The sequence below is a fragment of the Dankookia sp. GCM10030260 genome, from assembly GCF_042666655.1.
In the GTDB taxonomy this organism is placed as follows: domain Bacteria; phylum Pseudomonadota; class Alphaproteobacteria; order Acetobacterales; family Acetobacteraceae; genus Paracraurococcus.
In genome coordinates, this window is record NZ_JBHTDE010000005.1 from 110167 (window position 1) to 164502 (window position 54336).

55 protein-coding genes and 1 pseudogene (2 of these 56 cut by a window edge) are annotated in these 54336 nt (G+C 72.5%); 33 read left to right on the plus strand and 23 right to left on the minus strand.

Going from position 1 to position 54336, the window contains the following annotated elements; all coding sequences use genetic code 11:
• From hpnA to ACFQS7_RS18030, 6 genes are all read left to right on the plus strand, one after another.
• Positions 1-727: the 3' portion of a hopanoid-associated sugar epimerase gene (gene hpnA / locus ACFQS7_RS18005; RefSeq protein WP_380068497.1), read on the plus strand. 269 nt of this gene lie to the left of the window's left edge; only the last 727 of its 996 coding nucleotides appear in the window; its start codon lies off the left edge, out of view; it ends in the stop codon at positions 725-727.
• Complete coding sequence (locus tag ACFQS7_RS18010; RefSeq protein ID WP_380068498.1) at positions 724-1998, plus strand: glycosyltransferase; 1275 nt, start codon at positions 724-726, stop codon at positions 1996-1998. Before hpnA ends, ACFQS7_RS18010 begins: the two co-directional genes overlap by 4 nt.
• Positions 1999-2143: 145 nt before the next feature.
• Positions 2144-4174: a squalene--hopene cyclase gene (gene shc, locus ACFQS7_RS18015; RefSeq protein ID WP_380068706.1), complete on the plus strand. Its 2031-nt coding sequence runs from the start codon at positions 2144-2146 to the stop codon at positions 4172-4174.
• A 125-nt stretch (positions 4175-4299) separates the two neighbouring features.
• Positions 4300-4956 carry a nucleoside phosphorylase gene (locus ACFQS7_RS18020; protein ID WP_380068499.1) on the plus strand — a complete coding sequence of 219 codons (657 nt, stop codon included), beginning with the start codon at positions 4300-4302 and terminating at the stop codon, positions 4954-4956.
• A 105-nt stretch (positions 4957-5061) separates the two neighbouring features.
• Positions 5062-5880 (plus strand): class II aldolase/adducin family protein, encoded by an 819-nt coding sequence (locus tag ACFQS7_RS18025; RefSeq protein ID WP_380068500.1) that lies wholly within the window; start codon positions 5062-5064, stop codon positions 5878-5880.
• 185 nt (positions 5881-6065) lie between these two features.
• Positions 6066-7244, plus strand: a complete 1179-nt coding sequence (locus ACFQS7_RS18030) for an MFS transporter (RefSeq protein ID WP_380068501.1) — start codon at positions 6066-6068, stop codon at positions 7242-7244.
• A 901-nt stretch (positions 7245-8145) separates the two neighbouring features.
• On the opposite strand, the gene cydB is transcribed toward ACFQS7_RS18030, so the two are convergent.
• The 3 genes from cydB to ACFQS7_RS18045 all read right to left on the minus strand — a co-directional run bounded on the left by cydB (position 8146) and on the right by ACFQS7_RS18045 (position 11018).
• Positions 8146-9201 carry a cytochrome d ubiquinol oxidase subunit II gene (cydB, locus tag ACFQS7_RS18035; RefSeq protein ID WP_380068502.1) on the minus strand — a complete coding sequence of 352 codons (1056 nt, stop codon included), beginning with the start codon at positions 9199-9201 and terminating at the stop codon, positions 8146-8148.
• Positions 9198-10634 carry a cytochrome ubiquinol oxidase subunit I gene (locus tag ACFQS7_RS18040; protein ID WP_380068503.1) on the minus strand — a complete coding sequence of 479 codons (1437 nt, stop codon included), beginning with the start codon at positions 10632-10634 and terminating at the stop codon, positions 9198-9200. The genes cydB and ACFQS7_RS18040 overlap by 4 nt, the downstream gene beginning before the upstream one ends.
• Positions 10635-10751: 117 nt before the next feature.
• The gene (locus ACFQS7_RS18045; protein ID WP_380068504.1) at positions 10752-11018 is read right to left on the minus strand and encodes a hypothetical protein; all 267 of its coding nucleotides are present in this window, start codon (positions 11016-11018) and stop codon (positions 10752-10754) included.
• Positions 11019-11272: 254 nt separating this feature from the next.
• On the opposite strand from ACFQS7_RS18045, the gene ACFQS7_RS18050 reads away from it, so the two are divergent.
• Positions 11273-12613 carry a hypothetical protein gene (locus tag ACFQS7_RS18050; protein ID WP_380068505.1) on the plus strand — a complete coding sequence of 447 codons (1341 nt, stop codon included), beginning with the start codon at positions 11273-11275 and terminating at the stop codon, positions 12611-12613.
• 467 nt (positions 12614-13080) lie between these two features.
• Here ACFQS7_RS18050 and ACFQS7_RS18055 read toward each other — a convergent pair whose 3' ends face one another.
• From ACFQS7_RS18055 to hslV, 7 genes and pseudogenes are all read right to left on the minus strand, one after another.
• The gene (locus ACFQS7_RS18055; RefSeq protein ID WP_380068506.1) at positions 13081-13881 is read right to left on the minus strand and encodes a phytanoyl-CoA dioxygenase family protein; all 801 of its coding nucleotides are present in this window, start codon (positions 13879-13881) and stop codon (positions 13081-13083) included.
• A 690-nt stretch (positions 13882-14571) separates the two neighbouring features.
• The gene (locus ACFQS7_RS18060) at positions 14572-15363 is read right to left on the minus strand and encodes an FTR1 family protein (protein WP_380068507.1); all 792 of its coding nucleotides are present in this window, start codon (positions 15361-15363) and stop codon (positions 14572-14574) included.
• A gap of 99 nt (positions 15364-15462) precedes the next feature.
• Positions 15463-16269, minus strand: a complete 807-nt coding sequence (locus tag ACFQS7_RS18065; protein WP_380068508.1) for an EcsC family protein — start codon at positions 16267-16269, stop codon at positions 15463-15465.
• A 130-nt stretch (positions 16270-16399) separates the two neighbouring features.
• Positions 16400-16753 (minus strand): annotated as a pseudogene (locus ACFQS7_RS18070) (type II toxin-antitoxin system death-on-curing family toxin); the annotation flags it as partial.
• The gene (locus ACFQS7_RS18075; protein ID WP_380068509.1) at positions 16750-16974 is read right to left on the minus strand and encodes an AbrB/MazE/SpoVT family DNA-binding domain-containing protein; all 225 of its coding nucleotides are present in this window, start codon (positions 16972-16974) and stop codon (positions 16750-16752) included. The pseudogene ACFQS7_RS18070 and the gene ACFQS7_RS18075, both read right to left, overlap by 4 nt.
• A 98-nt stretch (positions 16975-17072) precedes the next feature.
• Entirely contained in the window at positions 17073-18392 is a 1320-nt protein-coding gene (gene hslU, locus ACFQS7_RS18080) for an ATP-dependent protease ATPase subunit HslU (protein ID WP_380068707.1), read from the minus strand.
• A gap of 7 nt (positions 18393-18399) precedes the next feature.
• Positions 18400-18975 carry an ATP-dependent protease subunit HslV gene (gene hslV / locus ACFQS7_RS18085; protein ID WP_380068510.1) on the minus strand — a complete coding sequence of 192 codons (576 nt, stop codon included), beginning with the start codon at positions 18973-18975 and terminating at the stop codon, positions 18400-18402.
• A gap of 336 nt (positions 18976-19311) precedes the next feature.
• Between hslV and hisB the strand changes: the two genes are divergently transcribed.
• The 6 genes from hisB to ACFQS7_RS18115 all read left to right on the plus strand — a co-directional run bounded on the left by hisB (position 19312) and on the right by ACFQS7_RS18115 (position 22702).
• Positions 19312-19914 carry an imidazoleglycerol-phosphate dehydratase HisB gene (gene hisB, locus ACFQS7_RS18090; protein WP_380068511.1) on the plus strand — a complete coding sequence of 201 codons (603 nt, stop codon included), beginning with the start codon at positions 19312-19314 and terminating at the stop codon, positions 19912-19914.
• A complete protein-coding gene (locus ACFQS7_RS18095; protein WP_380068512.1) occupies positions 19914-20291 on the plus strand; it encodes a DUF2628 domain-containing protein in 378 nt (125 codons plus the stop codon). Before hisB ends, ACFQS7_RS18095 begins: the two co-directional genes overlap by 1 nt.
• Positions 20288-20998: an imidazole glycerol phosphate synthase subunit HisH gene (gene hisH, locus ACFQS7_RS18100; RefSeq protein ID WP_380068513.1), complete on the plus strand. Its 711-nt coding sequence runs from the start codon at positions 20288-20290 to the stop codon at positions 20996-20998. Before ACFQS7_RS18095 ends, hisH begins: the two co-directional genes overlap by 4 nt.
• On the plus strand, positions 20995-21603 hold the full coding sequence (locus tag ACFQS7_RS18105) for a GNAT family N-acetyltransferase (RefSeq protein ID WP_380068514.1): 609 nt from the start codon (positions 20995-20997) through the stop codon (positions 21601-21603). The genes hisH and ACFQS7_RS18105 overlap by 4 nt, the downstream gene beginning before the upstream one ends.
• Positions 21604-21613: 10 nt before the next feature.
• A complete protein-coding gene (gene hisA / locus ACFQS7_RS18110) occupies positions 21614-22345 on the plus strand; it encodes a 1-(5-phosphoribosyl)-5-[(5-phosphoribosylamino)methylideneamino]imidazole-4-carboxamide isomerase (protein ID WP_380068515.1) in 732 nt (243 codons plus the stop codon).
• A gap of 102 nt (positions 22346-22447) precedes the next feature.
• Positions 22448-22702 (plus strand): hypothetical protein, encoded by a 255-nt coding sequence (locus ACFQS7_RS18115; protein WP_380068516.1) that lies wholly within the window; start codon positions 22448-22450, stop codon positions 22700-22702.
• Positions 22703-22857: 155 nt separating this feature from the next.
• Here ACFQS7_RS18115 and ACFQS7_RS18120 read toward each other — a convergent pair whose 3' ends face one another.
• Positions 22858-23856 (minus strand): YbhN family protein, encoded by a 999-nt coding sequence (locus ACFQS7_RS18120; protein WP_380068517.1) that lies wholly within the window; start codon positions 23854-23856, stop codon positions 22858-22860.
• Positions 23857-24077: 221 nt separating this feature from the next.
• Between ACFQS7_RS18120 and hisF the strand changes: the two genes are divergently transcribed.
• From hisF to ACFQS7_RS18155, 7 genes are all read left to right on the plus strand, one after another.
• Positions 24078-24848 (plus strand): imidazole glycerol phosphate synthase subunit HisF, encoded by a 771-nt coding sequence (gene hisF, locus ACFQS7_RS18125; RefSeq protein WP_380068518.1) that lies wholly within the window; start codon positions 24078-24080, stop codon positions 24846-24848.
• Positions 24849-25421 carry a phosphoribosyl-ATP diphosphatase gene (locus ACFQS7_RS18130; protein WP_380068519.1) on the plus strand — a complete coding sequence of 191 codons (573 nt, stop codon included), beginning with the start codon at positions 24849-24851 and terminating at the stop codon, positions 25419-25421. It abuts the gene before it with no gap.
• Positions 25422-25633: 212 nt separating this feature from the next.
• Positions 25634-26014, plus strand: coding sequence for an HIT domain-containing protein (locus tag ACFQS7_RS18135; RefSeq protein WP_380068520.1), 381 nt, complete (start codon positions 25634-25636; stop codon positions 26012-26014).
• A gap of 49 nt (positions 26015-26063) precedes the next feature.
• On the plus strand, positions 26064-26915 hold the full coding sequence (locus ACFQS7_RS18140) for a SirB1 family protein (protein WP_380068521.1): 852 nt from the start codon (positions 26064-26066) through the stop codon (positions 26913-26915).
• A gap of 86 nt (positions 26916-27001) precedes the next feature.
• Complete coding sequence (gene gshB / locus ACFQS7_RS18145; RefSeq protein ID WP_380068522.1) at positions 27002-27949, plus strand: glutathione synthase; 948 nt, start codon at positions 27002-27004, stop codon at positions 27947-27949.
• Between the two features lie 46 nt (positions 27950-27995).
• Positions 27996-28274 (plus strand): type II toxin-antitoxin system Phd/YefM family antitoxin, encoded by a 279-nt coding sequence (locus ACFQS7_RS18150; RefSeq protein WP_380068523.1) that lies wholly within the window; start codon positions 27996-27998, stop codon positions 28272-28274.
• Entirely contained in the window at positions 28271-28654 is a 384-nt protein-coding gene (locus ACFQS7_RS18155) for a type II toxin-antitoxin system VapC family toxin (RefSeq protein WP_380068524.1), read from the plus strand. The genes ACFQS7_RS18150 and ACFQS7_RS18155 overlap by 4 nt, the downstream gene beginning before the upstream one ends.
• A 64-nt stretch (positions 28655-28718) precedes the next feature.
• On the opposite strand, the gene ACFQS7_RS18160 is transcribed toward ACFQS7_RS18155, so the two are convergent.
• The 8 genes from ACFQS7_RS18160 to ACFQS7_RS18195 form a co-directional block, all read right to left on the minus strand.
• Positions 28719-29822, minus strand: coding sequence for an alkene reductase (locus tag ACFQS7_RS18160; RefSeq protein WP_380068525.1), 1104 nt, complete (start codon positions 29820-29822; stop codon positions 28719-28721).
• A 113-nt stretch (positions 29823-29935) separates the two neighbouring features.
• On the minus strand, positions 29936-31054 hold the full coding sequence (gene ald / locus ACFQS7_RS18165; RefSeq protein ID WP_380068526.1) for an alanine dehydrogenase: 1119 nt from the start codon (positions 31052-31054) through the stop codon (positions 29936-29938).
• Positions 31055-31103: 49 nt separating this feature from the next.
• The gene (locus ACFQS7_RS18170) at positions 31104-31457 is read right to left on the minus strand and encodes a DMT family protein (RefSeq protein ID WP_380068527.1); all 354 of its coding nucleotides are present in this window, start codon (positions 31455-31457) and stop codon (positions 31104-31106) included.
• 195 nt (positions 31458-31652) lie between these two features.
• The gene (locus ACFQS7_RS18175; RefSeq protein ID WP_380068528.1) at positions 31653-32912 is read right to left on the minus strand and encodes an AmpG family muropeptide MFS transporter; all 1260 of its coding nucleotides are present in this window, start codon (positions 32910-32912) and stop codon (positions 31653-31655) included.
• Between the two features lie 94 nt (positions 32913-33006).
• Positions 33007-33837 carry an ABC transporter permease gene (locus ACFQS7_RS18180; RefSeq protein WP_380068529.1) on the minus strand — a complete coding sequence of 277 codons (831 nt, stop codon included), beginning with the start codon at positions 33835-33837 and terminating at the stop codon, positions 33007-33009.
• Entirely contained in the window at positions 33834-34604 is a 771-nt protein-coding gene (locus ACFQS7_RS18185) for an ABC transporter ATP-binding protein (RefSeq protein ID WP_380068530.1), read from the minus strand. The genes ACFQS7_RS18180 and ACFQS7_RS18185 overlap by 4 nt, the downstream gene beginning before the upstream one ends.
• A 55-nt stretch (positions 34605-34659) precedes the next feature.
• Positions 34660-35847, minus strand: a complete 1188-nt coding sequence (locus ACFQS7_RS18190; RefSeq protein WP_380068531.1) for a hypothetical protein — start codon at positions 35845-35847, stop codon at positions 34660-34662.
• On the minus strand, positions 35832-36887 hold the full coding sequence (locus tag ACFQS7_RS18195; protein WP_380068532.1) for a hypothetical protein: 1056 nt from the start codon (positions 36885-36887) through the stop codon (positions 35832-35834). Before ACFQS7_RS18195 ends, ACFQS7_RS18190 begins: the two co-directional genes overlap by 16 nt.
• A 53-nt stretch (positions 36888-36940) precedes the next feature.
• On the opposite strand from ACFQS7_RS18195, the gene ACFQS7_RS18200 reads away from it, so the two are divergent.
• The 4 genes from ACFQS7_RS18200 to ACFQS7_RS18215 all read left to right on the plus strand — a co-directional run bounded on the left by ACFQS7_RS18200 (position 36941) and on the right by ACFQS7_RS18215 (position 42284).
• Positions 36941-37669 carry a metallophosphoesterase family protein gene (locus ACFQS7_RS18200; RefSeq protein WP_380068533.1) on the plus strand — a complete coding sequence of 243 codons (729 nt, stop codon included), beginning with the start codon at positions 36941-36943 and terminating at the stop codon, positions 37667-37669.
• Between the two features lie 162 nt (positions 37670-37831).
• Complete coding sequence (locus ACFQS7_RS18205) at positions 37832-39214, plus strand: bifunctional heptose 7-phosphate kinase/heptose 1-phosphate adenyltransferase (protein WP_380068534.1); 1383 nt, start codon at positions 37832-37834, stop codon at positions 39212-39214.
• A gap of 333 nt (positions 39215-39547) precedes the next feature.
• On the plus strand, positions 39548-41194 hold the full coding sequence (locus ACFQS7_RS18210; RefSeq protein WP_380068535.1) for an arylsulfatase: 1647 nt from the start codon (positions 39548-39550) through the stop codon (positions 41192-41194).
• A gap of 85 nt (positions 41195-41279) precedes the next feature.
• The gene (locus tag ACFQS7_RS18215) at positions 41280-42284 is read left to right on the plus strand and encodes an HAD family hydrolase (RefSeq protein WP_380068536.1); all 1005 of its coding nucleotides are present in this window, start codon (positions 41280-41282) and stop codon (positions 42282-42284) included.
• A 9-nt stretch (positions 42285-42293) separates the two neighbouring features.
• On the opposite strand, the gene ACFQS7_RS18220 is transcribed toward ACFQS7_RS18215, so the two are convergent.
• Both ACFQS7_RS18220 and ACFQS7_RS18225 read right to left on the minus strand, forming a co-directional pair.
• Positions 42294-43403 (minus strand): enolase C-terminal domain-like protein, encoded by a 1110-nt coding sequence (locus tag ACFQS7_RS18220; RefSeq protein ID WP_380068537.1) that lies wholly within the window; start codon positions 43401-43403, stop codon positions 42294-42296.
• A 55-nt stretch (positions 43404-43458) separates the two neighbouring features.
• The gene (locus ACFQS7_RS18225; RefSeq protein ID WP_380068538.1) at positions 43459-43833 is read right to left on the minus strand and encodes a hypothetical protein; all 375 of its coding nucleotides are present in this window, start codon (positions 43831-43833) and stop codon (positions 43459-43461) included.
• A gap of 138 nt (positions 43834-43971) precedes the next feature.
• Between ACFQS7_RS18225 and glk the strand changes: the two genes are divergently transcribed.
• The 5 genes from glk (at position 43972) to ACFQS7_RS18250 (ending at position 48951) form a co-directional block, all read left to right on the plus strand.
• Positions 43972-44898, plus strand: coding sequence for a glucokinase (gene glk, locus ACFQS7_RS18230; RefSeq protein WP_380068539.1), 927 nt, complete (start codon positions 43972-43974; stop codon positions 44896-44898).
• Between the two features lie 57 nt (positions 44899-44955).
• The gene (locus ACFQS7_RS18235) at positions 44956-45444 is read left to right on the plus strand and encodes a winged helix-turn-helix transcriptional regulator (RefSeq protein WP_380068540.1); all 489 of its coding nucleotides are present in this window, start codon (positions 44956-44958) and stop codon (positions 45442-45444) included.
• Entirely contained in the window at positions 45437-46771 is a 1335-nt protein-coding gene (locus tag ACFQS7_RS18240) for an MATE family efflux transporter (RefSeq protein ID WP_380068541.1), read from the plus strand. The genes ACFQS7_RS18235 and ACFQS7_RS18240 overlap by 8 nt, the downstream gene beginning before the upstream one ends.
• A gap of 79 nt (positions 46772-46850) precedes the next feature.
• Positions 46851-47984 (plus strand): 2OG-Fe(II) oxygenase, encoded by a 1134-nt coding sequence (locus ACFQS7_RS18245; RefSeq protein ID WP_380068542.1) that lies wholly within the window; start codon positions 46851-46853, stop codon positions 47982-47984.
• Between the two features lie 34 nt (positions 47985-48018).
• Positions 48019-48951 carry a 3-hydroxyacyl-CoA dehydrogenase family protein gene (locus ACFQS7_RS18250; protein WP_380068543.1) on the plus strand — a complete coding sequence of 311 codons (933 nt, stop codon included), beginning with the start codon at positions 48019-48021 and terminating at the stop codon, positions 48949-48951.
• A 139-nt stretch (positions 48952-49090) separates the two neighbouring features.
• Here ACFQS7_RS18250 and ACFQS7_RS18255 read toward each other — a convergent pair whose 3' ends face one another.
• On the minus strand, positions 49091-50263 hold the full coding sequence (locus ACFQS7_RS18255) for a M20 aminoacylase family protein (protein ID WP_380068544.1): 1173 nt from the start codon (positions 50261-50263) through the stop codon (positions 49091-49093).
• A gap of 98 nt (positions 50264-50361) precedes the next feature.
• On the opposite strand from ACFQS7_RS18255, the gene ACFQS7_RS18260 reads away from it, so the two are divergent.
• Together ACFQS7_RS18260 and ACFQS7_RS18265 are read left to right on the plus strand one after the other, a co-directional pair.
• Positions 50362-51543 (plus strand): hypothetical protein, encoded by a 1182-nt coding sequence (locus tag ACFQS7_RS18260; RefSeq protein WP_380068545.1) that lies wholly within the window; start codon positions 50362-50364, stop codon positions 51541-51543.
• 34 nt (positions 51544-51577) lie between these two features.
• Complete coding sequence (locus ACFQS7_RS18265) at positions 51578-52972, plus strand: acyclic terpene utilization AtuA family protein (RefSeq protein ID WP_380068546.1); 1395 nt, start codon at positions 51578-51580, stop codon at positions 52970-52972.
• A gap of 4 nt (positions 52973-52976) precedes the next feature.
• Here ACFQS7_RS18265 and ACFQS7_RS18270 read toward each other — a convergent pair whose 3' ends face one another.
• Positions 52977-53333 carry a hypothetical protein gene (locus ACFQS7_RS18270; protein ID WP_380068547.1) on the minus strand — a complete coding sequence of 119 codons (357 nt, stop codon included), beginning with the start codon at positions 53331-53333 and terminating at the stop codon, positions 52977-52979.
• A 119-nt stretch (positions 53334-53452) separates the two neighbouring features.
• Here ACFQS7_RS18270 and ACFQS7_RS18275 point away from each other — a divergent pair, with 119 nt between their 5' ends.
• On the plus strand, positions 53453-53806 hold the full coding sequence (locus ACFQS7_RS18275; RefSeq protein ID WP_380068548.1) for a hypothetical protein: 354 nt from the start codon (positions 53453-53455) through the stop codon (positions 53804-53806).
• On the plus strand, positions 53803-54336 hold the beginning of the coding sequence (locus tag ACFQS7_RS18280) for a cytochrome P450 (RefSeq protein WP_380068549.1). 678 nt of this gene lie beyond the right edge of the window; the window shows 534 of its 1212 coding nt (coding positions 1-534); the start codon lies at positions 53803-53805; its stop codon lies off the right edge, out of view. The genes ACFQS7_RS18275 and ACFQS7_RS18280 overlap by 4 nt, the downstream gene beginning before the upstream one ends.

Genomic DNA, 54336 nt, shown 5'->3' on the forward strand with positions numbered 1-54336 from the left:
GAACGTGGCGGGGACCGAGGCGGTGATGCGCGCCGCGCTTGCCGAGGGCTGCGGGCGCGTCGTCCATGTCTCCTCCGTCGCCACGCTGAAGCCGCGCCCCGACGGCCGCCCGGCGACCGAGGCCGATGCCGCCCGGCCCGACCAGGCGATCGGCCCCTACAAGCGCAGCAAGACCGAGGCCGAGCGGCTGGTGGAACGCCTGGTGGCGGAGGCGCGGCTGCCCGCCGTCATCGTCAACCCATCGACGCCGATCGGCCCGCGCGACCGCCGGCCGACGCCGACCGGGCGGATCATCCAGGAAGCCGCGCGCGGCAGGATGCCGGCCTATGTCGATACCGGGCTGAACCTGGTGCATGTGGAGGACGTCGCCGCCGGCTGCGTCGCCGCGCTGACCCGCGGGACGGTGGGGGAACGCCATATCCTGGGCGGCGAGGACGTGCCGCTCGGCGACATGCTGGCGCGGATCGCGGCGATCTTCGGCCATCGGCGCCCGGTGCGGCTGCCGCGCTGGCCGCTCTGGCCGCTGGCGCTGGGGGCGGAGGCGGCCGCGCGGGTGACGCGGCGGGAGCCGATGCTCACCCTCGACGGGCTGCGGATGGCCGGGCACCGGATGTATTTCTCCTCGGCCAAGGCGGAGGCGGTGCTGGGCTACCAGGCGCGGCCCTGGCAGGAGGGGGTGGCGGATGCCGTCGCCTGGTTCCGCGAGCAGGGGATGCTGCGGCGGTGACGGCGTCGCTGGTCGGCCTGGCCGCCTGCCTGGCCTGGGCGGTGCTGCTGCTCGGCCGCGGGATGTTCTGGCGGGGGGAGGACGACGACCGTGGCGCCGCCGCGCTGCCCGACCCGGCCGCCTGGCCGGGCATCGCTGCCATCGTCCCGGCGCGGGACGAGGCGGCGACGATCGGCGCCACCGTGGCCTCGCTGCTGGCGCAGGACTATCCCGGCGAATTCCGGCTGGTCGTGGTCGACGACCGATCGACCGACGGGACCGGCGACCTGGCCCGCGCCGCCGCGGCCGGCGACCCGCGCCTGCTGGTGGTGCGGGGCGGGGCGCGCGCGGCGGGCTGGACCGGCAAGCTCTGGGCGCTGGAGCAGGGGCTGCGGGCGGTGCCGGAAGCACCCGACTTCCTCCTGTTCACCGATGCCGATATCCGCCACGCGCCGGACAGCCTGCGGATGCTGGTGCGGCGGGCCACCGCCGTCCGATCGCCCGCAGGCGCAGCCGAAGGGCGTGAATCGGCCGGCCAGCTTCCCGTCCGATCGCCCGCAGGCGCAGCCGCAGGGCGTGAATCGGCCGGCCATGCCTCTACCGAACAGCCGGTTCTGGTCTCGCTCATGGCCCGCCTCCGCTGCGAGAGCACGGCCGAGCGCTGGCTGATCCCGGCCTTCATCTTCTTCTTCCAGATGCTCTACCCCTTCCGCTGGTCGAACGACCCCGCCGCCCGCACCGCCGCGGCGGCCGGCGGCTGCGTGCTGCTGGACCGCGCCGCCTTCGAGCGCGCCGGCGGGCTGGCGCCGATCCGCGGCGCGCTGATCGACGACTGCGCCCTGGCGCGGCGGATGAAGGCGGTGGGGCCGATCTGGACCGGGCTGACCGACAGGGTCGACAGCCTGCGGCCCTACGAGGATGTCGGGCCGATCCGCCGCATGGTGGCCCGCACCGCCTATGCCCAGCTCGGCTACCGGATGGCGGCGCTGGCGGGGATGATCCTGGCGCTGGCGCTGGTCTTCCTGGCGCCGCCGCTGCTGGCGCTGTTCGCCACCGGCCCGGCCGCTTGGCTCGGCGCCCTGGCCTGGGGCGCCATGACCGTGGCTTTCGCGCCGACATTGCGGCGATTCGGGCTTTCGCCGGTGCGGGGCCTCGCCCTGCCCGGCATCGCCGCCGCCTACATGGCGTTCACGCTGGACTCGGCCCTGGCCGAATGGCGCGGCCGCGGCGGCATGTGGAAGGGGGAGGCCGGCCCGCGCATGGAATCCGGCGCCGATCCGGGCCTGCATTGAACCACACTGCCGCATTAAAGTCGCAACACCTGCGCCGATCGGACTTCGCAAGCGCGATAAACCCACGTAAGCGAGTTACCAAGGAGCCGTGCCGCCTCGTGCCCCCGGGCCCGGCGGCCCGGCGAGGAGAGAGTACGCCTTGTCGATGATGCAGGACCTAGCCGCGGTGGCGGCGCGGCCGGACCTGGCCGAGACGCTGGCCACGACCCCGCAGCCGCTGCTGGATGCCGCCATCGGCCGGGCCACCGGCAACCTGCTGCGCCGCCAGCAGGCCGATGGCCACTGGGTCTTCGAGCTGGAGGCCGACGCCACCATCCCGGCCGAGTATGTCATGCTCCGCCGCTTCTTCGGCCGGCAGGACCCGGCGCGGGAGGCGCGGATCGGCCGCTATCTGCGCCGAATCCAGGCCCAGGAGGCGGCGACCTGCCAGGGCGGCTGGCCGCTTTTCCATGGCGGGCCGCTGGATATCTCCTGCTCGGTGAAGGCCTGGTTCGCGCTGCGGCTGATCGGCGATGCCGAGGACGCGCCGCACATGGTCCGCGCCCAAGCGGCGATCCTGGCCGCCGGCGGGGCGGAGCGCTGCAACGTCTTCACCCGGGCCACGCTGGCGCTGTTCGGCCAGGTGCCCTGGCATGCCGTGCCGGTGATGCCGCCGGAGCTCACCTTGCTGCCGCGCTGGTTCCCCTTCCACCTGTCCAAGGTCAGCTACTGGGCCCGCACCGTGCTGGTGCCGCTGACCGTGGTGATGGCCCGCCGGCCGCCGCCGCTGGCGCCGATCGGGGTCTCGCTGGCCGCGCTGTTCCGCACGCCGCCCGAAAAGGTGAAGCGCTGGCCCGGCGGGGCGCATGCGGCGCAGCCCTGGAAGGGCATCTTCGCCCGGCTGGACAAGGAATTGCAGCGCACCCAGCATTTGTTCCCCGCCAGCATCCGCGCCCGCGCCGAGGCCAAGGCCGAGGCCTTCGTCACCGAAAGGCTGAACGGCGAGGACGGGCTGGGCGCCATCTACCCGGCCATGGCCAATGCGATCTGGATGTACCACTGCCTGGGCGTGCCGGACGACGACCCGCGGCTGGTGACCGCCTGGGCGGCGGTCGAGAAGCTGGTGATGGACCGGCCGGACGCGGACGAAACCTACGTCCAGCCCTGCCTGTCGCCGATCTGGGACACTGCCCTGGTCAGCCACGCCTTGCTCGAGACCGGCGAGCCGGTGGCCGAGGCCGCGGTCACCCGCGGGCTGTCCTGGTTGCTGGACCGGCAGATCACCGACGTCGCCGGCGACTGGGCCGAGGCGCGGCCCGGCGTGGCACCCGGCGGCTGGGCCTTCCAGTATGCCAACCCGCACTACCCCGACGTGGACGACACCGCGGTGGTGGTGCTCGCGCTTGACCGGGCGGAGAAGCAGCTGGGCGCCTCCGGCCCGGCGGTGGCGCGGTCGATTGCGCTGGCCACCGACTGGGTGCTGGGGATGCAGTCGAAGGGCGGCGGCTGGGGCGCCTTCGATGCCGACAACACCCACCACCACCTGAATTCCATCCCCTTCGCCGACCACGGCGCGCTGCTCGACCCGCCGACCGCCGATGTCTCCGGCCGCTGCCTGGCGATGCTGGCGCAGCTCGGCCACGACGCGGGCAGCCCGGCGGTGCGGCAATCGATCGACTACATGCTGGCGGAGCAGGAGCCCGACGGGTCCTGGTATGGCCGCTGGGGGGTCAACTACGTCTATGGCACCTGGTCCGCGGTCACCGCGCTGAACGCCGCCGGCCTGCCGCCGGAACACCCGGCGATGCGCCGGGCGGTGGCCTGGCTGCGGGCCAACCAGAACCCCGATGGCGGCTGGGGCGAGGACGGCTTCACCTATCCCCGCCGCGGCGGCACCCGCGCCGATCCCGACATGGCCCCGGGCCCGAGCACCGCGAGCCAGACCGCCTGGGCGCTGCTGGCGCTGATGGCGGCCGGCGCGGTGGGCGATCCGGCGGTCGAGCGCGGCGCCGCCTGGCTGCTGGCGCGGCAGGAGGCGGACGGGTCCTGGCCGGAGGAGGACTACACCGGCACCGGCTTCCCGCGCGTCTTCTACCTGCGCTACCACGGCTACGCGCAGTTGTTCCCGCTATGGGCGTTGGCGCGCCTGCGTGGCCTGCGGCGCGGCAATTCGCAGCATGTGCCGCACGGGTTGTGATCGCGGGCAGGTGAGGGTCGCGGGCGGGAAGAGTGTGTCCGGAATGTGAATTAGCGTCTGCCTGGAACACGTCAGACCTGCTTATAATGCGATGCAGCATCATACCCGGAGGACGCCCCCTGTCCATGCCACTCTCCTCGATCCTTGCCGTCGTGGGCATGCGGTCCGAGGCGGCGCTGCTTCCCCCGGAGATGCCCGTGATCGTCAGCGGCGGCGACCCGGCGCGGCTGCGCGGGCTGCTGCTGCAGGCGCCCGAGGGGCTGACCGGCGTGCTCAGCTTCGGCATCGCCGGCGGGCTGGACCCGTCCCTGATCTGCGGCGACCTGGTGGTGGCGACCCGGGTGCGGGGCCCTGGCGGCGCCTATGCCTCCGACCTCGGCTGGTCGGCGGCGCTGGCGCGGCGCTGCGGCGCGCGCCTCGGCATGTTCGCCGGCGCGCCGGGCGTGGTGGGGGAGCCGGCGCGGAAACGCGCGCTGCGTGCCGCCACCGGCGCCCTGGTGGTGGATCTGGAAACCGAGGCGGCGGCGCATTTCGCCGCCATGCGGCAACTGCCCTTCGCGGCGCTGCGCGCGGTGGCCGACACGGCGGAGGAGGTGCTGCCGCGCGCCGCGGCGCTCGGCCTGACCCCGGATGGCCGTCCGGCGGCGGGCCGCGTGGCGCTGGCGCTGCTGCGGCAGCCGCGCGAATTGGGCGCGCTGCTGACGGTGGCGCGGCGCAGCCGGGTGGCGCTGCAGGCGCTGGGCGGGACGCGGGACGCGGTGCGCCAGGCCTGCGTGGCGTGACCCGCGGCTGGCGCGATCCGGCGCTGACAACCCGCGCGTTCGCCTCGCGGCCCGAACCGCGTTAGCCTGTGGCCGCGGCCCTGCCGCGGAACGGAGGCAACATCCATGCTCGACAACGTCCTCGGCAACCGCGTCTCGATCTACCAGCCGGAACAGCCGGGGCTGATCTTCCCGGAGCTCCCGCAATTCGCCTCGGTCGCCGAGGAGCGGGACTACCGCAAGCAGCATCTGGTGGCGGCGACGCGCGCCTTCGGCATGCACGGCTTCGACTACGGCTTCGCCGGGCACCTCACGGTGCGCGACCCGGAACACCCGGACCTCTACTGGACCAACCCGATGTGCGTGCATTTCTCCCAGGTGAAGGTCTCGAACCTGATCCTGGCGGACCATGAGGGCCGCGTGGTCGAGGGCCGGCATGCCATCAACCGCGCCGGCTTCGTGCTGCACGCCGCGGTGCACGAGGAATACCCCGAGGTCATGGCGATGTGCCACGCGCACACCACCTACGGCACTGCCTGGTGCGCGACGGGCCGGCCGCTCGACATGATCAGCCAGGATGCGGCGGCCTTCTACAACGACCATGCGGTGATCGGCGCCTCGGCCGGGGCGGTGGCGGTGGAGCGCGAGAGCGGCTGGACGGTGGCCAGGGAGATGGGCCGCAACCGCGGCGTGCTGCACCAGAACCACGGCCTGCTGACCAGCAGCCGGCACAGCATCGACGACGCGGCCTTCTGGTTCATCGCGCTGGAACGCGCCTGCAAGCAGCAACTGCTGGTCGAGGCGACGGGGATCAAGCCGCAGCTGCTGTCGCCGAAGACCGCCGCCTACAGCCGCGAGCATGTCGGCAGCGACTTCATCGGCTGGCTGCATTTCCAGACGCTGTACGACCATATCGCGGCGACGCAGCCGGACATGTTCGACTAGCGTTTCAGCAAGGAAGGTTGGGGAGGGAAAAGTATTCCCTCCCCAAGCCCCACCCTTCCTTTTTGTGAGTCGAGTAGCGCCGCGCGGCGAGTGCCAAGCCCACAGACATAGAGGAGGGTCCAGGGAGGATACCTCCTCCCTGGCCTTGCCTTGCTTCTTTGATGAGAACGGACACCACCCCCCGCATGCCCCCCGCCACACCCGTGCTGCCGCGCATGCCCTGGGCGCTGCTGGTGGCGGCTTGCCTCGGCATGTTCGCCGCCTCGGCTTCCGGCACCACCCGCGCGCCCTTCCTCATCGACATGGCGCGCGACCTCGACACCTCGGTCGCGCTGGTCGCCAACCTGATGGCGATGACCTCGGTCGCCTGGGGCGCGGCGTCGCTCATGGCCGGGGCCGGGTCGGACCGCTGGGGCCGGCGGCCCTTCCTGGTCGGCGGGCCGGTCGGCCTGGCGGTCTGCATGGTGCTGGTCTCCCGCGCCGGCAGCTATGGGGAGGCGGCGCTGTGGTCCACCGTCGCCGGCGGCTGCGCCGGCGCCTTCACCGGGGTGCTGATGGCCGAGGCCTCGGCCCGCACGGTGGACCGCCAGCGCGGCCGGGCGCTGGGCTGGGTGATGGCCGGGCAGTCGCTGACCCTGCTGGTCGGCGTCCCGGCGGCGGCGGCGATCGGCACGCTGATCGGCTGGCGCGGGGTGAATGTCTGCGTCGCGGTGCTGGCGCTGGTCGCCGCGGCGTCGCTCTTCGTCACCACGCTGAAGCCGGTGGACGGCCCGCGCAAGGCGGGCGCCAAGCCGCCCAGCCTGCGCGCCGCGCTGTCGCCGCGGGTGCTGATGCTGCTGGCGATGGGGGTGGCGGAGCGGATCTGCTACGGGCTGACCGCGGTCTATTTCGCCACCTTCCTGCAATCGACCTATGCGCTCTCGCTCGGCCAGGTGGCGCTGCCGCTGGCGCTGTTCGCGCTGGGCAATATCGGCGGCACCATCATCGGCGGGCAACTGGCCGACAGGCTGCGCGACCGCATGCTGACCTTCGCCGCGGCCATGGCGGCGTCGGGCGTGGTGGCGCTGGCGCTGTTCGGCTGGCCGGCCGGGCTGGTGCCGACGGTGGCGCTCGGCTTCGCCTATGTCTTCGTCAACGCCATCGCCCGGCCGAGCCTGATGGCGGCCATGGCCAACGTGCCGGACGAGGTGCGCGGCACGGTGCTCGGGCTCAACGTCACCTCGGCCAGCTTCGGCTGGCTCGGGGCGGCCTCGCTCGGCGGCTGGATGATGGCCGGGGTCGGCTTCGGCGGCTTCGGGCCGCTGACCGCGGCGGTGGCGCTGCTGGGGGCGGGGCTGGCGGTGTTCGAGCGCCGCGCGCGTTAGCGGACCGCGGAAATTCGCGGCCTGGATCCGGCGCTCATGATCCGCCGTCGGACGGCGTGGGAAAGCGCAGCAGCGGCGCGGCGGTTGGGGCGTTGTCCAGCGCTGTCCGACCTGGAGACCCGGGCCCGTGCCGACCATCCGCTGCGGGCGATCGGGCGCGTCGTGGATGCCAGGCTGGCAGATTTGTCGGCGGCGCTCGAGGCGGCGCGTTCGCCATTCCGGGGCGCAATCGATCCGGCCGGCGCGACGGCTGCGGGCCTTCCACCCGATCCGGCCAGATTGCAGGCGCAGCCTGCGCATGGCCCCGCCCCGCCGCCCGCCTCTCGGGCCATGCCGATCGGCTGGCCGCGGGAGCCCCATGCCAGGCGGCCGCGGAAGGTCACGCCGGTGGGCGACAAGGGCTTCGACGTGCAGGACTTCGTGGCCGGACCCCGCGAGATCAACGTCACCCCGCAGGTGGCGCAGAACACCCATGGGCGGCGCTCGGCAGTCGACGGCCGGACCACGCGCCGTCCCGGCCATGCCATCAGTCCGCGCATCCGCAAGCGGATCCAGGAGGCCATCGGCTGGGCCAGGATGGTGGCCGGGCTGCCCAAGCTGGACCGGGCCTCCAGCCTCGCCATGGCAGCCTGCGACCGCGTCCGCCTGCCGAAGCTGCCGGCGGCGCGAGGCCTGGTGTCCGTCCCGAGCCCGCCGCCGAGAGCGTGTCACCGAGCCCGATCGCCCGGGTTCCGGGACGCCGTTCCGCAGCCCGCTAGAGCCGCAGGATCGACCGCAGCAGGAAGGCCGCGAGGCCCACGGTGGCGACCCCGGCCGCCCAGAGCGCCACGAACCACAGCAGCCGTGCCGGCAGGCGCCGCGCCACGGTCAGCGCCGGCCCGGTGCCACGGGCGCCCCGTGGTCAGTGATATCCATGGCCGGCCTTCACCTTGCCGCGGAACAGCCAGTAGGAATAGCCCGTGTAACCCAGGATGATCGGGATCAGCACCGACGCGCCCACCAGCATGAAGACCTGCGACGCCCGCGGCGAGGCGGCTTCCCAGATGGTGATGTCGGGCGGCACGATCATCGGCCAGATCGAGATGCCGAGGCCGGAATAGGCCAGGAAGAACAGCCCCAGGGCACAGACGAAGGGGATGCCGTCACGCCAGACCATGCGGCGGTCGTCGGGGTTGTGCCCGGCTTCCGCCAGGCCGCGCAGCAGCCGCCAGGCCAGCACCACCACTAGCACCGGCACCGGCAGCGCGGCGAGGATGGCGGGGAAGTCGAACCAGCGGGCACGGAAGGCCGGCAGCAGGAAGGGCACCACCAGGCTGACCGCGGCGATGAACCCAAGGGTCAATAGGGTCATCCGCCGCGCCAGGGCCTTCACCTGGTCCTGCATCTCGCCCTCGGTCTTCCAGACCAGCCAGCAGGCGCCGAGCATCCCGTAGCCCGCCAGCACCGCCAGTCCGGTGACGATCGAGAAGGGCGACAGCCAGTCCCACCAGCCCCCGGCATAGGCACGACCCTCGACCTTCACCCCCTGCACCAGCGCGCCGAGCGCCACGCCCTGCGCGAAGGCGGCGACGTAGCTGCCGCCGCAGAAGGCCCAGTCCCACCAACGCAGCTGGCCCGGCGTCACGGCGCGGAAGCGCATCTCGAAGGAGACGCCGCGGAAGACCAGCGCCAGCAGCATGACCAATATGGGCATGTAGAGCGCCGGCATGATGGTCGCGTAGGCCAGCGGGAAGGCGGCGAACAGCCCGCCGCCGCCCATCACCAGCCAGGTCTCGTTGCCGTCCCAGACCGGCGCCACCGTGTTCACCGCGAGGTCGCGGTCGTCCTTGCCGTGGATCCAGGGGAACAGGATGCCGACGCCGAGGTCGAAGCCATCCATGCAAACATAGAGGAAGACCGCCGTGGCGATGATGAAGGCCCAGATCGTGGCGATGGTTTCGGCACTCATGCCCGTCATTCCCCCGGCTGCGGCTGCGCCGTGTTCACGCGGTCGGCGTCGACCGAGGCCGCCGCCGTGATGCCGGCGGTGCGCACCGGGGGTTCGGATTCCACGCCGGATTCCGCTGCCGCGGGCGTATGGCGGAACAGCCGGAACAGGTACCAGATGCCGGCACCGAAGACGATGAAGTAGACCACCACGAACATGATGAGCGAGGTCAGCACCGCGGGGGCGGCGATCGGGCTGACGCTGTCGGCGGTGCGCAGCAGGCCATAGACGGTGAAGGGCTGCCGGCCCGTCTCCGTGGTGATCCAGCCGAAGGTCACCGCGATCAGTCCGGACGGCCCCATCGCCACCGCCCAGCGCTGGAACCAGGGGCTGTCGTACAGCCGCCCGCGCCAGCGCAGCCAGAGCGAGGCCAGGCCGAGGGCGATCATCAGCATGCCCATGCCCACCATGATGCGGAAGGACCAGAAGACCAGCGGCACGTTGGTCGGCCGCGCATCCTTCGGGAAATCCTTCAGCCCCTGGATCTCGCCATCCAGGCTGTGCCGCAGGATCAGGCTGCCGAGATAGGGGACCTCGACCTTCAGCCTGGTCTCCTCCCGCTCCATGTCGGGGATGCCGAAGAGGATCAGCGGCGCGCCGCGCTGGGTTTCCCAGTGGCCCTCCATGGCGGCGACCTTCTGCGGCTGCTTGTCCAGCGCCCAGAGCCCCTGCATGTCGCCGAACACCGCCTGCGCCGGGGCGACGGCGGCGGCCATCCACATCGCCATGGAGAACATCAGCCGCGCCCGCTCATTCCCGCGGTCGCGCAGCACGTGCCAGGCGCCGACCGCGCCGACGATCATCGCGGTGGTCAGGAAGGCGCCGGTGATGGTGTGCAGGTAGCGGAAGGGGAAGGACGGGTTGAAGACGATCGCCCACCAGTCCTCCGGCATGAAGCGGCCGTCGGCGTCGATGGAGAAGCCCGCCGGCGTGTGCATCCAGGAATTGGCCGAGAGGATCCAGAAGCCGGAGATCAGCGTGCCGACCGCGACCAGGCAGGTGGCGAAGAAATGCAGCCCCTTGCCGACGCGGCCGAGGCCGAACAGCATCACGCCGAGGAAGCCGGCCTCGAGGAAGAAGGCGGTCAGGACCTCGTAGGCCATGATCGGCCCGAGGACCGGCCCGACCTTGTCCGACCAGACCGCCCAATTGGTGCCGAACTGGTAGGACATCACGAGGCCGGAGACCACGCCCATGGCGAAGTTCACCGCGAAGACCTTCAGCCAATAGCGGAAGAGGTCAAGGTATTTCGCCTGCCCGGTCCAGAGCCAGAACCCTTCCAGCACCGCCAGGAAACTGGCCAGGCCGATGGTGAAGGCCGGGAACAGAAAGTGGAAGGTGACGGTGAAGGCGAATTGGAAGCGCGCGAGGTCGAGCGCGTTCGGGAAGGCGTCCCACAGCATCGTCCGAGGCCCCGCTGGCGTGTCGGGACCTTAGCCGCAGGCAACCGAAGGCGTTCCCTTCCGTGGGGGTGCCCGATGTCACGAAACCCGGAGCAACAGGCCCGGCGGCGGCGAGCCTCAGGCCGCCGCGCGCAGCGCCGGCGGCAGCACCGTCTCGACCGACCAGACGCCGACCACCTGGCCGAGGTTGCCGGCGACCAGGTGGACCATCTCGGCCGGCATGGCTTCCAGCACGAGTTCCACCTGCAGGGCATCGCCCTGGCGGACGGCATGGAAGGCGTCCGCCACCAGGTCGCGCTTGGCCAGCGGCTGCAGCAATCGCGGCAGCAGCCCGGGCGAGGCATCGGCGGTCAGAAGGAAACGGACGTGGAGGCGATCGGTCATCGGGGCGGTTCCATGCAGCGCGAGGGGGAGGGACGAACCCGGCGGCGCGGCGCGCCACCCCCAACGGGCAGCGCGGCTCAGGCGGCCGGGCCGGTAATTCGCGCGGTACGGAAGCCGATGGATGCCATGGCGGCGACCCTAACCCGGCCGCCCCCGACCTGTACAGGGCGAAATGCCCTCAACCGCATGTCAGTGGCCAGCCACCCCGGTGGCGCCGAGAAGGACCCTCCACCGGCCATCCCGGAGACCCGCCTTTGCCCGACGCGGCCGAAACCGCCCCGCCCCGTGCCGCGCCCGCCGCCTTCCCGGCCTGGACCGCGCTCTGCGTCGGGCTCGGTGGGCTGGTGGCGGCGGTGCTGGTGCTGGCGCCCTACCCGCCGCTGCAGGATTTTTCCGAGTGGGCCTACCAGGGGCACCTGCTGGCGCGGCTGATCCGCGGGCTGCCCATCGGCGAGATCCAGCTGGCGACCTCGCCGGTGCCGAACAGCTCGGTCCAGGCGCTGCTCGGGCTGCTGTCGCTGGCAATGCCCGCGGCGCTGGCGGCGCGGCTGTTCCTGCTCGGGCTGGTCGGCGCCTCGGTCGCGGTGGCGCTGGGGCTGGGGCGGCGGTACCAGCCGGCCGCCGCGGGGGCCTTCGCCGCGCTGCTGCTGGTGGCGGTCTTCTTCAACGCCGCCTTCTGGAACGGCTATGCCAATTTCCAGGTGGGGATGCTGCTGCTGGGCGCCTGGTTCCTGCTGCCGGAGCCGCGCCGCGCCGGCGCCCTGCCGATCATGGGCTTCGGCGTGGTGATCTTCTTCACCCATGCCATGGTGTTCTTCGCCTTCTGCGCCCTGCTCGGCGCCACGGCACTGCTCGACCGGCGGCGCATCCCGGCCACGGCCCTCGGCCTGCTGCCGGCGGCGCTGCTGACCGGCTGGTACGTGGCGATGGATGCCGGCGGCAACGCGACCGAGGCCGCCGGCGCCAGCAGCCTGGCCGGCTTCCTCGGCTACAAGCTCTATACCGTCGCCAAGCTGGGCCCCTACCACAACTTCGTCTTCGCCGAGGGCGGCGACATCGTCACCCGCCCGGCCCTGTACTGGGCCGGGGCGGCGATCAACCTGGCCTTCGCCGCGGGGCTGGCGGCGCTGCTCGGCCTCGGCCTGCGCGAGGCCATCCGCACCCGCCGGCTGGCCCGGGCGCCGCTGCTGGCCGCCGCCGGCCTGCTGGCGCTGTTCGCCGTGCTGCCCGACCTGGTGCAGAACGTGGTCAACCCGGGTGAGCGGCTGATGCTGCCGGCCCTGCTGCTGCTGCTGCTGGTCCTGCCGCTGGCGCCGGGGCTGGTCCGGGCGCTCGGCCTGGGGGCGGTGGTGCTGGCGGCCTGCCTGGTGCTGCTGCTGGCCACCGGTCATCTCTGGCGGGAACCGGTGCATTTCACCGAGCTCCGCACCGAGACCGCCGGCCTGTTCCGCCACCGTCCGACCGCCTTCGCCTGCAAATGGCAGGAGATGCTGCGCAATGCCGAGGCTGGCGACCTGCCGCGGCAGCGGCTGGCCTTCCGCACCAGCCTGCTGATCGGCGTGACAGAGGCGGGGTGCACGGGGAAGCCGGGCTAGCGCGCGGTGGCTCGAGGCGAGATCGCCGAGAAGCCCGATCGCACAACCCGACGGACGCCATTGCTCCTGCGTCATACACCCTGCCCGATGCGGCACCGCCTTCGTCCGCGGGACGCTTCACGCAGGTGGAGGCGGCACCGGCTCTCCCATCGGTTCCGGGCGACCGTGGCTCGCGGTTCCAGGCCAGGTCGCGGCGCCTGCTGCCGCGCCCGGGCATGCCGACCGCATCGCCCCGGTTCGGCGCCACCATGCCGGCCCGCTGCTGCCAAGTGATCGCAAGAGCATCGAGCCAATGGCCGCCTGGGTCGGGCCCGGTCGGGTCCAGGCGACGCATCGGTCGCTGCTTCAGCTGATCGCCGGGGCCGGCCGGTCGGATGCTGCCGTGCCGGCCGTGGTCCGCCCCCGCGCGCCGCCTGCGATCGGGCAGCATGCCCGGGCGCGGCGCCTCCGCTGCGGCAGGCGAGGGGTCAGACCCGGAACTTGTATTCGACCCCCGGCTTCCGCTCGATATCGGGTGGAAAGCTGGCGCGCTTATCAGCGAAGTAGCGTGCCCGGTGGTCGCCATCCGCTGCGCGGTTGTAGGTCAGATACAGGATTCGACGCGCCTCGGCGGTGAGATTGGGACCCGAGGCATGCGGCACGTAGCTGTCGAAAAAAAGCACGTCGCCAGGCTCGGTCGGAACCGGGAGCAGGGCAAAGCCAGCCATCTGTTCGGCCGTCAGAGGACGCCATTCCTCGCCAATCAGGCCAGCGAATCTCGGTGCGTCAGCAATCTCCAGGCAGCCATTTTCCACCGTTGCCTGGTCGATGCTGACGAGTACGGTGACGAAGATCGGCGCATAGGCACTCCAGCCGGCCTGCTGGTCCTGGTGCGGCTCGAAGCCAGCGCCGCCAGGCATCTTGAAGTTGATCTTCTCCTTGAACAGGACCGACGGCCCGCCCAGCAACTGGTCAACCGCCGCCTGCAGTCTTCCGCCGCGGATGAGCGCGTCAAAGGCGGGATGGTGGGGGCAGAAATCCTCGATCCGCTGCACCACACGGAGGCTGGGGTCCAGCAGGCTGTTCTCCCGGTAGACCATCTGCGCGCCCGGTCGCTCCGGCATCCCCAGCAGCTCGTCCGTCCAAGCAGCGATCGCCTCAGCCTCCTCGGTGCCGAAGAAGGCGCGCGCCGTCAGCCAGCCGGTGCGCTCATAGTGGGCCAGATCGTCCGACCCCAGCGGACCGTCTGCGGCAGCAAGCGTCGGCCGGAGCGCGATGGTGTTCGTCATGAGGCCGTCCAGGTGTGCAAGCGCGGCAAGTGGCCGCAATGGCGTGCTGGCTGCCCGGATGAAAGCAAGCCAGTCTGGATGGCGTCAAGCAGGAAACGATGCGGAAGTCGCGGCAGTGTCCGGGTCGAGCGAACAGACTGGAAAACAGGTTTCTATTATCTCGTCTCTTCATCAACTTATTCGTCCTCGCGTTGCCCTCGCGGGGACGGCGACGGGGGCATCGCTCACGAATTCCCACCAGACCGCGGCCCCATCCGGCGCCAGCTGGCCGGGCGGCTCGCCGATGTGGTGCTGCGTCGGCGGTCGGACCCGGCTCCGGCCGCGCCAATCGAAGTGCCACAGGCGCCGGCCCACTGCGGGGCGGGCCGGAACCCGGCGGCAGGGGCGGGTCATGTCGTCATGATCGGTGAAGGCGACAGATCGCTCAACCGGGTCCGCAGTGCGACCGCGCCCGGCTTCTTCCCGCGCTTCACGGCGGCCGGCCCGCGATGCGCCAGGACATCCCCGACGAGGGCGAACTCCCTGAACCTGGCCCGGTATTGCTTCGGCTGTCCTGGCCGGCAAATTTCCAGCCGGTGTCGCGTGCCTGTAACCCCCCGCGGTTCCCGCGTCGGGGGATGCAGGCGATGGCTGCACCGAAGGCGGCTCCGATCGAGCTGTCGGAGAGTGAGCGGCCCGGCCGCCGCCAGGCTATTCCGCCGCGGCGTGGCGCGGTACGGGCGCAGGCCGCGGCCAGGCCAGCACCAGGGCCACCCCGGCCAGCACCAGCCCCTGCACCGCCAGGCCTTCCCAGCTCGGCGAGAAGCCGATCGTCCCGGCGATCTCCGGCAGGGGATTGGGGCTGAACGGAATCAGGGCCTGCTCCTGGAATTCCTGGATGCCGGCCGCCACCAGCCGTGCCGCCATGACCAGCAGGAAGAGCGAGGTCGCCCGGAACAGCGGCCGCAGCGGCAGGCGCACCGCGGCGCGGATCAGCAGCCACCACAGCACGCCGAGCCCCGCCGCCCCCAGGGCCAGCCCGGCGACCATGCCGGGCATCGATTCCTCCGTCCCCAGCGCGGCCAGGAACAGCGCGGTCTCGGCGCCTTCCCGGAACACCGCCAGGAAGCCGATCAGCCCGAGCGCCACCGGCACCCGCTCGGCCGCCAGCGCCGCCTCCGCCTGCCGGGTCAGCGCCGCGCCCCAGGCGCGCGGGTCAGCGCGGCGCCAGAGGAACCCGCCGGTCCAGAGCATCAGCCCGGCGGCGACCAGGCAGGTGACGCCCTCGACGAAATCGTCATGCACCCCGCCGCGCCAGGCGGTATAGGCGCCGGCGGTCAGCAGGCTGGCCAGCAGGCCGAGCCCGGCCCCGGCCCAGAGCGCGCCGATGCGGTCGGGGGCCATCTGTCGCAGCAGGGCGGCGAGGGCGGCAAGCACCAGGATGGCTTCCAGCCCCTCCCGCAACAGGATGAGGGCGGCCTGGACGGCAATGGAGGCGGTCATCGGATCCTGCGATTGCGAATGGTTCGCAAATCATAGGCGCTTCGCCGCCGGCGTCGCATGAATTCCGGTTAAGGCGGGACCGGCGCTGCGCGGCCCGGCTCAGGCCACCAGTGCCTGGTCCCGCAGCCGGTCGTAGGCCGCCCGCACCAGGGCCGGGCCGTGCCGGCGCTCCAGCCGGCGGATGGTGAAATGCGCCCGGGCGATGCCGCGGAAATGCTCGAGGAAGGCGAGGTTGACCGCCGCGCCGCCGGCCGCGCCGATGACCGGCGCCGCCTGGGCGGAAAGCTTGAAGGCGACCGGTGCGCCGAAGCGCGCGGCGATGGCGCCGAGGAAGCCGGGCAGGAATTGCGCGACGCCGCGGCCGACCGCGGTCTGCACCGCCTCGGCCAGCGCGACGCGGAGGGCGAAGTAGCCGCTCTCGGCATCGTCGTCGCCCGGGTTGCGGCCGCCGAGGGCGAAGACCTTCATGCATTCGGCCTGGACCTGCGGGTCCGCCAGGTCCTCCCCCTGCTCGGCGGCCACCGCGGCGACCTGGCGCAGCAGCAGGGTGGTGGAGACCGGCAATTCCAGCAGCGTCCCCGGCAGGCCGAAGGCGCCGCCGGCCACCCCGGAGGCCGCGATCAGGCCGCGATGCAGCCAATCGTTCGGCAGCGGGCCGGTGCGGCCGGGGGCGCTGCGCAGCGCCGCCTGCATGGCGGCTTCCAGCGCGCGGCGCACCGCCTCGTCCAGGCCGCGCTGGGCGACTTCCGGCAGGCGGCGCTTCAGGGCATCGACCGAGCCGCCGACCAAGGCGGCGAGGCGGACGGGCAGCGAGGTGCCTTCGAGCACCACCACGGCGGCGTCGAGCTCGGCCAGGGCGGCATCGGGCAGGGTGAGGGTGGGCAGGCTGCGGTCGGTGTCGGTCATGATCCTGCCTGAACCCGGGCGCGCGGGATGGGTTCGCGCCGACCCGAGATGGGGCGGCCGGGGCGCCGCCGGAAGGTGGGGGGTGTCGCGGCGTTCTGCCGCGCGCCGCAACATTGTCGCGCAGCCAGGCGGCGAAGTCTTCCTCCGGCAGGTCGCCGGCGGCGAGGTCGGGCATGACGACCACGCATTCGGCGTCCCCCGCGACGAGATCAAGGCCATTCAACGCGAGGAAGGTTTCGACGGCCACGTAGGCGCTGCGCCTGTCGCCGTCGACGAAGGGGTGGTTCCGGGCGAGCCCGAAGCCGAGCGAGGCGGCCAGCGTCGGCAGGTCTGCCGTGCCATGGGCGACGCGGTTCAGCGGCCGGTCCAGGGCGCCGTCGAGCCGCCCCGGATCGCGGATGCCCCCGCCGCCGCCATGCTCCGCAACCTGTTCGTCCTGGATCGCCAGCACGACGTCCGCCGAGAGCCAGACGAGCGGGGTCACTTCGCCAGTTCGTGCGGCACGGCCCGCCGGCGGCGCATCACCTGCCGCGCCACCTCCATCCGCCGCTCGAACCCCGGGTCGTGGCGGATGATCCGGAAGCCGTCCGGCGTTTCCACCACCTGCACCGTGTCGCCCTCGGCCAGCCGCAGGCGGGCGGGCAGGTCCTTCGGCAGGGCCACCCCCACCGAATTCCCGATCGCCCGCAGCTTCAGGGCCGCCATGCATGCCTCCCGCCAGACGGCCGGCCCCGGCCGTGTCAACAAGAGTTACAACGCGCGCTCGGCGCACACTGCAACCCGGGCGATTCGTCCCTCGGGACCTAGAGGATGTACCGGCTGAGATCCGCGCTGCCCGCCAGCGGCCCGACCTTCTCCTGCACATAGGCGCCGTTCACCGGCACGGCCTCCCCGCGCCGGTCGGAGGCGGTGAAGCTGATCTCCTCCAGCAGCCGCTCCAGCACGGTCGCCAGGCGGCGGGCGCCGATGTTCTCGACCTTGGCGTTGATGTCGGCGGCCAGATCGGCGATCACGTCGACCGCATCGGCGGTGAAATCCAGCGTCAGGCCCTCGGTCCCCAGCAGGGCGACATACTGCTTCAGCAGGCTGTGCTCCGGCTCGGTCAGGATGCGGCGGAAATCCTCCCGCGTCAGGGCGGACAGCTCGACCCGGATCGGCAGGCGGCCCTGCAATTCCGGCAGCAGGTCGGACGGCTTCGACAAATGGAAGGCGCCGGAGGCGATGAAGAGGATGTGGTCGGTCTTCACCGGCCCATGCTTCGTCGTCACCGTGGTGCCCTCGATCAGCGGCAGCAGGTCGCGCTGCACGCCCTCGCGCGACACGTCGCCGCCGCGCACGCCGTTGTCCGAGCCGCGGGCGATCTTGTCGATCTCGTCGAGGAAGACGATCCCGTTGTTCTCGGCATTGGCCACGGCCTCGCGCGTCAGCGCCTCCTGGTCGACCAGCTTGTCGGCCTCGTCCTTCAGCAGGATCTGCCGCGCCTCGGCCACCGTCGCCTTGCGCGGCTTGGTCTTGCCGCCGAACATCTTGCCCAGCATCTCCTGCATGTTCTGCATCTGCAGGCCTTGGGCGCCCGGCAGGTCCATCATGCCGATCGGCATGCCGCCGCCGGCGTCGTTGACCTGGACCTCGATCTCCCGCGTCTCCAGGCTGCCGTCGCGCAGCAGCCGGCGGAATTTCATCCGGGTCTCGCCGGAGGCGCCCTCGCCGACCAGCGCCGTCACCAGGCGTTCCTCGGCGGCGAGCTCCGCCTTGGCCTGGACCGCCTTGCGCGAGTTCTCCCGGGTCTGGGTGATCGAGACCTCGATCAGGTCGCGGATGATGCTCTCCACGTCGCGGCCGACATAGCCGACCTCGGTGAACTTGGTCGCCTCGACCTTCAGGAAGGGGGCATTGGCCAGGCGGGCCAGGCGGCGGGCGATCTCGGTCTTGCCGCAGCCGGTCGGGCCGATCATCAGGATGTTCTTCGGCACCACCTCCTCGCGCATGCCCTCCGGCAGCTGCTGGCGGCGCCAGCGGTTGCGGAGCGCGATGGCCACGGCCCGCTTGGCGTCGTTCTGGCCGACGATGTAGCGGTCGAGCTCGGAGACGATCTCGCGCGGGGAGAGGTTGACGGCTTCCACGGTCATCTCAGGCAGCTTCCACGGTTTCGACGATGACGTTGCCGTTGGTGTAGACGCAGATATCGCCGGCGATCCGCATGGCGCGGCGGCAGATCTCCTCGGCCGAGAGGTCGTCCACCGTCAGCAGGGCGCGGGCCGCGGCCAGGGCGTAATTGCCGCCGGAGCCGATGCCGATCACCGCGTCCTCGGGTTCCAGCACGTCGCCCTGGCCGGTCAGCAGCAGGGAGCGCTTGCCGTCGGCCACCGCCAGCAGGGCTTCCAGCCGGCGCAGGTAGCGGTCGGACCGCCAGTCCTTGGCGAGCTCGACGCAGGCGCGCTCGAGCTGGTCGGGGAAGCGCTCGAGCTTGGCTTCCAGCCGTTCCAGCAGGGTGAAGGCATCGGCGGTGGCGCCGGCGAAGCCGGCGAGGACCCGGCCATTGGCGATGCGGCGGACCTTGCGGGCATTGCCTTTCACCACGGTCTGGCCAAGCGAGACCTGGCCGTCCCCGGCCATGGCGACGATGCCGCCCTTGCGGACGGAGAGGATGGTGGTGCCGTGCCAGCCGGCGAGGTCCGGTGCGGCGGAGCTATGGAATGCGGACATGCCGGCGGATGTGGGCCTTTGCGGCGCCGGCGGCAACGGGCCGGAGCCAGGGCTGGCCGAACGGGCTAGTCCTGGCGGGACAGCGCCACGCCCATGGCCCCGGCCGCCTGGCGCAGCGCCCGGTCGAGGGCGGGCTGCTGCCCGGCCTCCCCCCCCCCCCCCCCCGCACCAGCCGCGCCACCGCGCGCCCGTCCCGGGTGGCCGCCACCTCCTCGCCCTGCTCCACCAGGCCGAGCAGGGCGCCGAGCCGCCCCGCCGCCTCCCAACCCGAAGCGTCAGGCCACCTCCTTCCACCTGCCCGTTGCGACCCCCCGCCGCGGGGCGTAGGAAGCCGGCATGACCGCCGCCCGCACCGCCAGCATCCACCGCGCCACGGCCGAGACCGACATCCGCGCCACCGTCTGCCTCGACGGCACTGGCCAGGTGCAGGTCGCGACCGGGATCGGTTTCCTCGACCACATGCTGACCGCGCTCGGCCGGCACGCGCTGCTCGACCTGACGGTCGAGGCCAAGGGCGACCTGCACATCGACTACCACCACACGACCGAGGATGTCGGCATCGTGCTCGGCCAGGCGGTCCGCAAGGCGCTCGGCGACAAGCGCGGCATCCGCCGCTACGGGCAGTCCCTGCTGCCGATGGACGAGGCGCTGGCCGAAGCCGCGATCGACATCTCCGGCCGGCCCTTCCTCGCCTGGTCGGTCCCCTTCGCCCGCGACAAGGTGGGCGAGATGGACACCGAATTGTTCGAGGAGTTCTTCCGCGCCTTCGCCTTCAATGCCGGCATCACCCTGCATGTGACCTTGAAGGCGGGGACCAACGCGCACCATGTCGCCGAAGCCTGCTTCAAGGCGCTGGCCCGGGCCCTCCGCATGGCGGTGGAGACGGACCCGCGCTCCCCTGATGCGGTGCCCTCCACGAAGGGGATCCTGGAGGCCTGATGCGCATCTGGACCGTTCACCTGCCACGCGGCGCCGCGACGCCCGCGCGCCCTCCTCTATTGGTGCGCGAAGGCTTCGCCTGGGGCGCCTTCCTGTTCGCCCTGCCCTGGCTGCTGCTGCACCGGCTGTGGATCGAGGCCGTCGCCTATCTCGGCGCGGCGCTGCTGCTGGCCGTCCTGGTGCCCCCGGCGGCCGCCTTCCCCGTCGCGCTGGCGCTGCACTTCCTGCTCGGCGCGCATGCCCAGGACCTGCGTCGCGCGGCGCTGGCCCGGCGCGGCCGGCCGGCGGCGCATGTCGTCGCCGGGCCGGATGCGGATGCGGCGCTGGCCCGGCTGCTCGACGCGCGGCCGGATCTGGCCCGGGCCCTGCTGGCATGAGCGCTCCCGAAAGCCGCGAAGGTCCGGATCGGCCGCGCCAGGCGCCCGGCGCGCCGGTGCGCGTCGCCGTGGTCGATCCCGGCTCGGGCAACCTCGCCTCCGTGCTGCGGGCACTCGACCGCGCCTCGGCCATGGCCGGCATTCCGGTCGCCGCCGCCATCACCCGCGACGCGACGGAAGCCGCCGCCGCCGACCGCCTGGTGCTGCCCGGCCAGGGCGCCTTCGCCGCCTGCATGCGCGGCCTGCTCGCCCTGCCGGGGATGGTCGAGACCCTGAACGCCCGGGTCGCCGCCGGCACCCCGCTGCTCGGCATCTGCGTCGGCATGCAGATCATGGCGGAGCGCGGCCTGGAACACGGCACCACCCCCGGGCTCGGCTGGATCCAGGGCGAGATGGCGCCGATGGACCCCAAGGGGCCCGACGGCGCTGGTCTGCCCCTGCCGCAGATGGGCTGGAACACGCTGGACTTCCCGGCCGGGGCGCATCCGCTCCTGGCGGGAATAGCGCCCGGCGAACACGCCTATTTCGTGCATTCCTATGCCCTGCGGGCCTATCGTCCCGACCAGGTCCTGGCGACCACCGACTATGGCGGCCCGGTCGCCGCCATCGTCGGGCGCGGCAATATCGCCGGCACCCAGTTCCACGTGGAGAAGAGCGCCTCGGTGGGCCTGCGAATCCTCGCCAATTTCCTCCGGTGGACCCCATGAACACCCCACGCGGCCCGGCCGACGTGGCGGAAGCCACGCTCCCCAAGCAGCCCGAACTCTCGGTCGAGCGGGTCACCGAGCTCGACGACCACGACATGGCCGAGCTCTGCGAGGCGACCGACGCCGCGATCATCGAGGGCGGCGGCTTCGGCTGGATCGAACCCCAGGGCCGCGCCGCGCTGCAGCGCCATTTCCGGGGCGTCCTGCTGGTGCCGGAACGGGAACTCTTCGTCGCCAAGCTCGACGGCATGGTGGTCGGCAGCGCCCAGCTGGTCCGGCCGCCCCGCAACAACGAGGCGCAGGCCTTCGGCGCCACCCTGACCCACGCCTATATCGCGCCCTATGCGCGCGGCCATGGCCTGGCCCGGCTGCTGATCCGCCGGCTGGAGGAGCGCGCCGCGGCGCTAGGCCACCGTGTCGTGAACCTCGACGTGCGGGAGACCCAGTCCACTGCCATCGCGCTGTTCGAGGTGCTGGGCTATGAGCGCTGGGGTACCCACCCGGCCTATGCGCGGGTCGATGGGCGGACAGTCGCCGGCCACTACTACTTCAAGCTTCTGGAGCCCGGCCGTGGCCGCAGCACCGGGAAGGTGATGGGTCGCTAACCATATGGCATTGACGCTTTATCCCGCCATCGACCTCAAGGGCGGGCAGGTCGTGCGCCTCAAGCGCGGTGACATGGCGCAGGCGACGGTCTATTCGGCCGAGCCCGGCGCCCAGGCGCGCAAATTCGCCGCGATCGGCTTCCCCTGGGTGCATGTGGTGGACCTGGACGGCGCCTTCGCCGGCCGGCCGGCCAATTCCGCCGCGGTCGAGACCATCATCGCCGCCATCCCCCGCGTCCCGGTCCAGCTCGGCGGCGGCATCCGCAACATGGCGACGGTCGAGGCCTGGATCGAGCGCGGGGTGCGCCGCGTGATCCTCGGCTCCGCCGCGGTGAAGGACCCGGACTTCGCCATGGCCGCCTGCCGCGCCTTCCCCGGCCGGGTCGCGGTCGGCATCGATGCCCGCGGCGGGCTGGTGGCGACCGAGGGCTGGGCCGAAGTCAGCACGGTGCCGGCCACCGACCTGGGCAAGCGGTTCGAGGATGCCGGGGCGGATGCCATCATCTACACCGACATCGACCGCGACGGCATGCTGGGCGGGGTCAACCTCGAAGCGACGCTGGCCATGGCGCGGGCGGTGCGGCTGCCGGTGATCGCCTCGGGCGGCGTCGCCTCGCTCAACGACCTGGCCTCGCTGGCCGCCGTGGCATCGGAAGGGATCGAGGGCGTGATCATCGGCCGGGCGCTGTACGACGGCCGGATCGACCCGACCGCGGCGCTGGCCCTGGTCGCGGGACGCTGAAACACTTCGCCACGCGCTGCCTTCGCGGCGCCATGCCGGGGCCCTGACCCCGCCGCGCCCCACGCCCACCCTCCTGATCCTGGCTCCTAGGAGGGTGCCGCCATGAAGATCAGGACCGCGTTTTTCGCCGCTCTCGCCGCCCTGCCGCTGCTCGCCGGCGCTGCCTCCGCCCATGGCGGCCGCGATGCCGGCTATCATGGCCGTCCATCGCATGGCCATGACCGCGGCTGGCAGGAAAGGGCGGCGCGCCGCGACTGGGTCGAGGCGCAGCGGGCCCGCGAATGGGCCCGGCGGCGCCACCACATGGCGGAGCAGCGCCATTACGCGCCGCCGCGCGGTTACCAGCAGCGCTGGTAGGATGGTTGGGGAGGGAAACGTATTCCCTCCCCGAACTCCCCCTGCCTTTTCGTGGGCCTGGCACGCGCCGCGCGGCCGGTGCCGACCCACAGGAACAGAGGAGGGTTGGACGCACCACGTCCAACGGGAGGATACCTCCTCCCTGGCCTTTTTCCTTATTTCCGCCGCAGCGCGAAAGGCAGCGCCAGGAACCCCAGCACCACCGCGAACCACAGCGTCGCCAGCCGCACCAGGATGGTGGTGACGATCGCCGCCGCCTCCGGCACCTCGACCAGCCGCAGCAGGCCGAGCAGGCTGAAATCCGCCGCCCCCAGCCCGCCCGGCATCAAGGATACCGCCCCGGCCACCGCCGAGAGGCAGAAGACCAGCATGCTGCCGCCGAGCCCCATCGCGGTGCCCAGCGCATGCAGCACCAGCATCAGCACCAGGCATTCCGCCAGCCAGCCCAGCAGGGACAGCCCGAGCGCCGGCCAGAGCACCGCCGGCCGGCCGATCGCCGGCAGGGTGGCGCAGACCTCGCGCGCCCGGGCGAAGAGGCCGGGGGCGCGGCGCACCCGGCGCTCGGCCCAGTCCACCAGGTGCAGCAGCAGCCCGGCATGGGTCAGCGCCGCCAGCAGCGCCACGCAGACCACGGCCAGCACCGCGGTCACCGCGAGGTACTGGCTGGTCAGCGCCGCGCCGGCGAGCGCGAGGAGGCAGATCGCCACCATGTCCATGATCCGGTCGCCGGCCAGCAGCGGCATGCTGCGGGTATAGGGCACGCCGTGGTGGCGGTGGAGCAGCCAGAGCCGCACCACCTCCCCCACCTTGCCCGGCGTCACGGTCAGGGCGAAGCCGGCGAAGAAATAGAGCACCTGCGCCCGGGCCGGCGCCGCCACCCCGAAGGCACGGCCCAGCACCACCCAGCGCGCCCCGCGCAGCAGGTAGTTGCAGAGCGACAGCGCCAGGCAGGCGAGGATCGTGACCGGCGAGAGCATCGCCGCGGCCGCCGCGGCGTCGCTGTCCCGGGCGAACCACAGCACCAGGCCGCAGGCGGCGAGGAAGGCCAGCAGCGTCGCGCCGGTGCGGACCAGGGCACGGCCGAGCCGCGGCGGGGCGTCGCCGCTGCGGTCCGGGGGAAGGGCCGCGGCCCCGATGGCCGGCGGGGAGGTCATGTTGCGCTGCACCAGGCCGGCATACCCGATCGCTGCCGCCGGATGCGAGTGGCGGGCGCTACACTATGGCGCGCGTCGTCATACGGTCGCGCGAAGCGGGCGCCGGCACCGGGACGCCGGCCGGCAATCCCCAAATCCGCGCTTGACCCCCGGCGCATTCCGCCGCAAGCGCAAGCTCCGCGCCGCCGCGGCGGCCTTCCCCTTTTTCCACAGGTGGACCAGTGCTCGCACTCCGCGTGATCCCCTGCCTCGACGTCAAGGACGGCCGGGTCGTGAAGGGCGTCAATTTCGTCGCCCTGCGCGACGCCGGCGACCCGGTGGAACAGGCCCGCGCCTACGACCGGGAAGGCGCCGACGAGGTCACCTTCCTCGATATCGGCGCGACGCACGAGAACCGGGACACGATGTACGACGTGGTCTCCCGCACCGCGGCCGAGGTCTTCATCCCGCTGACCGTCGGCGGCGGGGTCCGGTCGGTGGAGGATGTCCGCCGCCTGCTGCTGGCCGGGGCCGACAAGTGCAGCATCAACAGCGCCGCGGTGGCCGAACCCGCGTTGGTCACCCGTGCGGCGGAAGCCTTCGGCAGCCAGGCGATCGTCGTCGCCGTCGATGCCCGCCGCGTCGCCGAGGGGCATTGGGAGGTCTTCACCCATGGCGGCCGCAAGGGGACGGGGATCGACGCGGTCGGCTGGGCGGAGCGCATGGCGGCGGCGGGCGCGGGCGAGCTGCTGGTGACCTCGATGGACCGGGACGGCACCAAGTCGGGCTTCGACCTCGACCTGCTGCGGGCGATCCGGGCCCGGGTGAACCTGCCGCTGGTCGCCTCGGGCGGGGTCGGCACGGTCGGGCATTTCGTCGAGGGTGCCCTGGCGGGGGCCAGCGGCCTGCTGGCGGCCAGCGTGTTTCATTACGGGGAATTCCGCATCGCCGATGCCAAGGCGGCGCTGGCCGCCGCCGGCCTGCCGGTGCGGCCCCTGGCGGAGGCAGCCTGAATGGCCAAGGACCTGACCAAGCCGGCGAAGAAGAAGCCGGCCAAGGCGCGCGTCGCGCTGCCGCTGGCCGCCGGCGTGCCGGTCAAGACGAAGAAGAAGGCGGCGGCGCTGCCGGTGCCGAAGAACGTGCCGGCGAAGGCGAAGAAGCCGCCCAAGGCGGTGCGCAAGGCCGAATCGCGGCATCTCCGGCCGCTGGAACTGGCGATGCAGGGCGGCGACGCCACGGTGCTCGACCGGCTGTGGCAGACGGTCGACGACCGCCGCGCCGCCGGCGACGTGGCGCACAGCCATTCCGCCCGGCTGATGGCCCGCGGCACCGCCAAGGTCGCCCAGAAGCTGGGCGAGGAAGCGGTCGAATGCGTGATCGAGGCGGTGCAGGGCCACCGCGCCGAGACGATCCTGGAGAGCGCCGACCTGCTCTATCACCTGCTGGTGGTCTGGGTGGACGCCGGCATCCGGCCGGAGGAGGTCTGGGCCGAGTTGCGCCGGCGGGAGGGCATCAGCGGCATCGCCGAGAAGGCGGCGCGGCCGAAGGGCATCGTGCGGGCGGCGCGGACGACCAAGCTGCCTTGAAGGAGGGCAAGGCCCGGGGGACGTATCCTCCCGCTGGGCGCAATGCGTCCAACCCACCTCGGTTTTTTTGGGCTCGGCACTGGCCGCGCGGCGAGTTCCGACTCGAAAAAAGGAAGGGTGGGGTTCGGGGAGGGAACACTTTTCCCTCCCCGGCCTTGCCGCAGAACGACCAGCCAATCCTCCCGACCGGGCACCACCGAGGACCCCCCGCCATGTCCGTCACCGGCCTGCCGCCCTACGACGATGCCAATATCTTCGCCCGCATCCTGCGCGGCGAGATCCCCTGCAAGCGGATCGCCGAGGACGCATACGCCCTCGCCTTCCACGACATCGCGCCGCAGACGCCGGTGCATGTGCTGGTGATCCCCAAGGGCCGCTGGGTCAGCGCCGCCGATTTCCACGCCGGGGCCGACGACGCCGCCATCGCCGGCTTCTGGCGAATGGTCTCGGCCGTGGCGAAGTCCGAGGGGCTGGAGGCGAAGGGCTACCGCATCCTGTCCAACATGGGCCAGGACGGCGGCCAGGAAGTGCCGCATTTCCACGTCCACATCTTCGGCGGCCGCCGGGTCGGGCGGATGGTGCCACCGGGCTGACTCGCCGCCGCCCCTTGAAGCCGGGCGGCGGAGGGGCGAGACTCACCCCATGGCCTCCACCCCCCAGGACGAGGCGCGCGCCGCCCTCGACGCCGCCGGGCAATTGCCCGATGCGGAGCTCGACCTCGCCTCCGTCGCGCTGCAATTCGCCCGCATCGACACGCCGGACGCCGATTGGCGCGGCGCGGCCGAGGCGCTGTCGGAACTCGCCCAGGCCGCGGTCGCCGCGGCGACCCTGCACGCGGATGCCGATGCCGGCGATGCCGAGCGGCGGCGGGAGGTGCTGGCGAGCGTCATCCATGGCCGCTTCCGCTTCGCCGGCGACACCGAACACTACGACGACCCGGCCAATGCCAACCTGATCCAGGTGACCGAGCGGCGGCGCGGCCTGCCCGTGGCACTCGGCGTGCTGTGGCTGCATGCGGCGGAGGCCGCCGGCTGGGCGGCGCATGGCATCGACTTCCCCGGGCATTTCCTGGTCGCGGTCGAAGGCGGCCGGGGACAGGCGCTGGTCGATGTCTTCGCCGGCGGGGGCGGGCTGGCCGCCCCCGACCTGCGCGCGCTGATCAAGCGGATCGAGGGCGAGAAGGCCGAATTGCGGCCCGGCCTGCTCCGCCTGATGGACAAGCGGGCGGTGCTGCTGCGGCTGCAGAACAACATCAAGCTGCGGCGCCTCAGGGCCGGCGACCTGGTGGGCGCGCTCGCCTGCACCGAGGACATGCTGCGCCTGGCGCCCGACGCCGCGCTGCTGTGGCGGGAGGCCGGGCTGATGAACCAGCGGCTGGACCGGATCGGCGCCGCGCTCGGCTGCCTCGACCGCTCGCTGGCGATCGAGCCGGAGGGCGAGACGGCGCGGCGCATCCGCACGGTTGTGGAGGAGCTGCGGCACCGGCTGAACTGAGCCCCCGAGCGCCCCCTCTGGCGTCCGGCCGCCGGGAATGCCAACAAGCCGGCCGAAACGCCCGATCCAGGGGGAGAGACAGCCCGATGGCAGCCTTGCGCGTCGCGGTCCAGATGGACCCGATCGAGAGCATCAACATCGATGCCGACAGCACCTTCGCCCTCATGCTGGAGGCGCAGGCGCGCGGCCATCAGCTGTGGCACTACCATGTCCGCAACCTCGCCTTGTCGAACGGCCGGGTCACGGCGCAGGGCGAGGCGGTGACGGTCGAGCGCAAGCCGGGCGCCCACTGGTCCTTCGGCCCGAAGGAGGAAATCGATCTCAGCACCATGGATGTGGTGCTGATGCGGCAGGACCCCCCGTTCGACATGGCCTACATCACGGCCACGCACATCCTGGAGCACATCCACCCGAAGACCCTGGTGGTGAACGACCCGGCCAGCGTGCGGAACGCGCCGGAGAAGATCTTCGTCACCCATTTTCCCGAACTGATGCCGGAGACGCTGGTGACCGCCGACCGCGGCCAGATCCTGAAGTTCCGGGAGAAGCACAAGGACATCATCGTCAAGCCGCTGTTCGGCAACGGCGGCGCCGGGGTCTTCCACATCAAGCCGGGCGATTCCAACCTGAACAGCCTGATCGAGATGTTCACCGAGCGCAGCCGGGAGCCGCTGATGGTGCAGCGCTACGTCCCGGAGGTCCGCCAGGGCGACAAGCGCATCATCCTGGTGGACGGCGTGCCGATGGGCGCGATCAACCGCGTCCCCGCCGCCGGCGAGGCGCGCAGCAACATGCATGTCGGCGGCCGGCCGGAACAGACCACGCTGACCGCGCGCGAACGCGAAATCTGCGAGCGGATCGGCCCGGCGCTGCGGGAGCAGGGGATGATCTTCGTCGGCATCGACGTGATCGGCGACTACCTGACCGAGATCAACGTGACCTCCCCCACCGGGCTGCAGGAGATCGCCCGGTTCGACGGCGTGCACCTGGAAAAGGCGATCTGGGACGCGATCGAGGCGAAACGTCGCGCTTGATTGCGGGTGGACTAAGACTTAGCTAACGCAGCAGGAGGCATTCCCCATGTCCGATGCCGTGACGATCCATGCCGCGAAGACGCATCTCTCCGCTTTGGTCGCCCGGGCCGAGGCGGGGGAGGAGATCATCATCGCCCGCGGCAACACGCCGGTGGCCAAGCTGGTGCCGCTGGTGCCGCCCGCCGCGGCACCGGACAAGCGGCGGACCTTCGGCATCTTCCGCGGCCTGATCGAGGTGGGCGACGAGGCGCTGGACGACTGGACCGAGGAAGAGCTGAGCGAGTGGGAAGAGGGCCATCCGGGCGACCCGCTGCGCAATCCGTGAGGTTCCTGCTCGATACCCATGTCTTCCTCTGGTGGATGGCCGGGCTGCGGACGATCCCCGCCGCAACACGGGCGAGGCTCGAGGCCGCCACCGAGGTCCATGTCAGCGCCGCGAGCGGCTACGAGATCACGCTGAAGCACGCCGTGGGAAAGCTGCCCGGCGTCGGCCTGGTGGCGCGGGATGTCGCCGCCGCCATACGGAGCTGCGGCTTCGCCGAACTGCCCATCACCTGCGCCCATGCCGAGGCAGCCGGCCGGCTGCCCCGCCACCACCGCGACCCCTTCGACCGCATCCTGGTCGCCCAGGCGCTGGAGGAGGGGCTGACGCTGGTCTCGGCCGATGCGGCGCTCGATGGGTTCGGCATAGCCCGGCTGTGGTAGCCCCCACGCCGAGCCCGGAAAGATAGAAGGGGGCGCGGGGGGAATGCCTCCCCCCGCTGCTTGCTTACGCGGCCTGCCGCGCCAGCGCCGGGTAATCGGTATACCCCTTGGCACCGCCGCCGTAGAGCGTGTCCTTGTCCAGCGCGTTCAGCGGCGCCCCGGTCCGCAGCCGCTCCACCAGATCCGGGTTGGCGATGAAGGGCCGGCCGAAGGCGACCAGGTCGGCATGGCCCGCGTGCAGCGTCGCCTGGGCCAGGTCCAGGTCGTAGCCGTTGTTGGCCATGTAGGCGCCGGCGAAGGCCTGGCGCAGCGCCTGGAAGTCGAAGGCGGCATTGTCGCGCGGGCCGCCGGTGGCGCCCTCGACCACGTGCAGGAAGGCCAGGCCGAAGCGGTTCAGCTGGGCCACCACGTGGTCGAACAGCGGCTGCGGGTCGCTGTCGGCGATGTCGTTGGCCGGGGAGACCGGGGAGATCCGGATGCCGACGCGGTCGGCGCTCCAGGCCCCGACCACCGCCTCGGTCACCTCCAGCAGGAAGCGGGCGCGGTTCTCGATGCTGCCGCCGTAGCCATCGGTCCGCCGGTTGGTCTCGTCCTTGAGGAACTGGTCGATGAGGTAGCCATTGGCGGCATGGATCTCGACCCCGTCGAAGCCGGCCGCCTTGGCGTTCAGCGTGGCATGGCGGTAGTCCTCGACGATGCCGGCGATCTCGGCCGTCTCCAGCGCCCGGGGGGTGACGAAGTCCTGGAAGCCGGCCTCGGTGAAGGCCTTGCCCGCCGGCTTGATGGCCGAGGGCGCGACCGGCAGGCCGCCATCCGGCTGCAGGCTGGGGTGGGAGATGCGGCCGACATGCCAGAGCTGCAGCACGATCCGCCCGCCGGCCCGGTGGACGGCATTGGTCACCTGCTTCCAGCCCTCGACCTGCTCGGCATTGTGGATGCCGGGGGTGAAGGCATAGCCCTGGCCCTGGCGGGAGATCTGCGTGGCCTCGGCGACGATCAGCCCGGCGGAGGCGCGCTGGGCGTAGTATTCGGCATTCATCGGGCCGGGGATCCCGCGGCTGCCGGTGCGGCTGCGGGTCAGCGGCGCCATGACGATGCGGTTGGGCAGGGCAAGCGGGCCGAGCGGGGTCGGCTGGAACAGGTCGGCGGAAGCGGTCTCGTGCGGCATGGGGAAGCCCTTCTATTGTGCGTTGCACAAGAGCTGGGGCGGCCGGGGAGTTGCAAACAGGGCGGTTCGGCGCATGGCGGCCATCCGGATGCCGGATGGGAACCGCCCGCGTTTCAACCGCCGAGCACCTGCGAAAGCGGCAGCACCTCCCGCCCCAGCGCCGCAGCCACCGCCGGGTGGACGATCCGCCCGGCATGGACGTTCAGCCCCTGGGCCAGATGCGGGTTCCCCGCGAGCGCCGCCGGGAAGCCCTTCCCCGCCAGTTGCAGGGTGAAGGGCAAGGTCGCGTTGTTCAGTGCCAGGGCGCTGGTGCGGGCGACGGCGCCGGGCATGTTGGTGACGCAGTAGTGGACCACGCCGTCCACCAGATAGGTCGGCTCGGCATGGGTGGTGGGGCGGGAGGTCTCGAAGCAGCCGCCCTGGTCGATGGCGACGTCCACCAGCACGCTGCCCGGCCGCATCCGGCCGACCATGGCGCGGGTGACCAGCCGCGGCGCCGCGGCGCCGGGGACGAGGACGGCGCCGATCACCAGATCGGCCTCGGTCACCGCCTGCTCCACCGCATCGGCGGTGGCATAGAGCGTGGCGACGGCGCCGCCGAATTCGCGGTCCAGCGCATCCAGCACCCGGGGATTGCGGTCCAGCACGGTGACCCGCGCGCGCATCCCGGCGGCGATGCGGGCGGCATTCGACCCCACCACGCCGCCGCCCAGCACCGCGACGCGGGCCGCCGGCACGCCGGGGACGCCGGAGAGCAGGATGCCGGCGCCGCCCGCCTCCTTCTCCAGGCAGCGGGCGCCGACCTGCACCGCCATGCGGCCGGCGACCTCGCTCATCGGCGCCAGCAGCGGCAGGCCGCCCTGGGCGTCGGTCACGGTCTCGTAGGCCAGGGCGGTGCAGCCGCTTTCCATCAGCCCCTCCGTCTGGGTGGGATCGGGGGCGAGGTGGAGGTAGGTGAAGAGCAGCTGCCCGGGGCGCAGGCGGCGCCATTCCTCGGGCTGCGGCTCCTTCACCTTCACCACCAGCATGGCGCGCTCGAAGACCGCGGCGGCGCCGGGGGCGATGGCGGCGCCGGCGGCCAGATAGGCCTCGTCGGGGAAGCCGATGCCGGCGCCGGCGCCGGTCTCGACCAGCACCTGGTGGCCCTGGGCGACCAGTTCGCGGACCGAGGCGGGGATCAGCCCGACCCGGTATTCGTGGATCTTCACTTCCTTCGGGACGCCGATCAGCACGTCGTCTTCTCCCCGCGATGGCGCCCCGGATGTGGGGCGCGCGGGGGCGTCAATCGACCGGCAGGAAGATGAACACCACGGCAGCGACCAGGCAGAGCATGGCGGCGAGGTAGGTCCAGCGCAGCGGCTCGCCCAGGATCAGCACGCTGAAGCCGGCGAAGACCGAGAGGGTGATCACCTCCTGCATCACCTTCAGCTGCTGCCCGGTATAGGTGCCGGACTCGTAGCCGATGCGGTTGGCCGGCACCGCAAGGCAGTATTCGAAGAAGGCGATGCCCCAGGAGATCAGGATCGCCATCCACATCGCCCAGCCCGGGCGCTTCAGGTGGCCGTACCAGGCCCAGGTCATCAGGATGTTGCTGCCGATCAGCATCAGGGGGGGCAGGAAATGGCTGGGGGTCATGGCGGCTCCTTCGGCACGGCCCGAACGCTAGGGCCAGCGGGAGCGTTGCCAGGTCGGGTCAGGAAGATCGGGGAGGGAAAGGTGTTCCCTCCCCACCCTTCCTTTTTTTGTGGGCTTGGCACCCGCCGCGCGGCAGGTGCCGACTCCCGGAAACAGATGGGGGTCCGGGGGGATACCTTCCCCCGGCCTTCCTTCCTACCGCCGCGCCTCCGGCAGCCGCCACAGCAGCCAGGCCATGATCCCCATCGCCGGCAGCGCCGCCGCCGTGGTCAGCAGGAAGAAGTTGGGCCAGCCCAGCGCCTGGGCCAGCCAGCCGGAACTTGCCCCCAGGGTCCGCAGCGGGACGGCCGCCAGGGACGACAGCAGCGCATATTGCGTCGCGGTGAAGGACCGGTTGGTCAGCAGCGACAGCCAGGTCAGGAAGGCGGCATCCGCCAGCCCGTCGGTGAAGCTCTCGACCCCGACCTGGGCCCAGAGCATCGGCATGGAATGCCCGGCCTGCGCCAGCGCCAGGTACATCAGGTTCGACAGCATCTGGCCGAGCCCGGTCACCACCAGCGCCCGCCGCACCCCGATCACGCCCACCAGCCAGCCGCCGGCCAGCGCGCCGCCGAGCGTGGCGACCATGCCGAAGACGGTGGCCACCGTCGCCACGTCCTCCCGCGTGAAGCCCAGCGACCGGTAGAAGGGCGTGGTCATGATGCCGGCCAGCGCCTCGCCCAGCTTGAACAGCGCGACGAAGAGCAGGATCGCCAGCCAATGCGGCCGGCGCATGAAATCGAGGAAGGGCTCCAGCACCGAGCCGCGCAGCCGCGCCCGCCAGCCCGCCGCGGCGCGCGCCACCCGCGCCGGCTCCGCCGCCAGCAGGGTCGCGGCGATCCCCGGCAGCATCAGCGCCGCGCCGTACAGGAAGGCGCCGGACCAGCCGAAGGGCGCGACCAGCAGCAGGGTCCCGGCGCCGCTGGCCAGCAGCGCCATCCGGTAGCCCCAGACATAGGCGGCGAGGCCGTAGGCCTGGGCGCCGTCGTCCTCGCCCAGCACCTCGATGCGCCAGGCATCCACCACGATGTCCTGGCTGGCCGACAGGAAGGCCACCAGCGCGGCCAGCAGCGCCACCGCCAGCGGGGCGTGGCGCGGGTCGCCGAATCCGACGGCCGCGATGGCGACCACCAGCGCCAGTTGAATGGTCAGCAGCCAGCCGCGCCGCTGTCCCAGCACCGGCGGCCGCACCGCGTCGAGCGCCGGCGACCAGAGGAATTTATTGGCATAGGCCAGGCCGATCAGCGCGGTCAGGCCGATCGCCGACAGCGACAGGTCGCTCTCGGCGAACCACTGCCGCAGCACCTGGCCGGCGATCAGCGGCAGCGGCACGCCGGCCGAAAAGCCGAGGACGAAGAGGATGGGGAAGCGCCGGTCGCGCCAGGACGCGGCGGCAGCGGATGCGGGATCGGCCATGCCCGCCCGCTACCAGACGGCGAGGCCGTCGCCTACCGGAAGCGGCGCGGAATCGCCCGAATGCCGCGGCGACCGGGCGCGCCCATGCACCGGTCTACTCCCCGATGTTCAGCAACGCCCCGCGCATCCGGGCCGACTCGAACTGCCGCATGAAGACCCAGGCCATCGTCGCCATCCAGAAGGCATCCAGCGCAAAGGCGGCGCCCAGGTGCCCCCAGGCGATGCTGCCGTCCAGCAGCGCCGCCCGCATGCCCTCGAAGACATGCGCCGAGGGCAACGAATAGGCCACCGGATGCAGCCAGGCGGGCAGCACCGAGACCGGGTAGAACACGGCGGAAAACGGCGCCAGCCCGAACAGCACCGACCAGGCCAGCGCCTCGGCCCCCGCGCCATGGCGCAGGATCAGCGAGGTGACGCCGAGCGCCACCGCCCAGCCCATCACCAGCAGCGCGGCGAAGAAGGCCACCACCACCGGCCCCATCGAGAACAGCCCGAAGCTGTACAGCAGCCAGGCCAGCAGCACCGCGGGCGACACGCCGATCAGCACCCGGATCACGCTCATCGCCATCAGCCCGGCGACCAGCTCGCGCGGCCTGAGCGGGCTGACGAAGACATGGCCCAGGTTGCGCGACCAGATCTCCTCGAGGAAGGAGATCGAGAAGCCCATCTGGCTGCGCAACGTCACCTCCCACAGCAGGACGCCGCCCAGCAGCATCCCGGCGGCGATGCCGGCGGTGTTGTTCTGCAGCCCGGTCAGGTAGGCGGTGACGAAGCCCCAGACCACCATCTGCAGGATCGGCCAGTACATGAGTTCCAGCACCCGCGGCCAGGACCGGCGGTAGAGCGCCAGGTGCCGGTAAACCAGGCCCCAGATGCGGCGGAACGCGGCCCCCGCGCCGGAACGCCGCGCCGGATCCCCGTTCATGCCGGGATCTCCTCGCGCGACCGGCCGCGGGCGATGTCGAGGAAGACCTCCTCCAGGTCGTCGCGGCCGTATCTGGACAGCAGCTCGGCCGGGCTGCCCTGGTCCACCACCCGGCCCTGCTTCAGCATCAGCACGTGGTCGCAGAGCCGCTCGACCTCGGCCATGTTGTGGCTGGCCAGCAGGATGGCGCAGCCGCTCTCGGCCCGGTAGCGCTCCAGCCAGCTGCGCACCCAATCGCCGGTATCGGGGTCGAGGCTGGCGGTGGGCTCGTCCAGCAGCAGCAGTTCGGGGCGGTTGACCAGCGCCTTGGCCAGCGCGACGCGGGTCTTCTGCCCGGCCGAGAGCTGCCCGGCCGGCCGGTCGAGCAGGTCGGTGAGATGCAACTGCGCCGCCAGCTCGGCGATCCGCCGCTCGGCCTGCGGCACGTCGTACAGGTGGGCATAGACCCTGAGGTTCTCGGCCACGGACAGCCGCGACGGCAGGGCGATGTAGGGCGAGGAGAAGTTCATCCGCGCCAGCGCCCTGAAGCGGTCCCGCGCCATGTCGTGGCCGAGGCAGGCGATCCGTCCACCCGACGGCACCAGCAGCCCCAGCAGCATGGCGATGGTGGTGGTCTTGCCGGCGCCGTTGCCGCCCAGCAGCCCCCAGGTGGCGCCGCGCGGCATGGCGAAGGACAGCCCGTCCACCGCCGGCGCCGCCCCACCCGGATACAGCTTGCTCAGCCCCTCGGCGAGGATCGCGGGGGTGGTCTCGGCGCGGATGTCCATCGGCCGCCATATGCGGGCGCCGGGGCGGCACGCCAACCCGCCATCGGCATTCATCCTATGCGCGCGGCCGCAGCAGCCGCCCTTCGAACAGCGTCACCCCGGCCTCCCAGCCCCAGCCGATCGCCGCCGCGCGGTCGGCGCCGACCAGCACCACGCGCCCCTCCGGCAGCGTCGGCGCCAGCGCCGCCAATTCGGGCGAGAAGGGCAGCCGCAGCAGGTCCACCCCCGTCAGGTCGGGCGGGAAGGCGGCCAGCAGGTCCGGCCCCGGCAGGTCCAGCGCCAGGCGGTAGCCGCGGGCGCGGGCGAAGTCGCGGGCGAAGGCGAAGCCCTCGGCGTCGGCCAGCGCGTCCTCGGCCGGCAGCGCCAGCACCGTCGCCGCCCGCGTCGGCGCATCGAGCAGCGCGTCGAGCCGGAGGAACGCCGTCTCCCCCAGGCTCCCGGCCGCGAGGCAGAGGCCGAGCGGGCCGCGCCGCCGCGCCTCCTCCGGCCGGGCCAGCTCGGCCAGCAGGCGCCGGTCCAGCAGCCGGCGCAGCCGCCGCGCCAGCCAGGGCGCCGCGGCCGGATCCAGCGCCGGGGCGAGCTCCGCCCGCAATTCCGGCCAGGCCAGCCGCCATTCCTCCCATTCCAGCACCGGCGCCGCGCCGCCCCGGGCCAGCCGGCAGACCGGGCGGCGGCGGAGGAAGCGGGCCAGGCCGGCACCGCGCAGCGCCGCCTCCAGCGCCGCCAGCTCCGCCGGCGCGAAGCCGGCCCCGGGCGCCGGCCGCGGCCGCGGCAGCGGCGGCGGCCCCAGCGAATCCTCGACCGCCGCCAGCAGCGCCGCGGCATCGCGCGGCAGGTCGAGCACCGCATGCAGCGGCGCCTCGGCCGCTTCTTCCCCCAGCAGGATGGCCAGCACCGCCTCGGCGTCGCGCAGGTGCCGGCCGCCGGGCGGGGCGACCGCGACCAGGTCGCCGTTCGGCAGCTCGAACAGCCGGCTGCGCACCGGGCGGAGGGCAGGCTCCAGCGCCTCCCGCAGCAGGCGGCGGTGGTGGCCGCGGCGCATCCGCGGGGCAAGCCGGGACAGCCGCAGATGCAGCGCCTGGCGCGGCACCTCGGCCGCAACCGCCTCCCGCACCAGCTGCGCCAGGGCCAGGGCATCGGCCGCGGCGGCCGGCCCGCCGGCCAGCCCCTCCGCCAGCGCCACCAGGCCGAACGGCGCCAGCGCCGGCAGCCGCCCGGCGGCGCGGCTCAGGCCGGCGGCCATCGTGGCTCCCGGGCCAGCAGCAGCCCTGCCGCCCGGGCGAATTCCAGCGCCGCGGGGTCGCGCGCCCCGACCAGCAGCAGCTTCGCCGGGTCGAGCCCGGCCAGGTCCGCCGGCAATCCGGGCGACCAGCGCAGCAGCAGCAGGTCGGCCGGCAGCCGCCGCGGATCGAGCAGGCCGAGCGTCGCCGCCTCCAGCCCCTCCAGCGCCAGGGCCCAGTGCCGCTCGGCCAGGCGGCGGCGCAATTCGGGGAAGCCGGGATCGGCGGCCAGCGCCAGCGGCAGCACCGCGACCGCGCCAGGCAGGGCCGCCGGCAGCGGCAACCGGTCGCGCGCCACGGGGATCAGCCGCAGCCCGGGCAGGTCGCGCGCCCAGGCCGCCAGTCCGGGCAGCAGCCGGGCCGCCATGCGTTCCTCGGCATGCGCCAGCAGGTCGGGGTCGGCGGCCAGCGGGCCGAGCGCCGCGGCGATGGCAGCGCGGTCCAGCCGCAGCCGCGTGCCGCGTATCGCCGCGGTCTGCGCGGTGACCAAGGATTCCGCACGCAGCGCCGCCGCTGCAGGAATGCCGTCCAGGACCTGGTGCAGCCCGGACAGGGGAGGCAGGCCCGGCGACGGCGCTGCGGGTGGCGACGGCGCGACGGGCGCCGGCCATTGCCCCGCGGCCCAGGCCAGCACCGCATCGGCATCCCGCGGCAATCGCCAGACCGGCAGGGGGTGCGGGTCGCCGCCCAGGGTCCCGAGCGCCGCCGCGGCCCGCAGCGCGGCGCTGGTCGAGGCGCCGAGCAGCAGGCTGCCGCCGCCGGCCGAGCGCAGCAGCGTGCCGCCGCCGGTCGCCGCGGCATCCTGCAGGATCGCCTCCGCCATCCGCCAGCGGGCCGGGCCCAGCCCGAAGCGGTCGCGCGGCGGCAGCAGCAGCGCCGCCCGGCCACGCGCGCCCGGCAGCGCCGCCAGGACCGCTTCCAGCAGCGGCGCGGTGGCCGCGAGCCGTCCTGCCGGGACCGGCAGCAGGGCGGGAGTCGTCACGGCTGCGGCGGTCACGGTCATGCGCATTCCTTGCGCGGTGCAGTGGGGGCGGAACTCCGCTAAGGTCGCGCCGGATGGTGAACGAAGCCTTAGTCAGCAATCTCCTGGCCCCCGGCATGCTGCCGCAGGGCCTCCGCATCTACGCGATCGGCGACGTGCATGGCTGCGCCGACCGGCTGGGCGCGCTGCATGCGCAGATCGCCCAGGACGCCCGCGCCCACCCGGCCGAGGAGGTCGTGCTGGTGCATCTCGGCGACTATGTCGACCGCGGCGAGGACAGCGCCGGCGTGCTGGAACGCCTGCTCGCCCCTTGCCCCGTCCCGGGGGCGGAGGTGGTGAACATCCTCGGCAACCACGAGGTGATGATGCTGGACGCCTGCGACCCGCGCTCGCCGCCCGGGGCGATGCCCTTCTGGCTGGAGAACGGCGGCACGGAGACCCTGGCCAGCTACCGCACCTCGGCGGAGGACCCGGCACCCTGGGAGGTGATCCCGCGCGAGCACCTGGACCTGCTGCGCGGCTGTGCGCTGCGCTGGGCGGCGGGCGACTACCTGTTCGTCCATGCCGGGGTGCGGCCCGGCGTGCCGCTCGACCGGCAGGACCCCTTCGACCTGCTCTGGATCCGCGAGCCCTTCCTGTCCTTCGAGGGTGACCTGCCGCAGATCGTGGTGCACGGCCATACGCCGGCGACCGTCCCGGCGGTGCGGCCGCACCGCATCGGCATCGACACCGGCGCCTGCTTCGGCGGGGCGCTCACCTGCCTGGTGCTGGAAGGCCAGCGGCTGCGCTTCCTGGAGGCGTGATCCGCCGTAGCGCCATCACATTAATCCTGTGTAATACTTTCTCCCGACGAACCCATCCCGTTCGAATTGAGGTGCCGTGCCTTGCGCCTGAACCCGCGACTGCGCTACCGCAGACGGATGCACGGACCCGCGCCCGCACCCCGTCCTGGCCCACCCGGTCCGTTGTCCAGCGTCCTGTGCGACGCCGTCCGCCAGTTGAAGCGTGGCACCGTCCTGGTGGTCGGCGACGCCATGTTGGACCGCTACGTCTATGGCCGGGTCGAACGCGTCAGCCCGGAAGCCCCGGTCCCGGTCCTGACGGTGGACCGCGAGGTGGCGCTGCCTGGCGGCGCCGGCAACGTGGTGCGCAACCTGACCGCGCTGGGCGCCGCGGTCGCCTTCGTCTCGGTCGTCGGCGACGACCAGGCCGGCAGCGACCTGACCGGCCTCATCGGCGGCCAGCCGGGGGTCGAGCCCTGGCTGCTGGTGCAGGGCGGCCGCGCCACCACCACCAAGACCCGCTTCGTCGCCACCGGGCAGCAATTGCTGCGCGCCGACCATGAGCTGATCGCGCCGATCCATGCCCGGCTGGCCGACCGGCTGGTCCGCATCGCCGGGGACGCCGTGGCGGCGACCGCGGTGATGGTGCTGTCGGACTACCGCAAGGGCGTGCTGGCCGGCGACACCCCGACCAAGCTGATCGCCGCGGCGCGGATCGCCGGCCGCCGCGTGCTGGTCGATCCCAAGGGCGGCAAGCATGCCCGCTACGCCGGCGCCGACCTGATCATGCCGGATGTCGAGGAGCTGGCCGAGGCGACCGGCCTGCCGGTCGGCACCGATGCCGAGATCGCCGCCGCCGCCGCCTCGCTGCGCCGGGCGCACGGCTTCGGCGCCGTGATGGTGATCCGCGGCGAGCCGGGGATCACCCTGGTGACCGGCGACGCCGCCGGCGAGATCGTCCAGCACATGCCAAGCGACGTGGCCGAGCTGGTCGATTCCTCCGGTGCCGGCGACGTGGTGGTGGCGGTGGCCGCGGCCGGGCTGGCCGCCGGCCTGCCGCTGGCGGTGATCGCCCGGCTCGGTGCGCTGGCCGCCGGCATCGTGCTCGGCAAGACCGGCATCGCCGTGGTGCGGGAGGACGAGTTCCTCGAGGCCCTGACCCCCGGCCGGCTGGCGACCCGCAAGATGGCGACGCGGTCCGAGGCCGCCGAGCGGGTCGAGCGCTGGCGCCGGGCGGGCAACCGCGTCGGCTTCCTGGTCGGCAGCGGCACCGGCAGCGACCCGGAGGTGGTGGCCCAGGCGCGCAGCTGGTGCGACCGGCTGGTGGTCGGGCTGGGCGATGCCGACATGACGGCGACGGCGCTGGCGGAGCTGCCCGGCGTCGACCTGATCGCCCGCTTCGGCGGGGAGACGCCGCTGGAGCTGATCCGGCTGCTGCGGCCGGACGTGCTGGTGCAGGACCCGGGCCGCGGGCCCTATGCGGTGCCGGGCGGCGACCTGGTGCAGGAATGGGGCGGCACGGTGCGCAGCACGGTCGTGGCGGCGGAGCCGACCGCGGCGGAATAGGCCGCCGCAGGCGCAGGCCGCGTCGGACAGCGCATCGGCGATCCTGGTCCGCGCGGCGCGATGCGCCGCCTGCCCTTGCCGCAAGACGCCGCGCATCGCGCCTGACCGACCCAGCCTTTTGCCGAATCCGGATAGCCTTCCGCCGGTCGCGCGGCTGCTGCGATACCCTAAGCTCGCACGCGCGGCGCTTCGGTCGGTGACCGTTGCCGCATGCATGTCAGCCCGGCAGCACCGCATCTCGAACGGCGCCGGCGTGACGCATGGGCTGGGATGACGGCGAACCCTCCAGCGGAAGGCAGACGCGCCATGGCAGCGGGCACGATACCGAAGGACTTGCTGAGCCGATCACTGACGGCGCTCGGCGCGCTGCTGGTCACGACGTCGCTCGGCGCCCAGCCGGCGCCGGCGCCCGCAGCGCCGGCGGCGAAGCCGCCGAACATCCTGGTCATCATGGGCGACGACATCGGCATCTGGAACATCGGCGCCTATCACCGCGGCCTGATGGCGGCACGCACGCCGAACCTCGACAGGCTGGCCGCCGAGGGGATGCTGTTCACCGACTACTACGCCGAAGCCTCCTGCACCGCCGGCCGCGCCAATTTCATCACCGGCATGCTGCCTGTGCGCACCGGGCTGACGACGGTCGGCCAGGCCGGCGCCACCGTCGGCATCCCGGACGAGGCGCCCACCATCGCCACCGCGCTCCGCGCGCAGGGCTACGCCACCGGCCAGTTCGGCAAGAACCACCTGGGCGATCTCAACCGGTATCTGCCCTGCCTGCATGGCTTCGAGGCGTATTCCGGCTACCTCTACCACCTCGACGCCATGGAAGACCCGTTCTGGCATTCCTACCCGCAGGCGCTGCGGGACGTGGTCGGGCCGCGCAACGTGGTGAGCTGCACCGCGACCGACACCGAGGACGCGACCGAGCAGCCGCGCTGGGGCAAGGTCGGCAAGCAGCGCATCGTCGATGAAGGCCCGCTGCCGCCGCACCCGATGCCGGGCATCCAGTACAGCATGGAGACCTACGACGAGGTCATCCGCGACAGGACGATCGGCTTCATCGACACGGCGGTGGCGGCGAACAAGCCGTTCTTCGCCTGGATGAACCCGACGCGTGCGCACATCATCACGCATCTGTCGCCGAAATACGCGGCGATGCGGACGGCCGAGAATGGCTGGTACACCAACGAAGCCGCCATGGCGCAGATGGACGACAACATCGGCGCGGTGATGGACCACCTGAAGTCGAAGGGGCTGGACCAGAACACCATCGTCGTCTTCACCACCGACAACGGCACCGAGAACTTCACCTGGCCCGATGGCGGCAACACGCCCTTCGCCGGCGGCAAGGGCACCGCCATGGAAGGCGGCTTCCGGGTCCCGGCGATCATCCGCTGGCCGGGCAAGGTGGCGCCGGGCACGGTGCAGAACGGCCTGATCTCGGGGCTCGATTGGTTCCCGACGCTGGTCGCCGCCGCCGGCAACCCGAATATCACGCAGCAATTGCTGGACGGGCGCGAACTCGGCGGCAGGACCTACAAGGTGCACCTGGACGGCTACGACCAGACCGCGATGCTGACCGGCCGGGGCCCGTCGACGCGCAACGAGATCTTCTATCTCACCGAGAGCACGGTCAGTGCCGTGCGGCTGGGCGACTGGAAGTATCGCCTGACCGACCAGCCCGATGGCTGGATCGGTTCGACGCAGAAGCTCGATGCGCCGCTGATCACCAACCTGCGGCTGGACCCGTTCGAGCGCATGCAGTTCACCAGGGGCCGGGATGGCGCCTGGGGCTATGGCATGGATTTCTATGTCCATGAATTCTGGCGCTTCGTCTTCCTGCAGCAGGAAGTCGCCAAGGCGATCGAAACCTTCGTCGCCTACCCGCCGATGCAGCGTGGTGCATCCTTCAACCTGGCAGCCGTGAAGGCCCAGGTCGAGGCGGCGGTCGAGGCGGCACGGCGCGGACGCCAGTAGCGCCCGACCCGCATCGGAATGCCGCCGGCGCGCACCCCGCGCCGGCGGCAGCCATCCCGCATCCGTCCGGAGGAACACGGCAACCATGCCGCATCGCATCCCCGCCATCGGCCGCCGGACGCTCGCCGCGGCGGCCCTCGCCCTTGCCGCCGCGCCGGCCGCGGCGGCGGGCGATCCGCTGCCCGCCTGGCGCGACGGCGCGGCGAAGCGCGGCATCCTCGACTTCGTCGCCCGCACGACGCGGCGTGGCGCCCCCGGCTACCTGCCCCCCGCCGAGCGTATCGCCGTCTTCGACAACGACGGCACGCTCTGGGTCGAGCAGCCGCTCTATACCCAGTTCGCCTTCGCGCTCGACCGGCTGCGCGACCTCGCCGGGCAGGACCCGGGCCTCGCGGCGCGCGAGCCGTTCAAGGCGGCGCTTGCCGGCGACCTCGCCGCTGTGCTGGCGGGCGGCGAGAAGGGCCTGGCCGAGATCGTCGCCGTCACCCATGCGGGCATGTCGCAGGAGGCCTTCGCCGGCATCGTCACGCGCTGGCTCGGCACCGCGCGGCACCCACGCTTCGACCGGCCCTACACGAGGCTGATCTACCAGCCGATGCTGGAGGTGATGCGGCTGCTGCGGCGGGCCGGCTTCGAGGTCTGGATCGTCACCGGCGGCGGCCAGGAATTCGTCCGCGCCTTCAGCGCCGCGACCTACGACGTGCCGATCCGGCAGGTCGTCGGATCGGTCGGCAAGACCGAATTCCGCCTGCTGCCGGAGGGCCGGTCCGAGCTGTTCCGCCTGCCGGCGATCGTGGCGGTGGATGACGGGCCGGGCAAGCCGGTCGGCATCGGGCACGCCATCGGCCGGCGCCCGGCGCTCGCCTTCGGGAATTCGGACGGCGACATCGAGATGCTGCAATACACGACGACCGGGCCGGGACGCCGGCTCGGGTTGATCCTCCACCACGACGACGCCGTGCGTGAATACGCCTACGACCGCGGCAGCCATGTCGGCCGCCTCGATCGTGGCCTGGCCTTGGCGCCGGATGCGGGCTGGACGGTGGTCTCGATGCAGCGGGACTGGCGGCGGATCTTCCCGCCAGGCTGAGCCGCCGCGCTATTCCAGCACGGCGATGGTCTTGCGCTTGATCAGGTCGAAATCGATCTCGGCGCCGAGGCCGGGGCCGGTCGGCGCGTGCACAAGCCCGTCGCGGCCGACCTCGATCTCCTGCGCCAGCCCGTACTTGTGGGCGCCGTCCGGCAGCAGCACCTCGAAGTAGCTGGTGTTGCGGATGGCGCAGGCGACATGCAGGTTCGCCACGTTGTTCAGCGAATTGCCGCCGTGGTGGATCTCGTAGGTCATGCGGAAGGCCTCGGCGAGATGCGCGGTCTTCACCAGGGTGGTGATGCCGCCCTTCACCGCGACGTCGCCGCGGAGATAATCGGTCGCCTGCAGCATGATCCAGGGGGCATAGGATTCGAGGCCCGCGGCCGGGTATTCCGTTGCCATGATCGGGATGTCCAGCTTCTGCCGCAGCTTGACGTAGTTGGTGATGTCCTGGTCGTGCAGCGGGTCCTCGTACCAGAGGAAGCCGAGCCGCTCGATCGCCCGGCCGACCCTGATGGCTGCGGGGAAGTCGTAGGACCAGGTCGAATCCAGCATGAGGGTATAGTCGTCGCCGACGGCGCGGCGCACCGCCTCGCAGACCTTGATGTCGGTGGCGGGATGCTGCGGCGGGTGGATCTTGTAGGCGGCCCAGCCATGGTCGCGGAAGGCGACCGCCTCGGCCGCATAGGCCTCCGCGCTGTCGAGCACCTGCGAGCTGGCATAGGCCGGGATGCTGTGCCGCGTGGTCCCCAGCAGCCGGTGGATCGGCATCCCCGCCGCCTTGCCGGCCAGGTCCCACAAGGCGACGTCCACCGCGCCGATCGAGCGCACCGAGATCAGCCGCGACATGGGCCAGAGCTTCGCGTTGATCGCCTCCCGGTCCAGCGGGTCGCGGCCCATCAGCAGCGGCTTCAGGAAGCGGATCAGCCCCGGCCCGTCATTCGCCGCGGTATGGGTGGCGGAGCCGAGGAAGGCATGGCCGGTGAGGCCGCTATCGGTGCCGATCGTCAGCAGGCCGAGGGCGGAGGCGCCGGTCTCCAGCTTCGCCGCGGCGTGGTAGCGGGTCGGCGGGATGCCGTCCCAGCCGAACAGCGTGAGCGAGACATGGTCGATCTTCATGGCGGCGTTCCCTTCCCCTTCGGCGGCAAGGGTAGGGGAGAGCGCGGCCCGGCGGCTACAGCAGCTTCACCATGGCGCCGACCAGCATGCTGCCGAGGCGGATGGTCATGCGGTGTTGGAGGCCGCGCGGCCCGGCTTTCCGCTCGGTGCGGAAGGCCTGGAGTTCGGCGCGCATCTCGGCACGCAGGGCCTGTATGTCGGCGCGCGGGGCAGCCTCGGTTGCGGTGATGCGATTATCGAGGCGGGCCTCGCTCTCCTTCAGGACATGCCGCAGTGCGGTCTTGCTCTCCTTCACGTCGCGCCGGGTTGCCAGGTCCTCGCGGAAGGTATCCGCGATGGCCGCAGCCGGCCCTTCGGCCTGCGCGGTGGCGAAACCGGCCTCCTCCAGGCGCCTGGCCCGCTTCGGGGTGTCGAAGACCATCGCGTCCATGCTCGTGACGCCAGGGCACCGATCCGTCCTGGTTCAACGCCGAAGGGCGGCACCGCCCTCCCTCACATATGGGTTCCGCGTGCATTTCCACCTTCGCCGCACTGGCCCCATGGGGCCTCGTCCCGCCAGAGTAGCAGGATGACCACGCTCCTCGCCGATATCGGCGGCACCAATGCCCGCTTCGCCCTGTTCGACGGCGCCACCCACACGCCGCCCGAGCACATGCCGCTCACCGGCTTCACCGGCATCGCCGCCGCCATCGCCGCCTATCTCGGCGACCGCCCCGCCCCGGCCGCCGCGGTGCTGGCCGTCGCCGGGCCGGTGGACCGCAACCGCGTCACCCTGACCAACCGCGGCTGGGTGGTCGATGGCGCCGAGGTCGCCACGGCGCTCGGCATCGGCCAAGTGCGGGTGGTGAACGACTTCGCGGCGCTGGCCTGGTCGCTGCCGCACCTGGCCGGGCCCGACCTGCACCCGCTCGGCGGCGGCACGGCCGAGGCCGGCGCGCCGATCGCCGTGCTGGGCCCAGGCACGGGTCTCGGCGTCGGCGCCTTCCTGCCGCCCGACCGCGTCCTGGTGACCGAGGGCGGCCATGCCAGCCTCGCCGCGCACGACGCGCGGGAGGCCGCGGTGGTGGAATGGCTGCGCGCCCGGCATGGCCATGTCTCGGCCGAGCGCCTGCTCTCCGGCCAGGGGATCGAGAACATCCACGCCGCGCTGACCGCGCTCGACGATGCCGGCACCATGCCGCTGGATGCCGCCACCGTCACCGCACGCGCCCTGTCCGGGGAATGCCGCACCTGCCGGGAGGCGCTGGAGATGTTCTGCGCCCTGCTCGGCGGCGTCGCGGGCGACCTGGCGCTGCTCTATGGCGCCAAGGGCGGCGTCCATGTCGCGGGCGGCATCTGCCCGCGCTTCCCGGCTTTCCTCGCCGCCTCCCGATTCCGGGCGCGGTTCGAGGCCAAGGGCCGCTTCAAGGCCTGGCTGGCGCCGATCCCGTGCTGGCTGATCCTGCGACCGGATGCGGCGATGCTTGGCCTCTCGGCGCTGGCCCGGCAGGGATAGCTTGCATCGCGCAAGCTGGAATGCTTGCATGACGCAAGTCAGCAAGGACGCTTCGGGATGGGCCGCACCGATTTCACCCGCATGCGCTGTCCCGTGGCCCGCTCGATGGCGGTGCTCGGGGAGCGCTGGGCCATGCTGGTGCTGCGGGAGGCCTTCTACGGCACCACCCGGTTCGACGAGTTCGAGCGCCATCTGGGCATCGCACCCAACATCCTGTCCGCCCGGCTGCGCGACCTGACCGCGCACGGGCTGCTGGAGAAGACCCCCGGCCCCGGCGCCCGGCACGAATACCGCCTGACCGAGAAGGGCCACGACTTCTTCCCCGCCTATCTCGCCTTGAAGGCCTGGGCCGACCGCTGGATGTGCGGCCCGGACGGCCCCGCCGTGCTGCTGGAGGAAGCCGCCACCGGCCGCCCGGTGCAGGCCAGGCCGGTGCTGTCCGCCGCCGGCACCCCGCTGCGGCCGGAGGATATCCGCGTGCTGCCCGGCCCCGGTGCCGGCGAGGCGCTGCGCGCCCGCTTCGGTGGGGAGGCGTCTCATGGCTGACGGCACCATCGCCGCCGCCCCGCCGCTGGGGGTGGTGATGCGCCGCGTCCTGACGCTCGCCGCGCCGACCACCCTGGTCGCCGCCGTCCAGGCGATGTGCCAGCTGGTGGAGCCCTGGCTGGCGGCGCGGCAGGGCACTGCGTCGCTCGCCGGCTGGGCGGTGGTGCTGCCCTTCGCCCTGCTGTTGCAGCAGATGTCGACCGGCGCCATGGGCGGCGGCGTGGTCTCCGCCATCGCCCGGGCACTGGGCGCCAGGCGGCAGGAGGAAGCCGCGGCGCTGGTCATCCATGCCGTGGTCATCGCGCTCGGCTTCGGCCTTGCCTTCGCGGTGCTGCTGGCCGGCTTCCCGCGGCAGATCCTGTCGCTGATCGGCGGGCCGGAAGCGGCCGCGGCCGCCGCCGGCTACTGCGCCTGGCTGTTCGGCGCCGGCGCCGTCCCGGCCTGGCTGGCCAATACGCTGGCCTCGGTGCTGCGCGGCGGGGGGCGGCATGCGCTGGCGTCCCGCGTGCTGCTCATCGCCTGGCTCTCCTACCCGCCGCTCGCCTGGGCGCTGATGGAGCCCGCCGGGCTCGGCCTGCCCGGGGCGGGGATGGCCTTCGCGCTGGTGATGGCGGCGGCGACGGTCGGCATGGCCGTGGTGGTGCTGCGGGGCGGTGCCGGCTTCCGGCCGACGCTGCGGGTGAAGCTGCAGCGGGCGCTGTTCGGCCGCATCCTGTCGGTCGGGCTGATCGCCTGCGTCATGGCGACGATCGCCAACCTCACCACCATCCTGGTCACCGCGCGCATCGCCGCCTACGGCGCCGCGGCGGTGGCGGCCTATGGCGTCTCGGCCCGGCTGGAATTCCTGATGGTGCCGCTGGCCTTCGGCGTGGGCTCGGCGCTGACCGCGCTGGTCGGCCGCGCGGTCGGGGCGGGGGACTGGGCGACGGCGCGGCGCACCGCCTGGGCCGGGGCGCTGATGGCCCTTGCCGTGACGGCCAGCGTCGGGCTGGCGGTGGCGATCTTCCCGGGGCCCACGGCCCGGGCCTTCAGCGGCGACCCGGCGGTGGTCGCCATCGCCACCAGCGCGCTGTCGATCATCGGCTGGGCATTGCCGGGCTTCGGGGTCGGCATGGCGCTGTACTTCGCCGCCATGGGCGCCGGGCGGATGCGCGGGCCGGTCGTCGCCGCATGCTCCCGCATCGTGCTCGCGGTCGGTGGCGGCTGGGTGCTGGGGGATTGGCTGGGCTTCGGCCTGGAAGGCCAGTTCGTCGCCGTCGCGCTCGGCATCTCCGCCTATGGGCTGATCACCGCGGCGGCGGTGCGGCCGGGGGTCTGGTCGGCCTGACCGCCGTATCTCAACCATTGGTTCCCGGCTGCGGGCGATCCGGTCTAGATGGAGCCCGACAATGCCCGGGTGAGCCCTCATGTCCGAAAGCGCCGCCGAGATCCAGCCGCCTCGCCCAGGCGAGCCGGCCCCCTGGTTCCATGCCGCCTCGGGCGTGAACCCCCGATTCGCCATCTCCAGCGTCGCCGGCCGCTACACGCTGCTGGCCTTCGTCGGGCCTGCCGGCGGCCGGCCGGCGGCGGCCACGGCCCAGTCCATGCAGGCGCTCTGCGCCGAGGGTATGCTCGACGACGCCAATCGCTGCGCCTTCCTGGTGACGCTCGGGCCGCTGGCGCCGGACCGGCCGAAGGACGTGATCCCCGGCCTGCGGGTCCTGGCCGATACCGCCGGCGAGGCCTACCGCGCCTACGGCCTGCTGCGGCCCGCCCCGGATGGCGGCAGCCCGATGATCCACCGCTGCGCCTTCCTGCTCGACCCGTTGCTGCGGGTGGTCGCCGCCTGCCCGCTGGAACGGATCGCCGAGCTGGTGGCGCTGCTGCGGCGCCAGCCGCCGCCGCACCTGCATGCCGGGCAGGAGACGCCGGCCCCGGTGCTGCTGCTGCCCCGGGTCTTCGAGCCGGAGCTCTGCCAGGTGCTCATCGGGCTGTATGCCAGGACCGGTGGCCAGGAGAGCGGCACCATGGTGGAGCGCGACGGCAAGACCATCGGCGTCCACGACCACAGCCAGAAGCGCCGCTTCGACTGCCTGATCGAGGAGGAGGACCTGCAGGCCACCATCCGCGCCCGCATCTCGCGCCGGCTGGTCCCGGAGATCAGGAAGGCCTTCCAGTTCGAGGCGACGCGGATCGAGCGCTACATCATCGCCTGCTACGACGCGGCGACGGGCGGGCATTTCGCGGCCCATCGCGACAACACGACGCCGGGCACCGCGCATCGGCGCTTCGCGGTCACCATCAACCTGAACGACGACTTCGACGGCGGTGAATTATGGTTTCCGGAATTCGGCCCGCGCCGCTACCGGCCGCCGGCGGGCGGCGCCGTCGTCTTCTCCTGCTCCCTGCTGCATGAGGCGACGCCGGTGACGCGCGGCACGCGCTATGCGGTGCTGCCCTTCCTCTACGACGCCGCCGCGGCGAAGATCCGGGAGGCGAACCTGGCATCGCTCACGCCGCCGGCTCCGCCGCCCCTCGCCGGGGCTGCCGCGCAGCGCTAGCCTCGGGGGAAACAATCCCGAGGAACGCCCCGCCATGACAAGCACCCCCGCACGCGGCCACGCCGCCATCATCGGCTTCGGGCTGATGGGCTGCGACATCGCCGCCATCTTCCTGGCCGGCGGCTGGCGGGTGACGGCGGTGGAGCCCGACCGCGCCGCCTGGCCGGCGCGGCTCGACCGCGTCACGCTGTCGCTGTCGCAGCTCGGCGGCGCGGCGCGGCGGGTGGATGCGCTGGACCTGGTCGCCTCGCTCGACGATGTCGGCTTCGCCGACGCCGACGTGGTGATCGAGGCGGTGCCCGAGAAGCTGGAGATGAAGCGCGCGGTCTTCGCCGAGCTCGACCGGCTGGTGCCGCCCGGCATCCCCATCGCCAGCAATGCCTCGGGCTTCCGCATCACCGACATCGCCGCCGGCTGCGCGACGGCGGCGCGGATGGCCAACCTGCACTTCTTCCTGCCCGCCCATCTCGTGCCGGGGGTCGAGGTGGTGAAGGGCGAGCAGACCGCGGACGCCACCTGCGAGAAGCTGGCGGAGATCATGGCCGGGCTCGGCCGGGTGCCGATCCGGGTCGCCCGCGACGTGCCGGGATTCCTTGCCAACCGCATCCAGCACGCCATGGTGCGGGAGGCCTTCAACTGCATCGACGAGGGCCTGGCGAGCGCGGAGGACGTCGACAAGGCGGTGCGCTTCACCTTCGGCATGCGGATCATGGGCGCCGGCCCGATCCTGCAGAAGGAGCTGGCGGGGCTGGAGACGCAGGTCGCCGCGGCGACGACGATCTACCCGTCGCTCACCAACCGCACCGCGCCGGGGCCGACCATCATGGGGCTGGTCGAGGCCGGCAAGCTCGGCGCCAAGACCGGCGAGGGGTTCTGGCACTGGACGCCCGAGAGCACCAGGGAAGCCCGGGCGAAGTACGAGCGGATGCTGCTGGCGGCGCTGGAATTGCTGAAGCGGGAGGGGTGAGGCAAGGCCAGGGAGGAAGTATCCTCCCTGGCCCCTCCTCTATTTTTCTGAGTCGGTATTCGCCGCGCGGCGAGTGCCGACACACAAAAAGGAAGGGTGGGGTTCGGTGAGGGAATACTCTTCCCTCCCCGACCTTGCTTCAGCCCCGCGTCAGTTCCTGCTCCACCAGCGTGGCGAAGTAGCTCGCCCCCACCGGCAGCATCGCGTCGTTGAAGTCGTACTTGGGGTGGTGCACCGGCACGCCGCCCTTGTCGGTCCCCTGCTGGCCCATCATCACGAAGCAGCCCGGGCGCGCGAGCAGCATGAAGGAGAAATCCTCGCCGCCCATGATCGGCGGGCTGTCCTGGATGACGCGTGTGTCGCCCAGCACCTTGGCCGCCGCCAGCGCGGCGCGGCCGGTCTCCGCCACGTGGTTCACGGTGGGCGGATACAGGCGGGAATAGACCACCTCGGCCGTCGCCTCGTGCGCCGCCGCGGTGCTCTCGGCGACCTGGGCGATCAGCCGCTCCATCATGTCGCGCGTCTCCGGCCGCAGGGTGCGGACGGTGCCCTTGAGCTCCGCGACGTCGGGGATGACGTTCATCGCGCTGCCGGCATGGAACATCGTGATGCTGAGCACCGCGCTGTCCAGCGGATCGGTCCGCCGCGCCACCAGCGCCTGCAGGGCAACCAGCACATGCGCGCCGACCAGCACCGGGTCCACCGTGACATGCGGGCGCGCCGCATGGCCGCCGATGCCGCGGATGGTGATGGAGACCCGGTCGGAGGCGGCGAGGATCACGCCGGGGACCACCCGCGCCTCGCCCAGCGGCAGGGTCGGGTCGTTGTGGATGCCGTAGACGGTGTCGCAGGGGAAGCGGTCGAACAGGCCCTCGTCCACCATCACCTTGCCGCCGCCGCCGCCTTCCTCCGCCGGCTGGAAGATGAAGTGGACGGTGCCGTCGAAATTCCGCGTCTCCGCCAGGTACTTCGCGGCACCCAGCAGGGTCGCGGTGTGGCCGTCATGGCCGCAGGCATGCATCCTGCCCGGCACGGTCGAGGCATGCGGCAGGCCGGTCTGCTCGGTCATCGGCAGGCAGTCCATGTCGGCACGCAGGCCGATGGACCGGCTGCTGCCGCCGTTCCGCAACGTGCCGACCAGGCCGGTGGTGGCGATGCCGCGGGTGACCTCGATCCCCCATTCCGCCAGCTTCGCCGCGACGATGTCGCTGGTCCGCCGCTCCTCGAAGCCCAACTCGGGATGGGCATGGAAATCCTGCCGCCAGGCGGTCATCTCGGCGGCGAAGTCGGCGATGCGGTTGACGATGGGCATGGGAGGCTCCGGCAGGGGCGCCCAGGCAAGCGCAGCGACGGCCCGGTGTCGAGGCAACAGGGCGACAGTCCCGCCGGCGGCGGGCTAGCCTCGCACCCATGAGCCTGCTCGATCGCCTCGGCGTCCCCCGCATCGTCAATGCCTATGGCACCAATACCCGCCTGTCCGGCGGCACCATGGCGCCGGAGGTGCTGGCGGCCATGGCCGAGGCGGCGCGCGTCACGGTCGAGCTGCCGGCGCTGCAGGCCGCCGCCAGCCGGGCCATCGCGGCGGCGACGGGGGCGGAGGCCGGGATCGTCACCGCCGGCGCCTCCGCCGCGCTGCTGCTGGGCGCGGCAGCCTGCATGGCGCGGCTCGACCCCGGGGCGATGAACCGGCTGCCGGACACGGATGGGCTGCCCAACGAGTTCGTCGCCGTGCGCAGCCAGCGCAACATGTACGACCGCGCCATCCGGGTCGCCGGCGGACGGATCGTGGAAGTAGGCATCCCCGACCGCATCAGCGGCCCCGGCGTGCGCGACGCCGCGCCGTGGGAGATCGCCGAGGCCATCGGCCCGCGCACCGCCGGGATCTACTGGCTGGCCGGGCCGAACAGCGAACCGCCGCTGCCCGAAGTGGCCGCCGTCGCCCGGGCACGCGGCATCCCCGTGCTGGTCGATGCCGCGGCGCAGCTGCCGCCGCGGGAGAACCTGCGCCGCTTCCTGGCCGAGGGCGCCGACCTGGTGTGCTTCTCCGGCGGCAAGGCGCTGGGCGGGCCGCAGGCCAGCGGCATCCTGGCCGGGCGGCGCGACCTGGTATCCTCCGCCCTGCTGCAGATGCTCGACCTCGACCTGCCCGAGGCGCAGTTCGTCCCGCCCGTGGAATTCGCGCCTGCGGCGCAGTTGCGCGGCCTGCCGCACCACGGCATCGGCCGCTCGGCCAAGGCGGGGAAGGAGGAGATCGTCGGCCTCATCCTCGCCCTGCAGCGCTTCGCGGCCGAGGACCCGAAGAGCCGCACCGCCCGCTGGACGGCGCGGCTGGAAGCGGTCGCCCGCGCCGCGGCGCCGCTGCCGCTGCGGCTGGTGCCGGACGGCGCCAAGCCCGGCCTGCCGCTGCTGGAATGGCGCCTGCCCGATGCCGCCGCGGCACGGCGGGCGGAGGCCGCGCTGCGCCGCCACGACCCGGCGATCCATCTCGATGCCTCCCGCATCCGGCTCGGCATCCTGGCGGTGAACCCGATCGCGCTTTCGGATGACGATGCCGCGCTGCTGGGCCGGGCGCTGGCCGGTTGCGGCGCCTGACCACCCGGGCGATGCTGCCGGAAAGGGAGCGCCCATGAACGACACCTTCCTGGTCGGCAACGGCGCCGGCTTTTCCGGCGACCGCGTCGATGCGCCCATCCCCGTGGTCCGCAGCCTGGTCGCAAGCGGCCGGCCGGCGGCGCTGTTCTTCGAGACGCTGGGCGAGCGCACCGTCGCCCTGGCGCAGCTGGAACGCCGGCGCGACCCGGAGCTCGGCTACGAGCCGATGCTGGAGCGGCTGCTGGAGCCGGTGCTGCGCGACTGCGTGACGCACCGCATCCCCATCCTCGGCAATTTCGGCGCCGCCAACCCGGCCGCCGCGGCGCGGCTGGTGGCGCGGCTGGCGATCCGGCTCGGCCTGCCGGACTGCCGCATCGCCGTGGTCGGCGGCGACGACGTGAGCAGCAGCATCGCGTTGGACCAGTTGCCGGTGCACGAGGCCGACGACAGCATCGACACCAGGTCGGCCCGCCTGGTCGCCGCCAATGCCTATATCGGCGCCGAGCCGCTGGTCGACGCCCTGCGCCAGGGCGCCGACGTGGTGGTGGCCGGGCGGACCTCGGACCCGGCGCTGGCGATCGCGCCGCTGGTCCATCATTTCGGCTGGGGCTTCGACGACTGGGCGAAGCTGGCGGTGGGTGCCGCCTGCGGCCATCTGCTGGAATGCGGCAGCCAGGTCACCGGCGGCGTGTTCTGGGATCCCGGCTTCAAGGACATCCCCGACCCGGCGAATATCGGCTTCCCCATCGCCGAGGTCACCGCCGATGGCGGGCTGGTCATCACCAAGCCGGCGGATACCGGCGGCCTGGTCGACCTGCGCACCATCAAGGAACAGCTGCTCTACGAGCTGCACGACCCGGCGCGCTACATCACCCCGGACGTGGTGCTCGACATCTCCGGCTGCTCCGTCGAGCAGGTGGGCAAGGACCGCGTCGCGGTGCATGGCCTGCGCGGCCGGCCGCGGCCCGACACGCTGAAGGTGACGGCCTGCTTCGAGGGCACCTGGCTGGGTGAGGGCGAGGTCTCCGTCGCCGGGCCGAATGCGCTGGCCCGCGCCAGGGCCACGGCCGATGTCCTGCAGCAGCGGCTGAAGCTGCGCGGCCTGCCGGTGCGGGCGCGGGTGGACCTGATCGGGATCGGCTCGGTGCTGGACAGCGACGCCGGCACGCTCTGGCGCAGCTACGACGGGCCGGAACCGCCGGAACTGCGCATCCGCCTCGCCGCCGAAGGGCCCGACCGCGACGCGGTGGATCAGGCGGCACGTGAGGTCCTCGCCCTGCTCTGCTGCGGCACGGCGGGGACCGGCGGCGCCCGCTGGCGGCTCACCCCGCGCATCCTGACTCGCAGCTACCTGGTATTGCGGGAACGGGTGCCGACCAGCGTGGTGGTGAAGGCGGCGCGGGAGATGGCGGATGCCATCCCCCGCTGACCCGTCAGCCGCCGTGGCCGAGATCGTCCACGTCGGCCGGGGTGCCGGCCCAGCGATGCGGGTTGCCGTCCAGGTACTGCACTGCCGCGTCGCGGCCGCCGCCCTGCAGCACGCCCAGCCGGCCCTCGCGCGCCTGGCCGCCCGGCCGCGCCGCATAGCCAGTCTGGTCGCGGCCGCCGCCCTGGATGCGCGCCACGGCGCCGCCGACGATGGTGTCGCCAAGGCCCGCGCCGTAGGTCACCGCCTGGTCTTCGTCGCCGCCGCTCAGGCGCGGATAGGCCTCTGCCGACGCCGGCAAGGCCAGCACGCCGAGCGCGGCGGCAAGGGCGATGGCCGGGACGGACAGGAATTTCGGGGACATGGTTCGCCTGTTTCTCCTCGTGCGGGTGGAGCTGCGGCCATCTGCCGTTCCTTTCCTGCACCTAACACAGACATTAACTTGGGTTCATGTTGAAGGTTCCACAACCCCCGGAGGCCGGAATGGACGAGATCGAAGTCCCGCTGCACGCGGTCGCCCACAGCCGCGCCGGCGACAAGGGCAACCGCAGCAACCTCTCGCTCATCCCCTACGATGCGGCGCTGTACCCGATCCTGGCGGAGCAGGTGACGGAGGCGCGGGTCCTGGCGCTGTTCGCGCATCGCGGCGCGACGCGCTGCACGCGCTACGACCTGCCCTTGTTGCAGGCCTTCAACTTCGTCGTCGACGACGTGCTGGAAGGCGGCGTCAACGGCAGCCTCAACCTCGACGGCCATGGCAAGACGCAGTCCTTCCGCTTGCTGTCGCTGACGGTGCGGGTGCCGCGCGCCTTCGCCCAGGGGCATGCCATGCCATGAGCGCGGCGCTGGCCGAGGGCTTCGACCTGCGCGCCCTGCCGGCCGCCTTCTACGACGACCCCTACCCGACCTACCGCGCGCTGCGCGAGACCGCCCCGGTCAAGCGCATGCCGGACGGCTCGCTGTTCCTGACGCGCTGGGCCGACCTCGACAGGGTGTACCGCGACACGCGGACCTTCTCCTCCGACAAGCATGTCGAGTTCGCGCCGAAATACGGCGCCACCCCGCTGTTCGAGCACCACACCACCAGCCTGGTCTTCAACGACCCGCCGCTGCACACCCGGGTCCGCCGGCTGATCATGGGCGCGCTGACGCCGCGTGCCATCGGCGGCATGGAGCCCTCGCTGGTCGCCCTGGTGGACCGGCTGCTCGACGCCATGGCGGCGAAGGGCGAGGCCGACCTGATCGAGGATTTCGCCGCCGCCATCCCGATCGAGGTGATCGGCAACCTGCTCGGCGTGCCGCAGGACGAACGCGGGCCGCTGCGCGACTGGTCGCTGGCGATCCTCGGCGCGCTCGAGCCGGTGGTG

What these genes read in the sequence shown, in the direction of transcription:
- ACFQS7_RS18140 (WP_380068521.1), top strand. Translation starts at nt 26,064, where the DNA reads ATGGCCTCCACCCCCCAGGACGAGGCGCGCGCCGCCCTCGACGCCGCC.
- ACFQS7_RS18135 (WP_380068520.1), top strand. Translation starts at nt 25,634, where the DNA reads ATGTCCGTCACCGGCCTGCCGCCCTACGACGATGCCAATATCTTCGCC.
- ACFQS7_RS18200 (WP_380068533.1), top strand. Translation starts at nt 36,941, where the DNA reads ATGGTGAACGAAGCCTTAGTCAGCAATCTCCTGGCCCCCGGCATGCTG.
- ACFQS7_RS18275 (WP_380068548.1), top strand. Translation starts at nt 53,453, where the DNA reads ATGGACGAGATCGAAGTCCCGCTGCACGCGGTCGCCCACAGCCGCGCC.
- ACFQS7_RS18265 (WP_380068546.1), top strand. Translation starts at nt 51,578, where the DNA reads ATGAACGACACCTTCCTGGTCGGCAACGGCGCCGGCTTTTCCGGCGAC.
- ACFQS7_RS18170 (WP_380068527.1), bottom strand. Translation starts at nt 31,457, where the DNA reads ATGACCCCCAGCCATTTCCTGCCCCCCCTGATGCTGATCGGCAGCAAC.
- ACFQS7_RS18255 (WP_380068544.1), bottom strand. Translation starts at nt 50,263, where the DNA reads ATGCCCATCGTCAACCGCATCGCCGACTTCGCCGCCGAGATGACCGCC.
- ACFQS7_RS18260 (WP_380068545.1), top strand. Translation starts at nt 50,362, where the DNA reads ATGAGCCTGCTCGATCGCCTCGGCGTCCCCCGCATCGTCAATGCCTAT.
- ACFQS7_RS18250 (WP_380068543.1), top strand. Translation starts at nt 48,019, where the DNA reads ATGACAAGCACCCCCGCACGCGGCCACGCCGCCATCATCGGCTTCGGG.
- ACFQS7_RS18215 (WP_380068536.1), top strand. Translation starts at nt 41,280, where the DNA reads ATGCCGCATCGCATCCCCGCCATCGGCCGCCGGACGCTCGCCGCGGCG.
- ACFQS7_RS18150 (WP_380068523.1), top strand. Translation starts at nt 27,996, where the DNA reads ATGTCCGATGCCGTGACGATCCATGCCGCGAAGACGCATCTCTCCGCT.
- ACFQS7_RS18075 (WP_380068509.1), bottom strand. Translation starts at nt 16,974, where the DNA reads ATGGCGGCCCTGAAGCTGCGGGCGATCGGGAATTCGGTGGGGGTGGCC.
- ACFQS7_RS18030 (WP_380068501.1), top strand. Translation starts at nt 6,066, where the DNA reads ATGCCCCCCGCCACACCCGTGCTGCCGCGCATGCCCTGGGCGCTGCTG.
- ACFQS7_RS18175 (WP_380068528.1), bottom strand. Translation starts at nt 32,912, where the DNA reads ATGGCCGATCCCGCATCCGCTGCCGCCGCGTCCTGGCGCGACCGGCGC.
- ACFQS7_RS18185 (WP_380068530.1), bottom strand. Translation starts at nt 34,604, where the DNA reads ATGGACATCCGCGCCGAGACCACCCCCGCGATCCTCGCCGAGGGGCTG.
- ACFQS7_RS18180 (WP_380068529.1), bottom strand. Translation starts at nt 33,837, where the DNA reads ATGAACGGGGATCCGGCGCGGCGTTCCGGCGCGGGGGCCGCGTTCCGC.
- ACFQS7_RS18025 (WP_380068500.1), top strand. Translation starts at nt 5,062, where the DNA reads ATGCTCGACAACGTCCTCGGCAACCGCGTCTCGATCTACCAGCCGGAA.
- ACFQS7_RS18225 (WP_380068538.1), bottom strand. Translation starts at nt 43,833, where the DNA reads ATGGACGCGATGGTCTTCGACACCCCGAAGCGGGCCAGGCGCCTGGAG.
- ACFQS7_RS18220 (WP_380068537.1), bottom strand. Translation starts at nt 43,403, where the DNA reads ATGAAGATCGACCATGTCTCGCTCACGCTGTTCGGCTGGGACGGCATC.
- shc (WP_380068706.1), top strand. Translation starts at nt 2,144, where the DNA reads ATGATGCAGGACCTAGCCGCGGTGGCGGCGCGGCCGGACCTGGCCGAG.
- ACFQS7_RS18120 (WP_380068517.1), bottom strand. Translation starts at nt 23,856, where the DNA reads ATGACCTCCCCGCCGGCCATCGGGGCCGCGGCCCTTCCCCCGGACCGC.
- ACFQS7_RS18020 (WP_380068499.1), top strand. Translation starts at nt 4,300, where the DNA reads ATGCCACTCTCCTCGATCCTTGCCGTCGTGGGCATGCGGTCCGAGGCG.
- ACFQS7_RS18270 (WP_380068547.1), bottom strand. Translation starts at nt 53,333, where the DNA reads ATGTCCCCGAAATTCCTGTCCGTCCCGGCCATCGCCCTTGCCGCCGCG.
- gshB (WP_380068522.1), top strand. Translation starts at nt 27,002, where the DNA reads ATGGCAGCCTTGCGCGTCGCGGTCCAGATGGACCCGATCGAGAGCATC.
- hslV (WP_380068510.1), bottom strand. Translation starts at nt 18,975, where the DNA reads ATGTCCGCATTCCATAGCTCCGCCGCACCGGACCTCGCCGGCTGGCAC.
- ACFQS7_RS18190 (WP_380068531.1), bottom strand. Translation starts at nt 35,847, where the DNA reads ATGGCCGCCGGCCTGAGCCGCGCCGCCGGGCGGCTGCCGGCGCTGGCG.
- ACFQS7_RS18240 (WP_380068541.1), top strand. Translation starts at nt 45,437, where the DNA reads ATGGCTGACGGCACCATCGCCGCCGCCCCGCCGCTGGGGGTGGTGATG.
- ACFQS7_RS18130 (WP_380068519.1), top strand. Translation starts at nt 24,849, where the DNA reads ATGGCCAAGGACCTGACCAAGCCGGCGAAGAAGAAGCCGGCCAAGGCG.
- ACFQS7_RS18195 (WP_380068532.1), bottom strand. Translation starts at nt 36,887, where the DNA reads ATGACCGTGACCGCCGCAGCCGTGACGACTCCCGCCCTGCTGCCGGTC.
- ACFQS7_RS18060 (WP_380068507.1), bottom strand. Translation starts at nt 15,363, where the DNA reads ATGACCGCCTCCATTGCCGTCCAGGCCGCCCTCATCCTGTTGCGGGAG.
- ACFQS7_RS18095 (WP_380068512.1), top strand. Translation starts at nt 19,914, where the DNA reads ATGCGCATCTGGACCGTTCACCTGCCACGCGGCGCCGCGACGCCCGCG.
- ACFQS7_RS18115 (WP_380068516.1), top strand. Translation starts at nt 22,448, where the DNA reads ATGAAGATCAGGACCGCGTTTTTCGCCGCTCTCGCCGCCCTGCCGCTG.
- glk (WP_380068539.1), top strand. Translation starts at nt 43,972, where the DNA reads ATGACCACGCTCCTCGCCGATATCGGCGGCACCAATGCCCGCTTCGCC.
- cydB (WP_380068502.1), bottom strand. Translation starts at nt 9,201, where the DNA reads ATGACGGGCATGAGTGCCGAAACCATCGCCACGATCTGGGCCTTCATC.
- hisB (WP_380068511.1), top strand. Translation starts at nt 19,312, where the DNA reads ATGACCGCCGCCCGCACCGCCAGCATCCACCGCGCCACGGCCGAGACC.
- ACFQS7_RS18235 (WP_380068540.1), top strand. Translation starts at nt 44,956, where the DNA reads ATGGGCCGCACCGATTTCACCCGCATGCGCTGTCCCGTGGCCCGCTCG.
- hisH (WP_380068513.1), top strand. Translation starts at nt 20,288, where the DNA reads ATGAGCGCTCCCGAAAGCCGCGAAGGTCCGGATCGGCCGCGCCAGGCG.
- ACFQS7_RS18045 (WP_380068504.1), bottom strand. Translation starts at nt 11,018, where the DNA reads ATGACCGATCGCCTCCACGTCCGTTTCCTTCTGACCGCCGATGCCTCG.
- ACFQS7_RS18055 (WP_380068506.1), bottom strand. Translation starts at nt 13,881, where the DNA reads ATGACGAACACCATCGCGCTCCGGCCGACGCTTGCTGCCGCAGACGGT.
- ACFQS7_RS18040 (WP_380068503.1), bottom strand. Translation starts at nt 10,634, where the DNA reads ATGCTGTGGGACGCCTTCCCGAACGCGCTCGACCTCGCGCGCTTCCAA.
- ACFQS7_RS18245 (WP_380068542.1), top strand. Translation starts at nt 46,851, where the DNA reads ATGTCCGAAAGCGCCGCCGAGATCCAGCCGCCTCGCCCAGGCGAGCCG.
- ACFQS7_RS18105 (WP_380068514.1), top strand. Translation starts at nt 20,995, where the DNA reads ATGAACACCCCACGCGGCCCGGCCGACGTGGCGGAAGCCACGCTCCCC.
- ACFQS7_RS18065 (WP_380068508.1), bottom strand. Translation starts at nt 16,269, where the DNA reads ATGACCGACACCGACCGCAGCCTGCCCACCCTCACCCTGCCCGATGCC.
- ACFQS7_RS18160 (WP_380068525.1), bottom strand. Translation starts at nt 29,822, where the DNA reads ATGCCGCACGAGACCGCTTCCGCCGACCTGTTCCAGCCGACCCCGCTC.